Source organism: Candidatus Neptunochlamydia vexilliferae, assembly GCF_015356785.1.
GTDB classification, from domain to species: Bacteria; Chlamydiota; Chlamydiia; order Chlamydiales; family Simkaniaceae; genus Neptunichlamydia; species Neptunichlamydia vexilliferae.
This window is the reverse complement of record NZ_JAAEJV010000007.1, coordinates 1-57,671: the sequence shown is the minus strand read 5'-3', so window position 1 is coordinate 57,671 and position 57,671 is coordinate 1. Positions and strand designations below refer to the sequence as shown.

46 protein-coding genes and 2 rRNA genes (1 of these 48 running past the window's edge) are annotated in these 57,671 nt (G+C 45.8%); 27 read left to right on the top strand and 21 right to left on the bottom strand.

Annotated features, from left to right (window positions below):
* Together NEPTK9_RS02670 and rrf are read left to right on the top strand one after the other, a co-directional pair.
* Window positions 1-3,063, top strand: a 23S ribosomal RNA gene (locus tag NEPTK9_RS02670); it begins 544 nt to the left of the window's first position.
* Between the two features lie 96 nt (window positions 3,064-3,159).
* Window positions 3,160-3,274 (top strand): 5S ribosomal RNA (gene rrf / locus NEPTK9_RS02665).
* Between the two features lie 120 nt (window positions 3,275-3,394).
* Here rrf and NEPTK9_RS02660 read toward each other — a convergent pair.
* Window positions 3,395-3,592 carry a hypothetical protein gene (locus NEPTK9_RS02660; protein ID WP_194847286.1) on the bottom strand — a complete coding sequence of 66 codons (198 nt, stop codon included), beginning with the start codon at window positions 3,590-3,592 and terminating at the stop codon, window positions 3,395-3,397.
* 49 nt (window positions 3,593-3,641) lie between these two features.
* Between NEPTK9_RS02660 and NEPTK9_RS02655 the strand changes: the two genes are divergently transcribed.
* Complete coding sequence (locus NEPTK9_RS02655; protein WP_194847285.1) at window positions 3,642-4,475, top strand: aminotransferase class IV; 834 nt, start codon at window positions 3,642-3,644, stop codon at window positions 4,473-4,475.
* Here the strand turns inward: NEPTK9_RS02655 and NEPTK9_RS02650 are convergent.
* Entirely contained in the window at window positions 4,464-5,828 is a 1,365-nt protein-coding gene (locus NEPTK9_RS02650) for an RNA-binding domain-containing protein (protein ID WP_194847284.1), read from the bottom strand. The two genes, NEPTK9_RS02655 and NEPTK9_RS02650, sit on opposite strands and share 12 nt — an antisense overlap.
* Window positions 5,829-6,127: 299 nt before the next feature.
* On the opposite strand from NEPTK9_RS02650, the gene NEPTK9_RS02645 reads away from it, so the two are divergent.
* The 3 genes from NEPTK9_RS02645 to yajC are packed head-to-tail and all read left to right on the top strand — an operon-like array spanning window position 6,128 to window position 8,250.
* Window positions 6,128-6,436 carry a histone gene (locus NEPTK9_RS02645; RefSeq protein ID WP_194847283.1) on the top strand — a complete coding sequence of 103 codons (309 nt, stop codon included), beginning with the start codon at window positions 6,128-6,130 and terminating at the stop codon, window positions 6,434-6,436.
* Window positions 6,437-6,487: 51 nt separating this feature from the next.
* Window positions 6,488-7,846: a 23S rRNA (uracil(1939)-C(5))-methyltransferase RlmD gene (rlmD, locus tag NEPTK9_RS02640; protein WP_194847282.1), complete on the top strand. Its 1,359-nt coding sequence runs from the start codon at window positions 6,488-6,490 to the stop codon at window positions 7,844-7,846.
* A gap of 29 nt (window positions 7,847-7,875) precedes the next feature.
* Complete coding sequence (gene yajC, locus NEPTK9_RS02635; RefSeq protein ID WP_194847281.1) at window positions 7,876-8,250, top strand: preprotein translocase subunit YajC; 375 nt, start codon at window positions 7,876-7,878, stop codon at window positions 8,248-8,250.
* On the opposite strand, the gene NEPTK9_RS02630 is transcribed toward yajC, so the two are convergent.
* The 5 genes from NEPTK9_RS02630 to htpG all read right to left on the bottom strand — a co-directional run bounded on the left by NEPTK9_RS02630 (window position 8,247) and on the right by htpG (window position 14,373).
* A complete protein-coding gene (locus NEPTK9_RS02630; protein WP_194847280.1) occupies window positions 8,247-10,787 on the bottom strand; it encodes a coiled-coil domain-containing protein in 2,541 nt (846 codons plus the stop codon). The two genes, yajC and NEPTK9_RS02630, sit on opposite strands and share 4 nt — an antisense overlap.
* 142 nt (window positions 10,788-10,929) lie before the next feature.
* A complete protein-coding gene (locus NEPTK9_RS02625) occupies window positions 10,930-11,691 on the bottom strand; it encodes a hypothetical protein (RefSeq protein ID WP_194847279.1) in 762 nt (253 codons plus the stop codon).
* 100 nt (window positions 11,692-11,791) lie between these two features.
* Entirely contained in the window at window positions 11,792-11,968 is a 177-nt protein-coding gene (locus tag NEPTK9_RS02620) for a hypothetical protein (protein ID WP_194847278.1), read from the bottom strand.
* Window positions 11,965-12,411: an ATPase gene (locus NEPTK9_RS02615; protein WP_194847277.1), complete on the bottom strand. Its 447-nt coding sequence runs from the start codon at window positions 12,409-12,411 to the stop codon at window positions 11,965-11,967. Before NEPTK9_RS02615 ends, NEPTK9_RS02620 begins: the two co-directional genes overlap by 4 nt.
* A 144-nt stretch (window positions 12,412-12,555) precedes the next feature.
* Window positions 12,556-14,373, bottom strand: coding sequence for a molecular chaperone HtpG (gene htpG, locus NEPTK9_RS02610; RefSeq protein WP_194847276.1), 1,818 nt, complete (start codon window positions 14,371-14,373; stop codon window positions 12,556-12,558).
* A 108-nt stretch (window positions 14,374-14,481) separates the two neighbouring features.
* Between htpG and NEPTK9_RS02605 the strand changes: the two genes are divergently transcribed.
* The gene (locus tag NEPTK9_RS02605; RefSeq protein WP_194847275.1) at window positions 14,482-15,486 is read left to right on the top strand and encodes a hypothetical protein; all 1,005 of its coding nucleotides are present in this window, start codon (window positions 14,482-14,484) and stop codon (window positions 15,484-15,486) included.
* On the opposite strand, the gene NEPTK9_RS09820 is transcribed toward NEPTK9_RS02605, so the two are convergent.
* The 4 genes from NEPTK9_RS09820 to NEPTK9_RS02590 form a co-directional block, all read right to left on the bottom strand.
* Window positions 15,483-15,614 carry a hypothetical protein gene (locus NEPTK9_RS09820; protein WP_267239221.1) on the bottom strand — a complete coding sequence of 44 codons (132 nt, stop codon included), beginning with the start codon at window positions 15,612-15,614 and terminating at the stop codon, window positions 15,483-15,485. The genes NEPTK9_RS02605 and NEPTK9_RS09820 overlap by 4 nt on opposite strands.
* A gap of 501 nt (window positions 15,615-16,115) precedes the next feature.
* On the bottom strand, window positions 16,116-16,340 hold the full coding sequence (locus NEPTK9_RS02600; protein ID WP_194847274.1) for a hypothetical protein: 225 nt from the start codon (window positions 16,338-16,340) through the stop codon (window positions 16,116-16,118).
* A gap of 150 nt (window positions 16,341-16,490) precedes the next feature.
* On the bottom strand, window positions 16,491-16,961 hold the full coding sequence (locus NEPTK9_RS02595) for an AAA family ATPase (protein ID WP_194847273.1): 471 nt from the start codon (window positions 16,959-16,961) through the stop codon (window positions 16,491-16,493).
* A gap of 281 nt (window positions 16,962-17,242) precedes the next feature.
* The gene (locus NEPTK9_RS02590) at window positions 17,243-18,616 is read right to left on the bottom strand and encodes a sodium-dependent transporter (RefSeq protein WP_194847272.1); all 1,374 of its coding nucleotides are present in this window, start codon (window positions 18,614-18,616) and stop codon (window positions 17,243-17,245) included.
* Between the two features lie 78 nt (window positions 18,617-18,694).
* On the opposite strand from NEPTK9_RS02590, the gene nqrF reads away from it, so the two are divergent.
* The 3 genes from nqrF (at window position 18,695) to NEPTK9_RS02575 (ending at window position 22,041) form a co-directional block, all read left to right on the top strand.
* Window positions 18,695-19,975, top strand: coding sequence for an NADH:ubiquinone reductase (Na(+)-transporting) subunit F (gene nqrF / locus NEPTK9_RS02585; protein WP_194847271.1), 1,281 nt, complete (start codon window positions 18,695-18,697; stop codon window positions 19,973-19,975).
* 2 nt (window positions 19,976-19,977) lie between these two features.
* Window positions 19,978-21,618 (top strand): NAD+ synthase, encoded by a 1,641-nt coding sequence (locus NEPTK9_RS02580; RefSeq protein ID WP_194847270.1) that lies wholly within the window; start codon window positions 19,978-19,980, stop codon window positions 21,616-21,618.
* A gap of 234 nt (window positions 21,619-21,852) precedes the next feature.
* A complete protein-coding gene (locus tag NEPTK9_RS02575; RefSeq protein WP_194847269.1) occupies window positions 21,853-22,041 on the top strand; it encodes a LapA family protein in 189 nt (62 codons plus the stop codon).
* A 200-nt stretch (window positions 22,042-22,241) separates the two neighbouring features.
* On the opposite strand, the gene epmA is transcribed toward NEPTK9_RS02575, so the two are convergent.
* From epmA to NEPTK9_RS02555, 4 genes are all read right to left on the bottom strand, one after another.
* The gene (gene epmA / locus NEPTK9_RS02570; RefSeq protein ID WP_194847268.1) at window positions 22,242-23,114 is read right to left on the bottom strand and encodes an EF-P lysine aminoacylase EpmA; all 873 of its coding nucleotides are present in this window, start codon (window positions 23,112-23,114) and stop codon (window positions 22,242-22,244) included.
* 139 nt (window positions 23,115-23,253) lie between these two features.
* Window positions 23,254-23,826: an elongation factor P gene (gene efp / locus NEPTK9_RS02565; protein WP_194847267.1), complete on the bottom strand. Its 573-nt coding sequence runs from the start codon at window positions 23,824-23,826 to the stop codon at window positions 23,254-23,256.
* A 77-nt stretch (window positions 23,827-23,903) separates the two neighbouring features.
* Complete coding sequence (locus NEPTK9_RS02560) at window positions 23,904-24,251, bottom strand: hypothetical protein (RefSeq protein ID WP_194847266.1); 348 nt, start codon at window positions 24,249-24,251, stop codon at window positions 23,904-23,906.
* 15 nt (window positions 24,252-24,266) lie between these two features.
* Complete coding sequence (locus tag NEPTK9_RS02555) at window positions 24,267-24,956, bottom strand: hypothetical protein (protein WP_194847265.1); 690 nt, start codon at window positions 24,954-24,956, stop codon at window positions 24,267-24,269.
* Between the two features lie 187 nt (window positions 24,957-25,143).
* Here NEPTK9_RS02555 and NEPTK9_RS02550 point away from each other — a divergent pair, with 187 nt between their 5' ends.
* From NEPTK9_RS02550 to NEPTK9_RS02535, 4 genes are read left to right on the top strand one after another with little or no spacing between them, the layout of a single operon-like run.
* The gene (locus NEPTK9_RS02550) at window positions 25,144-26,523 is read left to right on the top strand and encodes a sodium-dependent transporter (protein ID WP_194847264.1); all 1,380 of its coding nucleotides are present in this window, start codon (window positions 25,144-25,146) and stop codon (window positions 26,521-26,523) included.
* Entirely contained in the window at window positions 26,524-27,885 is a 1,362-nt protein-coding gene (locus tag NEPTK9_RS02545; RefSeq protein ID WP_194847263.1) for a sodium-dependent transporter, read from the top strand. It abuts the gene before it with no gap.
* Between the two features lie 13 nt (window positions 27,886-27,898).
* Complete coding sequence (locus tag NEPTK9_RS02540) at window positions 27,899-28,465, top strand: thioredoxin family protein (protein WP_194847262.1); 567 nt, start codon at window positions 27,899-27,901, stop codon at window positions 28,463-28,465.
* A 49-nt stretch (window positions 28,466-28,514) separates the two neighbouring features.
* On the top strand, window positions 28,515-29,285 hold the full coding sequence (locus NEPTK9_RS02535) for a hypothetical protein (protein ID WP_194847261.1): 771 nt from the start codon (window positions 28,515-28,517) through the stop codon (window positions 29,283-29,285).
* Here NEPTK9_RS02535 and mfd read toward each other — a convergent pair.
* The gene (gene mfd / locus NEPTK9_RS02530) at window positions 29,245-32,403 is read right to left on the bottom strand and encodes a transcription-repair coupling factor (RefSeq protein ID WP_194847260.1); all 3,159 of its coding nucleotides are present in this window, start codon (window positions 32,401-32,403) and stop codon (window positions 29,245-29,247) included. The two genes, NEPTK9_RS02535 and mfd, sit on opposite strands and share 41 nt — an antisense overlap.
* A 461-nt stretch (window positions 32,404-32,864) precedes the next feature.
* The gene (alaS, locus tag NEPTK9_RS02525; protein WP_194847259.1) at window positions 32,865-35,492 is read right to left on the bottom strand and encodes an alanine--tRNA ligase; all 2,628 of its coding nucleotides are present in this window, start codon (window positions 35,490-35,492) and stop codon (window positions 32,865-32,867) included.
* 81 nt (window positions 35,493-35,573) lie between these two features.
* Between alaS and tkt the strand changes: the two genes are divergently transcribed.
* The 5 genes from tkt (at window position 35,574) to NEPTK9_RS02500 (ending at window position 47,091) form a co-directional block, all read left to right on the top strand.
* On the top strand, window positions 35,574-37,565 hold the full coding sequence (gene tkt / locus NEPTK9_RS02520) for a transketolase (protein WP_228546987.1): 1,992 nt from the start codon (window positions 35,574-35,576) through the stop codon (window positions 37,563-37,565).
* Window positions 37,534-38,550 carry a uroporphyrinogen decarboxylase gene (hemE, locus tag NEPTK9_RS02515; RefSeq protein ID WP_228546989.1) on the top strand — a complete coding sequence of 339 codons (1,017 nt, stop codon included), beginning with the start codon at window positions 37,534-37,536 and terminating at the stop codon, window positions 38,548-38,550. The genes tkt and hemE overlap by 32 nt, the downstream gene beginning before the upstream one ends.
* Before the next feature lie 145 nt (window positions 38,551-38,695).
* Window positions 38,696-41,614 carry an alpha/beta hydrolase family protein gene (locus NEPTK9_RS02510; RefSeq protein ID WP_194847256.1) on the top strand — a complete coding sequence of 973 codons (2,919 nt, stop codon included), beginning with the start codon at window positions 38,696-38,698 and terminating at the stop codon, window positions 41,612-41,614.
* Window positions 41,615-42,019: 405 nt separating this feature from the next.
* Window positions 42,020-43,390 carry a hypothetical protein gene (locus tag NEPTK9_RS02505; protein WP_228546986.1) on the top strand — a complete coding sequence of 457 codons (1,371 nt, stop codon included), beginning with the start codon at window positions 42,020-42,022 and terminating at the stop codon, window positions 43,388-43,390.
* Complete coding sequence (locus NEPTK9_RS02500; protein ID WP_194847254.1) at window positions 43,387-47,091, top strand: NACHT domain-containing protein; 3,705 nt, start codon at window positions 43,387-43,389, stop codon at window positions 47,089-47,091. Before NEPTK9_RS02505 ends, NEPTK9_RS02500 begins: the two co-directional genes overlap by 4 nt.
* On the opposite strand, the gene hemF is transcribed toward NEPTK9_RS02500, so the two are convergent.
* Window positions 47,081-47,875: an oxygen-dependent coproporphyrinogen oxidase gene (gene hemF, locus NEPTK9_RS02495; RefSeq protein WP_194847253.1), complete on the bottom strand. Its 795-nt coding sequence runs from the start codon at window positions 47,873-47,875 to the stop codon at window positions 47,081-47,083. The genes NEPTK9_RS02500 and hemF overlap by 11 nt on opposite strands.
* 142 nt (window positions 47,876-48,017) lie before the next feature.
* Here hemF and NEPTK9_RS02490 point away from each other — a divergent pair, with 142 nt between their 5' ends.
* From NEPTK9_RS02490 to hemG, 3 genes are read left to right on the top strand one after another with little or no spacing between them, the layout of a single operon-like run.
* Window positions 48,018-48,731 carry a type IV toxin-antitoxin system AbiEi family antitoxin gene (locus NEPTK9_RS02490; RefSeq protein ID WP_194847252.1) on the top strand — a complete coding sequence of 238 codons (714 nt, stop codon included), beginning with the start codon at window positions 48,018-48,020 and terminating at the stop codon, window positions 48,729-48,731.
* A 44-nt stretch (window positions 48,732-48,775) separates the two neighbouring features.
* On the top strand, window positions 48,776-49,048 hold the full coding sequence (locus NEPTK9_RS02485; RefSeq protein ID WP_194847251.1) for a hypothetical protein: 273 nt from the start codon (window positions 48,776-48,778) through the stop codon (window positions 49,046-49,048).
* Window positions 49,045-50,250, top strand: a complete 1,206-nt coding sequence (gene hemG, locus NEPTK9_RS02480) for a protoporphyrinogen oxidase (RefSeq protein ID WP_194847250.1) — start codon at window positions 49,045-49,047, stop codon at window positions 50,248-50,250. Before NEPTK9_RS02485 ends, hemG begins: the two co-directional genes overlap by 4 nt.
* Here hemG and NEPTK9_RS02475 read toward each other — a convergent pair.
* Both NEPTK9_RS02475 and NEPTK9_RS02470 read right to left on the bottom strand, forming a co-directional pair.
* Window positions 50,214-50,702, bottom strand: coding sequence for a TspO/MBR family protein (locus NEPTK9_RS02475; RefSeq protein ID WP_194847249.1), 489 nt, complete (start codon window positions 50,700-50,702; stop codon window positions 50,214-50,216). The two genes, hemG and NEPTK9_RS02475, sit on opposite strands and share 37 nt — an antisense overlap.
* On the bottom strand, window positions 50,703-51,326 hold the full coding sequence (locus NEPTK9_RS02470; protein WP_194847248.1) for a PLP-dependent aminotransferase family protein: 624 nt from the start codon (window positions 51,324-51,326) through the stop codon (window positions 50,703-50,705).
* Between the two features lie 124 nt (window positions 51,327-51,450).
* On the opposite strand from NEPTK9_RS02470, the gene NEPTK9_RS02465 reads away from it, so the two are divergent.
* The 3 genes from NEPTK9_RS02465 to NEPTK9_RS02455 all read left to right on the top strand — a co-directional run bounded on the left by NEPTK9_RS02465 (window position 51,451) and on the right by NEPTK9_RS02455 (window position 54,732).
* On the top strand, window positions 51,451-52,461 hold the full coding sequence (locus tag NEPTK9_RS02465) for an NAD(P)-binding domain-containing protein (protein ID WP_194847287.1): 1,011 nt from the start codon (window positions 51,451-51,453) through the stop codon (window positions 52,459-52,461).
* Between the two features lie 166 nt (window positions 52,462-52,627).
* Complete coding sequence (locus NEPTK9_RS02460) at window positions 52,628-54,301, top strand: alpha/beta hydrolase (RefSeq protein ID WP_194847247.1); 1,674 nt, start codon at window positions 52,628-52,630, stop codon at window positions 54,299-54,301.
* A complete protein-coding gene (locus NEPTK9_RS02455) occupies window positions 54,298-54,732 on the top strand; it encodes a hypothetical protein (protein WP_194847246.1) in 435 nt (144 codons plus the stop codon). Before NEPTK9_RS02460 ends, NEPTK9_RS02455 begins: the two co-directional genes overlap by 4 nt.
* Here NEPTK9_RS02455 and NEPTK9_RS02450 read toward each other — a convergent pair.
* Window positions 54,722-55,243, bottom strand: a complete 522-nt coding sequence (locus tag NEPTK9_RS02450) for a hypothetical protein (RefSeq protein ID WP_194847245.1) — start codon at window positions 55,241-55,243, stop codon at window positions 54,722-54,724. The genes NEPTK9_RS02455 and NEPTK9_RS02450 overlap by 11 nt on opposite strands.
* A 61-nt stretch (window positions 55,244-55,304) precedes the next feature.
* Here NEPTK9_RS02450 and rnc point away from each other — a divergent pair, with 61 nt between their 5' ends.
* The gene (rnc, locus tag NEPTK9_RS02445; protein WP_194847244.1) at window positions 55,305-55,997 is read left to right on the top strand and encodes a ribonuclease III; all 693 of its coding nucleotides are present in this window, start codon (window positions 55,305-55,307) and stop codon (window positions 55,995-55,997) included.
* Window position 55,998: 1 nt separating this feature from the next.
* The gene (gene radA / locus NEPTK9_RS02440; protein WP_194847243.1) at window positions 55,999-57,369 is read left to right on the top strand and encodes a DNA repair protein RadA; all 1,371 of its coding nucleotides are present in this window, start codon (window positions 55,999-56,001) and stop codon (window positions 57,367-57,369) included.
* The last annotated feature ends 302 nt before the right edge of the window (window positions 57,370-57,671 follow it).

Sequence of the window (57,671 nt, the reverse complement as noted above, 5' to 3'; positions counted from 1 at the left end):
AATCTGAAACCAGCAGCTTACAAGCGGTCAGAGGCCTATATTCCTCTTTGAGGAAAAGGGCTAATGGCGTGCCTTTTGCATGATGAGCCAGCGAGTTATGTTATACGGCTAGGTTAAGGGACATCCGTTCCGGAGCCGAAGTGAAAGCAAGCGTGAATAGCGCGTTTTGAGTCGTATGATGTAGACACGAAACCAAGTGATCTATCCATGGCCAGGATGAAGCTCGAGTAACATCGAGTGAAGGTCCGAACCAGTATCTGTTGAAAAAGATTTGGATGAGCTGTGGATAGGGGTGAAAGGCCAATCAAACTTGGAGATATCTTGTTCTCTCCGAAATAACTTTAGGGTTAGCCTCAACTTTTAAGACTCATGGGGGTAGAGCACTGGATTCCCAAGGGGGCCTACCGGCCTACCGACGGAAACCAAACTCCGAATACTATGAGTTAAGTTGGGAGATAGACAGTGGGGGATAAGCTTCATTGTCGAAAGGGGAACAGCCCAGATCGCCGATTAAGGCCCCTAATTCTATGCTAAGTGAGTAAGGATGTGAAGTTTCATAGACAGTTGGAATGTTGGCTTAGAAGCAGCCACCATTTAAAGAGTGCGTAACAGCTCACCAATCGAGAGACTTTGCGCCGATAATGATCGGGACTAAGCATAGAGCCGAAATCGCGGGTGTGCCACATTAGTGGTACGCGGTAGGAGAGCGTAGTATGTGCGATGAAGCTATACCGTAAGGAGTAGTGGAGCGCATACTAGTGAGGATGCATGGCATAAGTATACGATAAAGGGAGTGAGAATCTCCCTCGCCGAAAACCTAAGGTTTCCAGGGTAAAGCTCGTCTTCCCTGGGTTAGCCGGTCCCTAAGCTGAGGCTGAAAAGCGTAAGCGATGGAAAGCAGGTTAAATATTCCTGCGCCGCCTAAAACTATGACAATGGGGTGACGGAGTAAGTTAAGCACGCGGGCTATTGGATGTCCGTTTTTCTATGAGGTTGGTCAGTAGGTAAATCCGCTGACGTGATGCCAGGTAGGAGACAAGGGGAATCTTCGGAGGAACCGATGGTGTAGCGCAATGCTTCCAAGAAATAACCTCTAGTCGTTGATGGCGACCGTACCAAAACCGACACAGGTAGGTGGGAAGAATATTCTCAGGCGCGCGAGAGAACTCTCGTTAAGGAACTCGGCAAATTGTCCTCGTAACTTCGGGAGAAGAGGAGCCCTCGGGCGTGATACCTTCGCGGTTAAGCGCTTGGGGGTCGCAGTGAATCGGCCCAGGCGACTGTTTAGCAAAAACACAGCACTATGCAAACTCGTCTAAGAGGAAGTATATGGTGTGATGCCTGCCCAATGCCAAAAGGTCAAAAGGAGATGTCAACCCTTCGGGGCGAAGCATTGAATTTAAGCCCTGGTGAATGGCGGCCGTAACTATAACGGTCCTAAGGTTAATAGCTAGCCTTAGTAAAACCAAACTATATGCGGGAAACCCTTCAAAAGCCCATAGATACTCGTCACACAAAGGTGGCAGTAACAATTTTATGGGACAGGGAGGCGATCCGCAGGAAAGATTAATTGATGAAAAGTAGTGAGAACACTTGGAAATGTAACCAAGCAGGCTCATTTCAGGAGATTAAAATCCTCAGAGACCAAACGTTTGGAGTTTGAATATGGATTTACAAGCACAATGGATTGTTGGATTTGTTGATGGATCAGGAACCTTTCATGTTTCTATAAACAGAAATAGGGAAGTTCTTGTTGAATTCACCGTTGTCCAACATAAACGAGATGTTCAAGTTCTTCATGCACTGAAAAGCTACTTTGGTTGTGGTGTGGTTCGTAAGAATCATGGCGACCGGATGGCTTACCGTGTAAGAGGAATTGAGCACTTAACAAAAACCATTATTCCGTTCTTTGAAAAGCATCTGCTTAAAACAAAGAAAGGGGTAGAATTTAGAAAGTTCAGAAAAATTCTGCTTAAAATTGGAAGAGGAGACCATTTGACCTCAGAGGGGATCGAAGAAATTCGAGAGCTAAAGAGTCAGATGAATCGCCTCGCTCAAGCTAAGATAGAGTCCGACCCTACTGGAAAACAGTAAGGGACCAATCGAGCGAAATTCCTTGTCGGGTAAGTTCCGACCTGCACGAATGGCGTAACGATCTGGGCACTGTCTCAACGAGAGACTCGGTGAAATTGTAGTAGCGGTGAAGATGCCGTTTACCCGCAGCTAGACGGAAAGACCCCGTGAACCTTTACTGTACTCTGATATTGGCTTTTGACTTGTCATGTGTAGGATAGCCGGGAGACGGTGAAACGGATTCGTCAGGATTCGTGGAGTCATCCTTGAAATACCGGCCTTGACATGTTGAAAATCTAACGAAGCCCCATGAATCTGGGGTTCGGACATTGTCAGACGGGCAGTTTGACTGGGGCGGTTTCCTCCTAAAAAGTAACGGAGGAGTCCAAAGCTTGTCTCATCGTGGTTGGCAATCACGAATAGAGCGTAAAAGTATAAGACAAGTTGACTGCGAGACCAACAAGTCGAGCAGGTACGAAAGTAGGGTTTAGTGATCCGGCGGTGGAAAGTGGAATCGCCGTCGCTTAACGGATAAAAGGTACTCCGGGGATAACAGGCTTATCGCCACCAAGAGTTCATATCGACGTGGCGGTTTGGCACCTCGATGTCGGCTCATCGCATCCTGGGGCTGAAGAAGGTCCCAAGGGTTTGGCTGTTCGCCAATTAAAGCGGTACGCGAGCTGGGTTCAGAACGTCGTGAGACAGTTCGGTCCCTATCTGCTGTGGGCGCAGGATACTTGAGAAGAGCTGCTTCTAGTACGAGAGGACCGAAGTGGACGAACCAATGGTGTTCCGGTTGTTCTGCCAAGAGCATAGCCGGGTAGCTAAGTTCGGAAAGGATAAGCGTTGAAAGCATCTAAACGCCAAGCCTCCTTCAAGATAAAGTATCCCTATGAGATGACCTGAAGACGACAGGGTTGATAGGCTGGGTGTGTAAGCACAGTAATGTGTTGAGCTAACCAGTACTAATACATCCATCGGCTTGATCTTTTTTTTCCTTCGGGAAGATAAAGTGTAATCTCAAGCGTTGTTTAAAGTAAGTTTGCCAATCTGGGCATTAAGCCCAGGCTCTTTGATTAGTCTTATCCTGGTGACCATAGAGAAGAGGACACACCTGATCCCATCCCGAACTCAGCAGTTAAGCTCTTCATCGCCGATGGTACTGTGCACTAGAGTACGGAAGAGTAGGGCGTTGCCAGGTTTTCATCATGACCCTCAGGAGAAATCCTGAGGGTCTTTTTTTTGTCTAAAAATCCTTGAACAAATAAGCCTTTATCGCCGAAAAGATATTTACCTGACCATGATCACAGTTAAAGGACTACTAGATAACAGCTATGCCGATGAACTCGTTGATAACGAGATCATCCTCGATGATTTGATACCCAAGTAAGTTCAAGAATTGGTTTTTGCCTGCGCCAGCATCCCCATCTTTAACTCCCTCTGCATCGCCCCTATCTCTTCGATAGGAGACTGCTTCGAGGGAGCTAAATCTGGAGCGCTGGCTTTGGCAAACTCCCAATTCTTGAACTTACTTGGGTATATTCATTAACTTTGTTATACCTATAGTTATGCTTATTTATCTAAACGATCAGTTTGTCACAAAAGAAGAGGCCCACATCTCGGCCCTTGACCTGAGTGTTCTTCGGGGCTATGGGGTGATGGATTACCTCCGCACCTATGGGGGGCATCCCTTCCATCTCCGTGCCCATATAGAACGCTTTATTGCCTCGGCAAGAGAGGTGGGGCTTACCGTTCCCAAAACGGTTCAAGAAATGGAAGCCATTGTTGAAGAGCTTATCGCAAAGACCCACTTCGAAGAAACAAGTATCAAGCTTGTTCTTACAGGAGGAATCTCAGAGGATCAGTTCCTCCCAAAAGGGCCTCCCACCTTTTTTGCAGTAGCCTATTCCTTTACCCCTTTTCCAGAGCGCTACTTTGATGAGGGGATTAAGGTCATCACCGAGTGTTACCAGCGTCCGTTCCCTACAGCAAAAAGCATCCAATACCTTCCTGCCATTATGGGGATGCAAAAAGCGCAGGCCCAAGGAGCGGTTGACGTCCTCTTCTATAATGAGAAGGAGCTTCTTTTAGAAACGGGAATTGCCAACTTTTTTGCCCTTAAAGGGGGAAAGCTCATCACCCCCAAAGAGGGGATCTTAAAAGGGATTACCCGAGAGGTGATTCTTGACCTTTTTCCCGTAGAGGAAAGAGACATTCACAAAGAGGAAACTCCCACCTTCGAAGGAGCCTTTTTAACCTCGAGCAATAAAGAGGTCATGCCGGTGATTCAAATCGACGATCTTTTGATCAATAAAGGAACGGTTCCTTCCACGATCCGCAACGTTATGAAAACTTTTTCAAAAGAAGCAAAAAAAACGTTGCTTAATTGGTCAGAGGTTTGACTTTTTTTGCTTGCGGTAGCGAGTTGCCTTATTTTTCCCAACTTTTTCCAGAAGTCCTTTTTCGGTAAGCTCTGCAAGCCTTCTTCCTGCTGTTGGCCGAGAAAGATTAAGCAGCTTCATCACATCTGAGATTGTTAGTTCATCGCTCATTTCAAATAGAGCGAGGATTTTTTGTGACTCACTACTTCCTTGATGGGGCTTGGATGAGAAGGAAGGTCTAGGTAAGATACACTTAATAAAATTCTCGCCTTCGATAACCTCTGGCGGATGAAGCTTTTTCTCCTCATAGCTTTCAAATAGAGCAATGAAGCCCGACCCTAACTTTTCAATATAACCCGCTTCTCGAAAAATTTTGCAGATGACTTTATTGCGGATATAAGTAATCCCCATTTTAAGGTTATTGGCATCTAAAGGACCCGGGAAAACCCCAGGACTAAAGACCTCAATCCGATTGTCATAAATAGCCACTTTCGTAGGTGCGTTAATATGATAGTTACGGTGAACAATAGCGTTGATCAAGACTTCTCTAAGAGCTGTTTCGGGGATTTCTAGTTCTTCCTTTCTTTTTGGACCATCAATTGAGAAAGAGCGTCCGAGCCTTCCGATAATAAAGTTATAAGCCATATCAAACTGCTCAAAAAGGGTTCCGGTGCAGTCCACGCTGCTTATTGCTTTTCGCCCACTTACCCCATCAAAGTGGGTGCATAGAATCATTGCTTCGGAGAAAAATTTTTGCGTGTTTTTTCCAAATAGCAAAACGCCTCCTATAGTTGGGTAGTTTGAAGAGTGCTCTTCTACAACAAGGTTATAAGAGGATAAAATTGTTCTTGAGATTGTTTTAACCTTCGAAGCTTTTCTTGAGGAAAGAAATTCGAGTATTTTTGCTCTGTCTAAGTCTTCATTTTTTCCATGGTAGACGGGCATCATATCAAAAGAACGTCCTCTAGATTTCCATTTTAGTTCTTCAATCATGTCTGCAGTTGCTTTAACAGTTGAACGGCTTAACCTGACGTAAGTCCCTTTTTCAAGTCCCTTTGATTTTCTATAGTAGGGTTTATTCATTCCTGAAGAAACTTCAATAATAAGAATGGACTTATCCCCAACTCTTTGTGAGTAAACAGCTGGAATGATAGGGGGAGATGAGGCTTCAAAAATACTTTTATTGACATACTCCATCATTTCCTGAACTTTCTCTTCGGGAATTCCTACGACTGTCCCATCACGATCGACTCCGATGACAAGTTTTCCACCACTTTGGTTGCAAAAACCAATGATGGTTTTAATAATTTGATCATTTTCTGGGACTGTTTTTTTGAACTCTAAGGTTGAAGATTCATTTCCAAGGTATTTCATGATAAGTCCTTTAATTTATCTATGACTCATTTTACAAAAATGAGTCATATGAGTCAAATATTCGATTGTTTATGGCTCATATGACTCACTCTGGATTGCGTGAGTTATAAGAAAAAACGACTAAGTTTTGCCATTTGAAAAAGATACACTACTCTCCTGAACGAAAACAAAATTTCAAAAGAAACAAAAAAAACGTTGCTTAATATCTAAACTTTTTTTTATGGAAAAAGTCAGAACGTACGCGTTTAGGGGATGCATCCCTTAAACTCAAACACAAACTTTTTGGAGGTTTTGACTACATGGCATTAAAAGACACAATTCGGAAAATGGAAGGGATGCTGATGGATCTAGCAATGGATCTTAGAAAGGCATCAGAAAAGGGAAATAAAGCAGCATCTCAGCGGGTCCGCACCGGAACCATTCAGTTTGCAAGACTGGCCAAACAGTACCGCAAAGAGTCGGTCTCCGCTGAAAAAAAAGGGGGCACTAAAAAGCGGAAAAAAGCGAAGAAAACGACCCGCAAAAAAGCGACCAAAAAAAGAGCCGCTCCTAAAAGAAAAACGACACGTAAGAAAAAAGTAGCCACAAAAAGACGCAAACGGCGTTGACACTTCTCCCTATTATCTCTATGATTCCTCACCTATACAAGGTGAGGAATTATGGAGTCTCAAACAAAAATTATCAAATACTCTAAACGGGGCCACGGCCTCGGAACCCTTGAAGGGCGCTCGGCCCAAGTCGAAGTGGTCGGCTCCGTCATCGGAGACACCCTCTTGGTTGAGCTTGGCAAAAAGAAAAAGAGGACCTTTACCTCTACCCTCCTCAAGATCCTAAACCCTTCTGCTGATCGGGTTCCTCCCCTCTGTCAACACGTCGGCAGCTGCGGAGGCTGTACCTGGCAACAGAAAAGCTACCCCGCCCAGCTCGCCACCAAGCAAACCCACGTCGCTGCCCTCTTCAAGCAAGAGCCCCTTCCCATCACCCCTTGCGACGAGCCCTGGCACTACCGCAACAAAATGGAGTTCACCTTCTCTCAAAATAAAGAAGGAGAGCGCTACCTCGGCCTCATCATCGCCCGCTCGAAAGGACGTGTCCTTAACCTTGAAGAGTGTCACCTCACAAACCCTTGGTTTATCGACGTTCTCAAAGCAGTCCGCACCTGGTGGGAAGGGACAAATCTCAAAGCCTACCACGCCTATACCGACACCGGTACCCTCCGCACTCTCACCCTCCGTGAAGGGAAGAGCACCGGGGAGAAAATGGTCATCCTCACCATCTCCGGCAACCATGACTACTGCATCCATAAAACCGCCCTCGACTCCTTTAAAGAGGCCGTCCAAAAAACCCTTCCCCATGAAAACCCCAGCCTCTTCCTTCGGATCCACCGGATCGCCAAAGGAAAACCCTCCGAGTTTTACGAGATGCACCTTGGGGGCCCCGACCTCATCCACGAAACCCTCCATGTCAAAGAAAAAGCCCTCAACTTTTCCATCAGTCCCGACTCCTTCTTCCAGCCCAACCCCGTCCAAGCCGAAAAGCTCTTCACCCGCGCTTTAGAAATCGCCGCTCCTAAACCTACCGACATCGTCCTCGACCTCTACTGCGGCACCGCCACCCTGGGGATTGTCTTTGCCCCTTACGTCAAAAAAGTGGTCGGCATCGAGCTTAGCCCCTACGCCGTCTGCGATGCCGAGCTCAACATTGCTGCCAACAACCTCACCAATATCACTGTTCACAAAGGAGACGTCGGAGCCTATCTCTCCGAAGTGCTCGCACCTCCCAACCTTGCCATCATAGACCCTCCCCGCTCCGGCCTTACTCCCACCGCGCTCACCCATCTCCTCCGCCTTGCTCCCCAAAAAATTCTCTACATCTCCTGCAATCCCACCACCCAAAGTGAAAATATTTCTACCCTTCTTGCCCAAGGATACACCCTTAAAACGCTCCAGCCAGTCGATCAGTTCCCCCACACCCCTCACATAGAAAACATTGCATTTCTAGAGCGTCATCCGTTATAATAGGGAAAAACATTTAACCAGGACGCCTTATGAAAAAAGCCCTTTATCTTTTAGCCCCCTTAGCTCTTTCCGCAACACTATTTGCAGAAGAAGGAGCCCCAGCCCGTCAACAAAGCATGATGCAAACCTTCATGATGATCGGGATAGCCCTTCTCTTTTTCTACATGATCCTGTGGAGACCCGAGCAAAAAAGACGGAAGAAGATGCAGCAACAGCGAGACAGCATGAGCAAAGGAGACCGGATCACCGCCATGGGGATCGTTGGGACCCTTGTCCGTGTTGAAAAAGAGACTGTGATCCTAAAAATGGTTGATGGCTCCAAGATCGAAGTGCTCAAGCAAGCGATCTCTAACGTGCAGCCAGGAAATGAAACGACTGAAGAGACTCAGACGAACGGCGCTTAAGGCCTCGTTTTCAAGCTATTTACAGTTTCTTTTTCCAGTCCTCTAATATAGGTGCCTATGTTGGTAATCCAAGTTTCAACTCGATCAAAACCTTTTAGGGTACGGTCTTTAGGTAGAGGAACTGTCTCTCCAACTATTCTTGCTAGAAGGTGGAATTGCTCTATAGCTTTTGTAGCTTTTTCCTTATATTTTTTGCCTTCTTGGGCATTTTTTTGGTAGATATCACGCTCTTTTTCAGCTTCTTTAAGATCCTTTTTAAGTTCTTGGAGTTGGTTTTCTAGTTGTGTTGCTCTGCTAAGATATCTATCGCCACGCGTTTCTTCTTGGTTAATAATGGGGTCCTTTAGTTGTGAGTGCTCTTTTTCTTCTTTAAAAGCTTTAGTCAGTGTTTTAACTTTTTTTGTTAGTTCGTTTCGAACCTCAAATCCCTTTGAATCACTGTAGGTAAGATTGTTAACATCGCTTGTGAGCTGATCAATTCGCTTTTTTTGGTTAATGCATTGAGTTGTTAAGGAGTTTTGTTGTTGTTTAAGTGTCAGGTTTTCATCAATTCGCCGACTACGCTGTTTTATAAGATCATCTCTATGACTCGTGAGTGAGTTAATTTGATTTTCAAGCTGTTTAATTTCTTCTGATTTTTCAAGGTCTTTCTCTTGTAATTGATTTTTTAGGGACTCAAGCTCTTGATTTGCTTGCTTAGAACTTTGTTTATATTTATCCTGCTCTTGTTGAAGTGCATTTTTAAACTTATCTAGGGCCTCATATTTTTTTAAAAGCGCTCCAAGTTCTTCTTCAAGATTGGCTATTTTACGTTCATATTCGTCTTCTAGTACTGCCCATGAATCTTTTGCGACTGAATTACTAAGTATCGCCCCCCTTTCAAGATCCTCTCTAGTTGGCTGACCTGGACTAATAATTGTTTCAAAAAGACCTTGAGACGAAGCATTTTCTTTTTTTATCTCGGCAAGCTTTGCTTGAAGCCTTTCTATTTGAGATTGAAGATCGGAGACTTCTGAAGAGTGAGCTTCTTTAGCATTGTTAAGCTGGGATTCAAGATCAGAGATGACAGAGTCTTTAGAAGCCTCGACGATTTCTTTTTTGAGCTGTTCTATTTTCTCAGATGCAGCAGTCGTTACTTGTTGTAATTGCTGATTAAGCGCTTCGATGTTGTCAGTTTTAGAAGCTGCTGCGATTTTTTGCTCAAGATCTTTAATCTGAAGAGTCGCCTCTTTTTGTTGTTTTTCGAGCTGTAGCTTAAGTTGAGCTATTTTAGCAGAAGATGCAGATTTAGCATCCTCGAGCTGGGATTCAAGAGCGGAGATTTCATCGCCTTTAGAAGCTGCTGCGATTTCTTCCTTAAGAGCTTTAATCTGAAGATCCGCATTTTTTTGTTGTTTTTCGAGCTGTAGATTAAGCTGAGCTATTTTATCAGAAGAAGCAGAATTAGCCTTCTCAAGCTGGGATTCAAGATCGGAGATGTCAGAGTTTTGAGAAGCAGCGTTGATCTTTTTTTTGAGCTGTTCTATTTTCTCAGATGCAGCAGTCGTTACTTGTTGTAATTTCTTTTGGAGCGCTTCGATGTTGTCAGTTTTAGAAGCTGCTGCGATTTTTTGCTCAAGATCTTTAATCTGAAGAGTCGCCTCTTTTTGTTGTTTTTCGAGCTGTAGATTAAGCTGAGCTATTTTAGCAGAAGATGCAGATTTAGCATCCTCGAGCTGGGATTCAAGATTGGAGATGTCAGGGTTTTGAGAAGCAGCGGTGATTTCTTTTTTGAGCTGTTCTATTTTCTCAGATGCAGCAGTCGTTACTTGTTGTAATTTCTTTTGGAGCGCTTCGATGTTGTCAGTTTTAGAAGCTGCTGCGATTTTTTGCTCAAGATCTTTAATCTGAAGAGTCGCCTCTTTTTTTTGGTTTTCGAGCTGTAGATTAAGCTGAGCTATTTTAGCAGAAGATGCAGATTTAGCATCCTTGAGCTGGGATTCAAGATTGGAGATGTCAGGGTTTTGAGAAGCAGCGGTGATTTGTTGGTTAAGCTCCTTTATTCGTTTAAAAGCAGCCCGGTTTTTATCTTGGAGATTCTGTTCTAGTTCTTTTATTTCCTGTGTATATGTGGCGAGTTCTTTATCCAGATGAGTAGTCGTTCGCTTTGATATTGAAGGGAAGGATGGGTTGTTGACGGGCAGCAGTCTTGAAATTGTGTTGTAAGCGCGCTGGGTTTTATCAGCAATTGCTTGGACATCCTGGCGTAAGCCATGTCCATAATGGACTTTTTTCCATGTCCCTTTCTTGCCAGATTCACTGACACGGACTTCATTATTTGCAGTGACTTCGATCTGGATAAGCGTATAGGATTTACCTAGGGTGGTTTCAGCAGAGCGTCTGAAGGTAGGATCAGCGAGAAGTGCAGCAACATGGTCCCCAATATAAAAATTACGTTGGTCCTCTACCTTAGCATAACCCCTGTGGATATCACTATACTTCGAAAGCCCCACGGACTTGTTCCCAAGATAAATATCTGCCTCTTGAATTACACCCATTTTAACTCAGCTATTTTAATGTTTTTATTACCCTTATTCCTATATTATAGCATATTTGTAATTAAATATCTATGAATTACAGAGCGAGTAAGTTGTAAGTTATTTGTGTTTAATGAGATGGGGTGTTAATTGATTATTTTAATCACCAATACTCTGGAAACCAGTCGATTAGGTGGGCTGGAGCAATAGAAGCTTTGCTTGGAGAGAAGCTTGTGAAGGATGGCTTGGAAGGGGAGATCTCTAAACTACAGATCTTTCTTTCCTCTAGCTTAGTGACTTGGGTTTTAAGGAGCTCGACCTGGCGTGCAAGGGGAGCCGCTTTTTCAAGATCTTCTTCGGCAATCTGAAGATCTCTTAATGTATTGATTTTTAATGATTTAACTTTTTTAAGAATCCTGTCTGTGGGAGTTTCTTTTCGAAGCTCTAGATTTTCTCGGAGAAGAGGTAGGATAAGCTCTTCTGCAAGGGTGCCAGCAGGGATCAACCCCTTTTTCCTGAGGGCTTTGGTAATCACTGGAAATAGCTCGGTTTTGCAGAGAGAAATTGGACGTTTTTCTGTAGAAAGGGGCGTTCTTTCTGGGTTAGTAGGTCTAAAAGGGATGATTTTAATAGCGATGGCAGGAAGGTTTAGTTCCCGTCTAAGGGTCTCGATTCGGGCTTTTAGCTTTTGAGCCTCAAGCGGGAGCTCTCGAAGGGTTTCTTGAACCTTAAGGAGCCTATGCTTTGCTTTCCCATATTGGATAGTTAGAGTGTTTAAAGCCGCTTCGTTAGACTTATGGGTCGATTTAAGTGATTCATTTTCAATATTAAGCGATCTTATAAGCTCACCTTCAGAGCCTCCTGGCCCAAGAGCAGTAATAACGGCATCTGGGACGCCATAAGCGGCTAAAGTTGTTGCTGACATGAATTTCCCTCTTCTTTTACAACTATTATAAATGATACAACTATTATAACTAAAAATTGATTTTAGTTAAATAAAAAGAGGGATTAAAATAATTTATATATTATTTTTCTTTGGGCTCTTCGGGAACAAGCTCGTAGCGATAAGGGGGGTAGACTTTGACCACTTCCCCATCTTTGAAGAAGACAAGAGCTGTTTTGGTGCGCACTGCTGTTTCGAAGGCTCTTTGGAAGCTTTTTTCATGGGCCCTTAAGATCCAATCGTGCATTTCATTACTCATTGAGCAGCCTCCTCAATTTTTTTCCAAGTTACTGGATCAAGAATTTCTATAGAAGTATTGGTTTCTTTTTTTGCGATTATTTTTTTGGGAAGTTCCTCTGAAGAGTTATCCATAATAAGGGCAGAATCAACGAGGGGAAGATAGTGTTTTAGAAGGTTTTTGAGCCCAGCGAAGTAGCGTCGAACAATGGTTTCTTTTTCGATATGGTGTCCTCCTTGCTTCACTCTTTGTGTAACACGGTCAATGGCCTGTTTAGGGCTTGCAAGCCATAAGAAGGCGAGGTGGACTTCGTATCCTTGAGATTTTGCTTGCTCTAGGTGTTTAATGTAGTTTGTTCCGGCCCCTGTTGTTTCAAAAGCAAAGCTTTTTCCAATGTTTAGGAGCTCTTTTAAACGGGTAATCATGAGCTTACTGGCCGCTAAGGCAACACTTTCTGGATGCAAAGGGGCAAGCCCCTTTGCAATTGCGTCAACGTCAATAAATGCGTCAACAAGGGGGGCATCGGCAATAAGCCCCAGCGTTAAAGTGCTTTTCCCTTAGCCATTAGGTCCCGCAAGCATGAGGACTTTTTTGCTCATAGGAAACTCCTATGTGGCAAGAGCGGTGGCGAGCTCTTCAAGGAGCTCGCTGGAGCGCTTGAGGAAGGGGGAGAAGTCTTCGGCGGGGAGTTCTCGTTGGGAGAGAAGGGAGAGTTCGTAGAGCTGTTTGACGAGGGAGGTGGCAAGGTCGGGGTTTTTGGTCTCGAGTTTGGGGAGGGATTGGATGAGGGGACTGTTGGTGTTGATGACGAAGGTTTGTTTGTTGCCGATGTTGGGAAGCGCTTGCCCGGATAGGGCAAAGTAGTCCCGCATGCGGCGCTCTTTTTCGGAAAGCATGATGAAGGCGGGGACGGTACTGCTGGAAAGGCTTTTGGCTTCGACTTCGAGGCCTTCTTGGGGCAGCTTAGTGCGGAAGTAGTCAGCGATTTTGACCGCTTCGGTTTTTCCGTCGGAGTCGAGGACTGTTTTTTCTTTGTCTTTATCGAGGATGAGCTCATCGATGGCTCCGTCGAGTCTTTGGAAGGTGGCACCGGTGTGTTTTCCTTCGAGGAAGGTCATGAGAGGGGTATCAAGGTGGGACGGGGCAAAGAGAATTTCGATCCCTTTTTCTTTGTACATGTCGAAGAAGTGGGTCACCTGTTTCTCATCGTGGTGGTAGTAGATTTTTTTTTCGGGGTGGCGCTCCATGTATTCGTCGAGGGTGGTCCAGGTCTCTTCTGAGGTTTTCCAGATGAGGCAGTTTTTGACGCGGTCGTAGAACTTGTCATCTTGGAGGATGCCAAGCTTCAGGACCATTTCGATGTCGGGCCACTTTTCGATAAAGCTCTCCCGGTTGGACTGGAGCTCTGCGGTGAGCTTGTCGGATACTTTTTTGGAGATGTGGCTGGCGAGCTGCCGGACGGTCCGGTCCATTTGGAGGTTAGAGCGGGAAACGTTGAGGGGAATGTCGGGACTGTCGATGACGCCGCGGAGGACGGTGAGGAAGTCGGGGATGAGGTCTTTGCAGTTGTCAGAGACAAAGACCCGGTTGCAGTAGAGCTGGAGAGTGGGTTGGTTGGGGTCGATCCGCTTCCCAATTTTGGGGAAATAGAGGATCCCTTGAAGGTGGAAGGGATAGTCGACGTTGAGGTGGATCCAGAAAATGGGATCGGGCTCAAGGGGATAGAGGGTGTGGTAGAAGTCGATGTACTCTTTGTCGGTGCACTCGGAGGCGGGCTTGGTCCAAAGGGGCTCTTTGTCGTTGATGTGGGTTCCATTAAGATGGATCGGATAGGGGAGGAAGCGGCAATGTTTGAGAAGCATCTCCCGGATCCGCGCTTCTTCGAGGAACTCTTCCGACTCTTTGTTGATATGAAGGGTGATGGTGGTCCCCCGTTCTTCGCGGGTTCCGGCATCGAGAGTGTAGTTGGGAGAACCATCGCATGACCAGAGGGCAGCTTTGGTGTTTTTCTGGTAGGAGTGGGTGTCGATTTCGACGGTGTCGCTTACCATGAAGGAGGAGTAAAACCCGAGTCCAAAATGGCCAATGATCTCATCGGCGCCTTTGTCTTGGTATTTTTTGACAAATTCTTCGGCCCCTGAAAAGGCGAGCTGGGCGATATACTTTTCAACCTCTTTGCCTGTCATCCCCAGGCCGGTATCAGAAATCTGCAGGGTCTTTTTTTCTGTGTCGAGGGTGATGTCGATCCGAAGCTCTTCATCTTTAAAGTCTGCTTTCCCTTGGTCACGTAAAATTTTGAGTTTACTCATCGCGTCGCATGCATTGGAAATCAGCTCGCGGAGGAAAATGTCCCGATCGGTGTATAACCATTTCTTGATAATGGGAAGAATATTTTCACTGTGGATCTTTAGGGTGCCTTGACTCATACGTTCTCCTTTGTTTAGAGATCCATTTTATAAAGAAAATCACTCAAATGCAAGACTTTTATTCTCGCCTCTAGTAAGATGTAAGGCAAATATTAGGAGAAATTTCTTATGGCAACATCTTCTTCGTCTAATGCGCAGCCTCTTCTTAACCGTTGTATGTGTTTTCAGCCTGATACTTTACAGACCTCTATAGGGGTGAAAGGGTGGGCAGCTCTTATGCAAGAAGCCTTAGAGAAAAAGGATGACACTGCATGTAAAACTTTAGTAAGGGCTTTTGTAGATATAAGACCACCCCTTGATTTATCAGAAGAAAAACGGGTCATTTTTGGAGGTTTTAATCAGTTCAAAAATGGAGGCTCTAATGCTTGCACTTTTTGCGCCCAAATTTTTCTTTTAACGGTTTTTAAGAAAGGACTCGGGGGTATGTCTTCTGAGGTGGTTAACCAAATTGTTGATCGAGGGCTTGCAATTTATGAAGTTGGTCAAGAGGTTCGAAAAGCAAATAAAGATGTTAAAATGCTGTGGGAAAGCCCTGATAGTGAAGCAATTTTAGGATTGACCCAGCTGGACTCCAAGATATGGCCTGAAATGGAAAAGTATAAGATGCTCCCAGGTCAAAAAGGAAGTGCTTTAGAACACTTTAAAAACTTCCTTGCGAGTTTAGAACAAGTGGCCACTCAGGTAGGTTCCTTTGGTGTTGTGATCACTAATGAAGGTAAAACATCATCACTTGTGGTGTTTAGGCATGAAAACTCTTTTAGGTATGGGCTTTTCGATTCTCATGGAAATAGCGAAATAAATCCAAAGTCCAAAAATGCATTTGTTTTATGCTCTTCTAAGCGCAATGAAATAGCAGAGGGGCTTTTGAAGCTTTTTCCTCCTAAGGATAATCCCAAGCAAATTAATACTTTTCTTGTTCGCGTTGAAGAAGAGATACAGCTTCCAAATTTAGAAACCTCTCATAAAACATATTATCTTGGCGTTGGTTTTTTAGCATTGACTATAGTTGCTGTTGCGCAAAAAAAAGGCTACCTGAACTTTATCACCGATTACACTGACCAAAAGGGACAGACAATAACCCCGCTTGCTCCGCGTCAAATTCCGATCATTTAGTTTTCTTCGAGAAGCTTGCTGAAGCTCACGGCGTGGGCAAAAAAGGGGCTTTCTTCTAGGGACTCGGCGAGGCCGTTGACGTGGATGGGCTTAATCGAGTACCCCTTAGGGAGGCGAAACCGGTTCATTTTTTCTTCGAGCTCTTGGATGATCGTGTGGGGAAGGGGATTTTTGGAAAACTTAATTTCGCAGAGATAAAGCGTTTGGTCGTGGGTTTGGATCAGAAGGTCGATTTGACACCCTTGCTGATCTTGGGTTTTTCGTTGGAAGAAACGCCCTTTTTTTTTGGATGTCTTCTAAGGGGATGTGAAGCGATTTACAGAGGGGAATGAAGTTGTTTAGGACAAGGTTTTCAAACTGAAATCCCATCAATGAGCTCCATCCAGGTAGGGTTGTAATGCTCCGGTTTTGGAAGGTTCCATCCAAAATGTTTTCCTTATGGGGATAGATCATCTTGAGATAGAAATGGAGATAGTTATCGCTGAGCCGGTAGTAGCTGAGGTTAGAGCTAATATTTCAGGTATAATTTCTTGAGACAAACCCTGCAGCAATAAGATCATTCATGTAGTCAGCGCAGATGCCGCTGGGTTGAACGTTTAATGTTTTGTAAAGATCATTCAGTGTTGCTCTTACTTCTGCCAGACGGAAGATGATCTTGCTCCGTTTGGAAAAAAGATCATTGAAAATTCGCTCAAACTCGTTGAATTAAAGCATAGTTGATGGAGGTTTTCTTCTGCGGACTGGGAGGGAATGACCTCTTCTAGGTAGCGGGGAACCCCTCCGGTTACGGCAAGGGTCTTGAAAACTTCATAGGGGGCAACTCGATTTTTTCTCCATCCCAAAATTTTTTGCATTCAGTAAGAGGGAGCTCTTTAATCACCATATCTTGGGTAATCCGCCCGACGAAGCCGGAGCTGCTTAAGAACCTCAGTTTCGAGTTTATTTCACTCAGCCTCAGGGGATTTTAGCTTTCTTTTCTCCTTTTTGATCTCGGAAAGGGCCATTTAGACCCTTACCTTCGAGCAAAAAGAAGAAAATTTAAGCAAAACTCCCTCTGGAGCTAAGCAAACTAAACCCGAAACTGAGGTTAAGATGTTTTTTTCGATCCAGCTTGAAACAGAACCACAGATGACAAGAATCAGTTTGGGGTTTTTTGTAAAGTGGAGGCCCCAGGCATTTTTAAGCTTTCCAAGGAAGTCGGAGTCTTTTGAGCCGATCCATGAAATCTCATCAAGGACAAGAAGGATTCGCCCTTTGTCGGTGTGGCTGGAAAGAGACAAAAATAGGTCTCCCCAATCATCGCTTTTAGGTGAGGGAATATTAAGCTCTCGGACCATTTGGCGGGCAAACTCATCTCTTTGACTCTGGGCAGTAGTCCCTGGAGTCGGGGGAAGGCCAACAAAGAAATGGGTCGTCATCCCCGATCCAAACTCTTCGATTAGGCGACTTTTACCAATGCGTCGCCTTCCTCGCATGACTACTAGTGCTCTGTCAACCCTAAGAATTAGGATATCTTGATTTATCTTTTCCCGGCTGGCTTCGTGTTCGATCTCACAAACTTATAAAAGTTTAGATTCGATCTCCACACTTTACCAGCCAAAAAAAATCTCAACCAATTTATCCTTAATTTTAGGATTGAAAGAGCACTAGACTTGCACTCTGAGCCTTTAAAAGCTCTTTTAGAAAGTGGAGCTCTCCCCCTCTGCCAATAAATTTTTTTCATATCACGAAATCCTGTTTTCTGATTTTTGTGATATTAAGGAGTTAAGAGTTTTCCAAGGTGAACCACGCCCCCTTGCTCGAGGATAATCAGGATCACAACGATCGGGGCAATGTACCGAATAATAAAAAGCCAGGGACCAAAAAGGGTGCGGAGGGCCCCTCCTTGAAGAAACTCTTCGCGGGTCTCCTTTTTTTTCATCACAAAACCGATGAAAAAGGTCGTTAGGAGGGCGGCAACGGGGGTCATCCAACTTGCTGAAATATAGTTCATCGTATCGAAGAAGTTTTTCCCATAGACGGTTTCCCAGTTGGGAAAAAGGGCGCTTGACCCTGCAAGGGCAGAGGGGATCCCAAAGAGAAAGACGGCAGAAGAAGAGATGATGACGGCGCGGTGCCTTTTCCAGGAGAAGAGCTCCATGAGGTTGGCAACGAGCACTTCAAGGAGGGAGATCGAAGAGGTGAGGGCGGTGAAGACAAAGAGGAGAAAGAAGACGGTCGAGATGACGAGACTTCCGGGAAGCTTGGAGAAGAGGACGGGCATCGTTTGGAAGATGAGGCCGGGCCCTCCTTCGGGAGGGAAGTTAAAGGTGAAGACGATCGGGAAAATCATGAGGGCTGCTATCAGGGAAACAAGGAGGGTCATGAGGGCGACGATCGAGGCGGTTTTGGGGAGGTTTTCGGTGGGTGTCAGGTAACTTCCATAAGTGACGATAATCCCCATCCCGACGCTCAGGGTAAAGAAGGCCATCCCCAGCGAGTTGAGAATGACGGAGGGGGTGAGTTTGGAAAAGTCGGGGTAGAAGATAAACTTCACCGCATCGCCAAATCCTGGAAGGGTGGTCCCATAGATGAAAAGGGCGATCAAGATCACAAGCAGGGCGGGGGTGAGGATTTTGCTCCAGTGCTCGATCCCTTTCCGGATGCCGGTATAGACCACTCCCACATTGAGAAGGATAAAGATTAAGAGCCAGAAGAGGTTGAGCCCTGGCGAGGCATAGACGGCATCGAAAACGGCGCGGATTTCTTCGGGGGTTTTCCCCACCGTAAACTGGTTAAGCGACATCAGGGCGTAGTTAAGACACCACCCTGCCACCACACAATAGAAGGAGAGAATCACAAAACTGGTTAAGAGGTTGAGATATCCTAAAAGGCGCCAGTTACTGCCCTTTTTTGAGAGCGCTTCATAGGCGAAGATGGGGCTGTGCTGCCCTTTCCGTCCGATAGCGAGCTCTCCGATAAAGATCGGGACTCCCAAGCAGAAGGTAAAGATCACATAGAGAAGGACAAAGGCCCCTCCTCCATTGTCTCCTGCCACGTATGGAAAACGCCACAAACTTCCAAGTCCAATCGCTGAACCGGCAGCGGCCATGATAAAACCAAAATGGGATGCCCAATGTTCTCTTTGCATACGGGTTATGGTATGCTTTTTTTTTATTTGCGACAAGAAGGAGAACCATGGTAGAGAGAAAATGAGGGGGAATCTTAAGTGAATTTTATCGTCAGTAGTGTTGCGGTTGTTGCCTTTTCCTCTGTAGGAGCTCTTCTTGCAGCGATGATTCTCTACACCAAGAAGCGGCTCGTGAGTACCGCCCCCTGCAAAATTGAAATTAATGAAGATGAGAGCCTTACCAAAGAGGTCGAAGGGGGAAAAACCCTCCTGGCAGCCTTGACCGAACAGGGAATTGCGGTTCCCTCTCCTTGTGGAGGGAAAGCGACATGCAAGCAGTGTCGGGTGCGGGTGGTCGAGGGGGGCGGAGAGGTCTTAGAGACGGATAAGGCGACCTTTACAGCTAAAGAGCTGGGGGAAGGGTGGCGCCTGTCATGTCAGTGCAAAGTGAAGCAGGACCTGAAGATTAAACTCCCTGAAAACCTTTTAACGCTCAAAGAGTTTGAGGGGAAGGTTCTTTCCAACCGGAACGTGGCCACCTTCATCAAGGAACTTGTGATCGAGATTCCTCCTTCGGAGGGGTTTGAGTATCGGCCAGGAGACTATCTGCAGTTTCATGTTCCTAGCTATCAAACCAATACAACCTCATGGAGGGAGACAATGGATGAGGAGTACTATGAAGACTGGGAGCATTTTGATCTGTTTGACCATGAGATTGAGTTTGAGGAAGGGGGCGATGAGGTGATCCGTGCCTATTCGATGGCCTCTTATCCCGAAGAGGGGAACATTTTGAAGTTTAACATCCGGATTGCGACCCCTCCTTTTATTAGGGGGAAGATTGCCCCCGATATTCCGTGGGGGATTTGCTCTGCCTACACCTTTGGGTTGAGCGAAGGAGATGGGGTCAGGCTTTCAGGCCCTTATGGAGAGTCCCATATGATCAAAGGGGACGAAGAGATTGTCTTCTTAATCGGTGGGGCTGGATCCTCTTTTGGGCGGAGTCACATCATGGATCTTTTTAAAACCCAAAAGACCCAGCGGATTGTGACTCTATGGTATGGAGCTCGCTCTTTAAAAGAAAACATCTACCAAGAAGATTATGAAGAGCTCAACAAAAACCACCCTAACTTTACCTACCGTTTAGTCCTTTCTGAGCCGACCGAAGAAGATTTTCAGGGCGGGTGGCCCAAGGCCGATCCTCTCAAAACAAACTATCTCTTTAAAGCGTTTGAAGAGGGGCAGTTAAAAAAGATGGAAGAGCCAGAAAGTGCCTACTATTTTGTCTGCGGCCCTCCTCTTCATAACAGTATTGTGATGAAATTACTTGATGACTATGGCGTTCCAAGAGAGAATATAGTATTAGATGACTTTGGGAGTTAAATGTGAAAATCTTAGTTGTGCAACTGAATCCAATTGTAGGGGATCTTGATGGAAATACCGCCAAGATCTTAGCGAGCCTTGAAGAAGGGAGAAAAAGAGGGGTAGACCTTGTCATGTTTGGAGAGCTGACCCTCTGCGGTTATCCTCCCGAAGACCTTGTCTATCATAATACCTTCCTTGACTCGATGGAGCTCCACCTTGAGCGGATCATCAAAGGGTCCAAAGGGATCGCCGCCATTGTTGGGCTTGTCCGGAGGAACCTCGGCGAAGGAGAAAAACATCTTCTCAATAGTGCAGCGGTCATTAACGATGGCCACCTTTTAGGGTTTCAAGATAAATGGCTCCTTCCCACCTATGATGTTTTTGAAGAACGGCGCTACTTTGAGCCAGGAAAGAAAACCCAGATCTGGGAGATTGGAGGGAAGCGGGTTGGCCTCATCATTTGTGAAGACATTTGGCAACATGCTGGCTATGTGGGCTACACCCAATATGGAAGAGATCCCGTTGAAGCCCTTGTCGAACATAAGCCTGAAGTACTCCTAAACATCTCCGCCTCTCCCTATCAGTTTCAAAAGCCAGACATCCGCGTCAACGTCTGCGGCAAAGCGGCCAAAACCTTACAGTGTCCCGTGGTGATGTGTTGCCAAGTGGGAGCCAATGGGCAGATTATCTTTGATGGGTATAGCGTCTACGTCAACGAAAAAGGAGAGCTATGCCAACTTGCAAAAGGGTTTGAAGAAGATGCCATGGTTGTCGATCTCGAGGCAGAGCTTTGCCCCGTCCCTTTTGAATATGAGACGATGACAACCCTCTTAAGAGCGTTAGAGCTGGGGGTCAAAGACTACTTTGCAAAGTGTGGTTTTTCAAAAGCTCTTCTTGGCCTTTCAGGAGGGATCGACTCGGCCCTTGTCGCCTATATCGCTGCCCGTGCCCTCGGCCCCGAAAATGTTCTTGGGGTGAGCATGCCCTCAAAATACACCTCAATCGGGAGCCAAAGCGACGCAGTGACCCTTGCCAAAAATTTAGGGATCGACTTTTTAGAAATTCCGATTAAAGAGCCCTTCGATGCATTCACCCACCTTTTAGAGCCCCATTTTCAGGGAAAAAAGCCCGATATTGCCGAAGAGAATCTACAGGCAAGGATTCGGGGGATCATCCTCATGGCCCTTTCAAATAAACATGGCTATATCGTTCTAAGTACCGGAAATAAAAGTGAGGTTGCCTTAGGGTACTCCACCCTTTATGGCGACATGTGTGGAGGGCTGGGAGTGATCGGCGACGTCACCAAAACCAAAGTTTACGATCTATGCCGCCACATCAATGCCCTCGAAAAAAAAGAGGTGATCTTGAACTCGATCCTCGACAGGCCTCCCTCTGCAGAACTCCGCCCCGACCAAATGGACCTCGATTCCCTTCCCGAATATGGCGTTGTCGATAACGTTCTCGAAGGTTACGTCGAAGACTATCTCTCGATCGATGAGATCTCCGAGAAGCATCAGATCCCCCGGGAAGAGGTTCTGGAGCTCATCCAAAAAATCCACCTTGCCGAGTATAAAAGACGGCAAGGGCCTCCGATCCTCCGCGTCTCGAAAAAGTCGTTTGGCGTCGGCCGCCGTTACCCCATCGTTCAAAAATGGCTTTAGAGGATGTCGTCAAGAACTGATCAATCCTTAAGCCCTTCCTATGGAAAATTTCGGCGTTGTCCTCCTTCGAAAGCCCGATTTGGGCTTCCTGCATCGGACGCCTTGAACTTTCCTCATAGCAAGAGCTTCTTTATTGAGCATTTCTTGACGACACCCTCTAGTTACTTGCAAGAGATTGCTTTTCTTAACTCTGTGGGATACAATACGGGTGAGAAATGAAGGAAAACTCTACAAATGTCTTCAATAAACTGGCCAGAAATTTTAGCAATCTTTCTTGGGTTTGGAGCCTTTTTCATCTTTCTTATGAATCGTCTAGATGGACTGAGAAAAGAACTCAAAGGGGAAATCAAAGCACTAGATAAGAAGATCGATGTCCTTGAAAAAGAGGTTAACCGCGTATATTCTAAAGTTAGATTCTGTTGAGAAATTTATTGCTAGGTCTTCAGGGATCTTTTCAGAAACTTGCGATTTTTTTGCCTCAAAAATAGCGCCCGACTATTTACATTCGGCAAAAAAATCGCAAGTTTCAAGAAAACCTCCTCTGAATCCCTTAGCCCTAAATTTCTCAACAGAACCTAGTAATATTGGATCTATGATGGGTCGCTAAGGGGATCTTCTTTTCCCTAACTCCCTATAAATGTTTTCCCTTCTTGAAGCATTAGGAGCCTGTCAAACCCCAAAGCGATTCCATAGCAGTCGGGGAGTCCGTGCTCTAGCGCTTCGATAAACTTCGGGTCGATAGGGAGAGGCTTTTTCCCAAGGGCTTTCCTCTCTTCGTTGGCCATGACAAGACGCTTTTTTTGCTCCACTGGGTCGCCTAGTTCGTGGTAGCCGTTCCCCAGCTCGATCCCCTTAAAGTAAAACTCGAACCGCTCGGCAACTTCTTCTCCATCGATGTGGGTTGTTTGCGCTAAGGCTACTTGCTCCTTTGGATAAGGGGTGATGATCGATACTTTCCCTTGCCCGAGGTGGGGCTCGATCAGACATCCCCAAATTTCATTCAGCCCTTCAAGTTCGATCCCCTTTTCTTTTGCGATCACGCGTAACTTCTCCGCAGGAGCATCGTAAGGAACCCCCAAGTGCTTTTCAAAGGCCTCCCGGTAGGAGAGAATTTCATAAGGAACATCTCCGAGAAAAAGGGCAAGGAGAGCAAGGTTTTCCTCTAGGAAAGAAGTGAGGGTTGTTCCCACCCGGTACCATTCGATCATGGTAAACTCGGGGCGGTGGAGGGGGCCCACTTCTTCTTTCCGGTAGACATGGCTAAGCTGGTAGATATCGCCACTTCCCTTGGAGAGAAGTTTTTTCATCTCATACTCGGGGGAGGAGTGGAGGTAGCCCCCGCCTGCCACCTCGAAAAGGTCGATGTGAGCATCGACCGATCCATAAGGGGAGAGGAGGTTCGTGTCCACTTCGAGGACAGCGTGGTCAGCAAAAAAAGAGCGGACCTTTTGAAGAGCCTTTGCCCGAAGTTTATGGTGAGTAAGGGTTTTGCTCATATTTGTGCTCCTATTTTAGCGATATTTGTTCTCCTGAAATTGAGAACATTGTCCATTAAGACAAGGCGAAATTTTTGGAGGACAAAGAGCGGTTAAAAGAGGAGTCAAAGATGAATAAAAACCTTGCTTACCATGAAGTCTAATCTTTAACGCGGGAGACATACTCGCCAGTGCGGGTATCTACTTTGACCAGCTCTCCCTCTTCGATGAAGATGGGAACCTGGATTGAGGCGCCAGTGTCGGTCTTTGCCGGCTTGAGGACCCGCCCTGAAGCGGTGTTGCCCCGGTCGCCTGGGTCAGTTTCGACGATTGTCATGTTGAGGAAGGTAGGAGGGGTGACATCGACCACATTGCCCTTGTAGAAGACCAGGTCGTAGACCGTGTCATCCATCATATAAGGCTCTTTATCATCGACGACCGTTAGGGGAACGTTGATCTGCTCATAAGTGGTGTCGTGCATGAAGACGATGCTGTCGCCCTCTTTGTAGAGCATCCGCATCTGGGTCTCTTCCACATCGGCAAGCTCAAACTTTTCACCCGACTTAAACGTTTTTTCGATGACACGTCCCGTCATGAGATGCTTGAGCTTCGTCCGGGTAAAGGCTTGCCCTTTTCCCGGCTTGACGAACTCGACGCCGACGATTGTGTAGGGCTCTCGGTCAAGCTCGACCTTCATCCCCGTTTTAAATTCATTTGTTCCAACTTGAGCCATGCAAATTCCTTAAGTTATTACCCAGGAGGCCAAGCTCGAGGGTATTGGAAACATTATGCCTATAAGAGCTCTAATTGTCAATCAGTCGAAGAAGAGGCATTATTAGATGACTCGTCTTGCTTCTTAGACTCTATCAGCCCATTGATTGCCATGTTATAGACATTGAAAACAATCGTTCCAATGGCCACATTGGTGATGAATTTGAGTTCTGTTCGAAGTGAGCGGCAGAAGGATTTGCCATAGATGTAGTTACAGAACTTGAACACAGGGACAGCAACTAAGGTGACCCCAATTATCGGGCCGAGTGGTTTAAACTGGTCATTGTCATAGGTCGTTTGGTTAATGACAAGCTCTACGCTGTTGCGCAGAAATTTTTCATAAGCCCAGTTTCCGATTACACCGGTAAAGTTGAATAAAGCTGCCATGATTTTTTCCTTTATTTATAAAATTGATGAAGAAGGTATGCTAATTGGTTGAACCGCCATCTTTTGATAAAGACTAGTTAGAGCAGGCTTTTTTAATGTGGAAATGAGCTCTACAATACTGTCTACATCAAGGTTGCCTTTTTCGTGGCTTATTACAAGAGATGAAGCGCTTGACATTCTTTTGATCCCTCTACTTGTTTCATTAACAACATTTTTGGTCGCAGCTTCGATTTGCTTTAGAATTTCTTGCTGTGCACTCGTTTGTATTTCGAGCGTTTTTAATTGCGCATCGGCTTTTTTAATTTGTTCTGCTCTATCTTTAAGCTGCTCACCACCAGAGGTCTTGATTTCCTCTAATGTTTTAACAGTGCTCTTTAGTATTTCAAGCTCTTTTGCCTTCTGTTCGTTAAGTTGTAGTGCGGTTTTGGTGGCTTCAGTGAGCGTTTGGAGTGTGGCATCGATTGATTGGTGGACAAGGGCTGTTCGGAGAATGCCAAAGCACAAAGCTGCTACAAAGGAAAGGGATGCTTGAAAGTAGTTAGGGCTCTTTTTTGTAGATCGGACAACCAGCCAAATAGAGTTGGCGAGAAAGGTAACAGTTAGAAAGTGGGCTAAACCTTTTTTTAGCTTTTCTGGATCGGTGATCGTTGCAACGAAACTGGTAGATGTTTTGAGGGTAGAGGTTATCTCTTTTGCGCCAACCATAATTTTTACTCCTATGCCGATTAAGTTTCTAATAAAAATGTACTAAATATTTAAACATCTTGTAAAGAAAAATTTTCTGGTCTCTTTCGCGTAAGGTTTGACACCTTTTGTTTTTTGGGGTACCCTTACTCGAAAAACAATCGTACGTGCTCATGGATTAAACCCCATGAACGCGTACAAGTAGTCAATGAATCAACTTAGAGAACACTGGACAGGACGGATTGGATTTCTGATGGCAGCCATCGGCTCTGCCATCGGTCTCGGTATCCTATGGAAATTTCCCTACACGGTTGGGGAAAATGGGGGCGGCCTTTTCCTCCTTTCTTACCTCATTTGCCTGGTCGTTGTGGGGGTTCCGATCTTCATCGCAGAACTGATTTTGGGCCGGAGTAGCCAGCGGGCGGCTGTGGGCGCCTACGAGCACCACGACCGGAAGGGGGGCGTTTGGAAGGTGACGGGGTGGTTCGGTGTATTGGCCTCGTTTTTGATCATGTCCTTTTATAGCGTGATTGCTGGCTGGGGGATGAGCTACATCTTGATGTCGCTCAATGGTTTTTATCAAAGCTTAAGTGGAGAGGAGGTGGCTGCTGCTTATGGGGCCCTTGTTTCTTCGGGCGATATCTCTCTTTTCTGGCACTTTTTGTTTACCTTGATCACGACAGCCATCGTTCTTTCTGGGGTGCGCAAAGGAATCGAGAAGTGGGCAAAGATCATGACGAAAATTTTGCTCGTCCTTTTGGTCCTCCTCTTTTGCTATACGATGACTTTGGATGGTTTTGGTCGGGCTGTTGAGTTTATTTTTCACCCGAATGCGACTAACTTTAAGCTGTCGAGCTTGATCGAAGCCCTAGGTCTTGCGTTTTGGACGCTTAGCATTGGCCAGGGGATCATGATCAGTTATGGAAGCTACATGAAACGGACCGAAAGCATCCTCCAGATGAGTGGCATTGTCGCTTTTTCGGTCATTGTGGTGGCGGTTTTGGCTGCTCTTGTGATTTTCCCAGTGGTCTTTACGTTTAACCTTCCTCCTAAGGCAGGACCGGGATTGATTTTTCAAACCCTTCCCTACCTTTTTGCAAAACTCCCTGGCTCTTTAGTCCTGAGCACGATGTTCTTTACCCTCTTTGTGTTTACGGCGCTTACCTCTGCGATCCCTCTGATTGAGGTGGTGGCCACAAACATCATGGAGCTAAAAAATGTCTCGCGGAAAAAAGCGGCGCTCATGGTGGGAGCAGCGACCTTTACTTTTGGCATCCCAAGCGCTTTTGCGGGGAGCGGAATGGTCTTTCCTGACTGGCCAGCCATTTATGGAATGAACTTTTTAAAGACGATCGATAGCCTCGTCTCGATTTGGGTGATCCCTGTCGGGGGCCTTTTAAGTGCTCTTTTTGTGGGCTGGGTGATGGATAAAAAGGTGCTACGGGAGGAGTTTGTTTTTGGGACAAAAATTCCAGCTCTTTACTACCCGTGGCGTTTCTTTATCAAGTGGATCGTCCCTTTAACGATCGTTGTGATCATTATTCAGAAAAGTGGTCTGTATGATTTTAACCGATTGATGGGGGCTTAGATGACGCAGGTTAGGGAACATTGGGGCTCGCGTCTCGGCTTTGTTTTAGCAGCGGTTGGTTCGGCTGTTGGCTTGGGCGTTCTCTGGAAGTTCCCTTACACCGTTGGGGAAAATGGGGGTGGCCTTTTCCTCTTTACCTACTTCCTTTGTGTATTGGTGATTGGAATCCCCGTTTTGATTGGAGAGCTCCTTTTGGGACGGCGGAGTCAGCGGGCTGCGGTTGGCGCTTTTGGAACCTTGGCTCCTAAAAGGCCGCAGTGGAAGGCGGCGGGGTGGTTCGGCGTCCTTTCGTCGTTTTTAATCATGTCGTTTTATAGTGTCATTGCTGGCTGGGGAATGAGCTATATTTTAATGTCGCTAAGCGGCTTTTATCAAAATATCCCGGTCGAAAAGATTTCGGGGACCTTTGAGACGCTTTCTAGATCGGGAAGCATCACACTCTTTTGGCACCTTCTCTTTACGCTGATCACGATGAGCATTGTCCTGACAGGTGTCCGCAAGGGAATCGAGTACTGGTCAAAGATCATGACCCGCGCTCTTTTTGCGATCCTCTTGGTTCTCTTTTTTTACAGCATGACCCTCGATGGTTTTGGAGAAGCCGCCCACTTTATTTTTTACCCCGACTTCTCAGAGTTTAGCTTTTCGAGTGCGCTAGAGGCTCTTGGCCTCGCATTTTTTACGCTCAGTTTGGGGCAGGGGATCATGATCAGCTACGGCAGCTACATGCGGAAAGAGGAAAATATCCCGCAGATGGCCTTTGTGGTTGGGGGATCGGTGATCTTAGTGGCCACGCTCGCTGCGATGACCATCTTCCCAGTGATCTTTACCTTTGGGTTTGCGCCGCAGCAAGGGGCGGGACTGATCTTTAAAACCCTTCCCTATCTCTTTGCGCAGCTCCCCGGAGCGCTCGTCATCTCAACGGTCTTTTTCACCCTCTTTGTTTTTACGGCTCTAACCTCCGCGATCCCCTTTATTGAGGTGGTAGCAACGAACATTATGGAGCTGGCAAACTGGCCAAGAAGACGGGCAACCCTTTGTGTGGCTGCGGGAACATTTCTCTTTGGGATTCCGAGTGCCTTATCATTTTCTGGAGAGTTTTTCCCCCGATGGGAAACGGTCTATGGGGAAAATTTTCTCATGACGATCGATGGAATTGTTTCGACTTGGATCATTCCCATTGGTGGCCTTTTGACCTCTCTTTTTATCGGGTGGGGTTTGAAACGAGAAATTGCTTCTGAGGAGTTCCCTTTAGGAAAAAGGTGGCAGCGGTTTTATCAGGGATGGCATTTTTTCATGAAATGGATCATTCCCTTGACAATTTTTTTAATTATCCTGCAAAAAAGTGGGGTAATAAACTTTTGACCTGGAGGTCACCATGGTCCTCACTCCTTCTAAAATGGTTCCATTAGGACGTTCTGCTCCTTACTTTCATTTACTCGATCCGCGCAGCGGAAAAAAGGTCTCTTTAGAAGAGATCCGGTCGGACATTGCCACCGTCGTGATGTTTATTTGCAATCATTGCCCTTATGTTAAACATCTCCAAGAGATGCTCATCGCCCTTGCAAGAGACTATATCCCGAAAGGGATCTCCTTTGTGGCGATTAACTCCAATGATGTAACCGCCTACTCCGAAGATGGGCCGGAGGAGATGGAGAAACTTGCTGAAAAGCTCGACTTTCCTTTTCCTTACCTCTTCGATGAGACCCAGGAGGTGGCCCGCGCCTACCAAGCCACCTGTACCCCCGATTTCTTCGTCTTCGATGGGAAACTCAAATGCGCCTACCGAGGACAATTTGACGATTCTCGACCGGGAAATCGCAACCCAGTAACAGGAAAAGATTTAGCAGAAGCACTCGATTGTCTTCTCATGGGAAACCCGGTCACGCCCGACCAGCAGCCGAGTATGGGGTGCAATATCAAATGGATTCTTGCAGTCAATTAATGATTTCTGTTAAAATCGATGGCATCAAATAAGAAGTGGAACGAAAATTATGTCCAACAACTGTATTAGTTCTTATCCTAGACAGCTTCAAGGAGCTGTAACAGCAATTCAAAAGCATTGCAGCGACCTTCTAGCAGATATTCAGAAGGGAGGGGACTTTAAAATAATCCTTAGTGACAGGAAAAATTTTGAAGATGATGCTCTGTGGCACTTTGGAAAGCGGGAGCTCAGGATTAATGCTAACAGTTATAGTGACTATAGAGCTGATGAACGCAAGTGGGCTCGGATCGGAGACATGGTTTTTGAGCTATTCAATGCATTAAAAAGTAAAGATTTTAGTAAACTCTATGATTCGAAGCTCCCTCTTGAAGCGTATGTCGAAATGTTCGAAGGATTAGAAACAGATACGATGATGAAGACACGCAAACTTCTCGAAAAGTTTCCTGGCTTTCCCCAATACTTAAACTTTGCAAAAGATCACTATGGAAACCGTGAGCTTGACTATCTCCGCCAGCAAGCAACGGGACATGCCGGTGATATTGTACGCAGGCAAGGGAAGTCGATCGATGCTTACAAGGGAACTTGGCTCCATCCTGTCAGAGAGCGAGATGCGTGGCTATCTGATATTTTGGACCTTCATATTGAGGTGATTCAGGGCGAGGCTGAGCAAGAAGAGCTGGATGTAAAATTACGAAAGTTCAAACAGCTTGCCACTCTAGGCATTCCCAAGGCCAAGCAGCTTCTTAAAAATCTTAGCTTTTTCAATGAGAAGCTTAAGGCTAAAGGATATCAAAGTCTCTCTTCAGCAGTCCAATTATAATGAACTCAAACTCTTCGGGATCTTTTTGAGTCGGTAAGAAGATCTTTTTCTCCACCAGCTTTTTCCCCATTTGCCGTTTGGCATGGAGAAGGACCTTTTCAAACTTGAGAAGGGTGAACCTTTCTTGGCTGGCAAAGATTCGGATCCGGTTGAGGTGGTAAAGCCACTTCGCCTGCGGAGGCAAAGGGCCGAATCGGTCGACCAATTCTTCAAAAAGGGCATCGACCTCGCCGTTATTGGTTGTTTCTCCCAAGCGGTGGTAAAGCTCCATCCGGAGGTGGGTCTCTTCGATGTAAGAAGAGGGGAGGTTTGCATCGTAGGAAAACTCCAGACGTGTTTCAAAGAAGGTGGGGGAAAGTTCTTTCTTAAAGGTGTCGATCGTTCGTTTTAAGAGTTTGCAGTAGAAGTGGAATCCAATCGCTGCCACATTCCCCGACTGTTTGACACCAAGGATATCTCCAGCGCCTCGGATTTCAAGGTCGCGCATCGCAAGCTTCATCCCTCCGCCGAAGCCTGAGGTTTCCACAAGGGCTTGGAGCCGCTTGGTCGAGACCTCTTGAAGGGTCCGGTTTTTGGGGACGAGGAAGTAGGCATAAGCAGGGCGGTTCCACCGTCCGACCCGCCCACGGAGCTGGTAAAGGGCAGCCATCCCAAAGGCATCAGCGCGGTCGATCAAGATGGTGTTCGCATTGGGGATGTCGATCCCATTTTCCACAATGGTGGTTGCGACGAGGATATCGGCCTCACCTTCTTTAAACTGGTGGAAGATCATATCGATCTCATCAGGGGTCATCTGCCCATGTCCAACGATCACCCGCGCATTAGGAACAAGGGTTCGAATATGGTCGGCCACTTTATGGATCGTTTCGACCCGGTTGTGGATGAAGTAGACCTGCCCATCGCGGGCCATCTCCCGAAGAAGAGCATTTTTGATCAGCTCATCATCCCGCTCGGCAAGGATCGTTTTAATCGGAAGGCGATCTTGGGGAGGGGTATTGATTACCGACATGTCGCGCGCGCCGATCAAAGAGCCATACAACGTGCGGGGAATCGGGGTTGCCGATAGGGTTAAACAATCGACCCCGACCTTTGCCTTTTTTAAGTGTTCTTTAGCGCGCACTCCAAACCGCTGCTCTTCATCAATAATAATGAGCCCCAGGTCACGGAACTTCACATCTTGGCTGATGATCCGGTGGGTCCCAATCAAAATATCGACCGTTCCTCGTGCCACTCCCTCAAGCGTTTGTTTCACTTCTTTGGGCTTGACAAAGCGGGAGGCGACCCCAATCGTCACAGGGAAGTCGGCCATCCGCGCCTTAAAGGTTTCGTAGTGTTGCATGGCCAGGACTGTTGTCGGAACGAGGACGGCGACCTGCTTTTTTCCATCGTAGGCGGCCTTAAATGCGGCGCGCATCGCCACCTCGGTCTTCCCATAGCCAACATCCCCACACACGAGGCGGTCCATCGCCTTGTTCGACTCCATATCTTCCTTGATCGCTTGGATCGCATCGAGTTGGTCTTGGGTCTCCACGAAAGGAAACTCTTCTTCGAATAAAAAGAGATCATCCGAGCCCTTCGGGAAGGTAAAACCGCCTCGCGCCTCCCTTTCCGCCTGCATTTGGAGGAGATCTTTGGCATAGCCGATGATCGCATTTTGCGCCTTTACCTTGGCCTGCTGCCACTTCTTTGTTCCGAGCGTGTTTAGAGTGGGGATGTCCTCCTTCGAGCCGATGTAACGGCTCACCAGGTGGGACTGCGAGAGGGGAACATAGAGGCGGCCACTATTGGCATATTCGATCAGGAGAAACTCCTCCTCATTGCCCCGGTGGTTTTTCTGTTTTTCCACCCCACAAAACTTTCCAATTCCGTTATGGAAGTGGACGACAAGGTCTCCCTTTTCAAGGGCGTGGAACTCGGAGGCGGGGGTGTGGTAGGTATTCCGCCACTTTTGGCGAGATACTTTATGTCGCTTTGTCACCTCGGTATAGGGCAAAAGGGTAAAGGGGCCATCGAGCAATGTAAAGCCGCTTGACAAGTACCCCCGTTCAAAGGAAGCCTCATCGGGAAGGAGTTTTCTAAAGGCATTTTCCTCTGCTTCCGATGCAGCCACAAAGGTGACCTCTCCTGCTGTATCGATCCCTTCGACCCGTGCAAAAGCATGGGGAACCCGGACCGCTTCGATCGCCTGGTCGAAAATCTCAAACTTCACCTTCCCCTTATGGGAAGCAGTCTCTTCGCTCAGCTCTTCTAAAGGACGCTCGGTACAAAAGATCCGCTTGAGTTTTTCGGTCTCCTTAAAAAGGTCGGCAAAAGAAAGAAAATAGGTAGAGCGGGCCCCCGGAAGGTCTTTTAAAGAGACATACCGATCTTCAATGGCTAAAAGATCATCAAAAATTACCACCGGCTCATCTAAATAGTCAAGGAGGGTGGTGGTTCCCTTCTTTAAAAGGGCAAATTCATCCGCTGGAGGAATGAGGATATTCTCCACCTTCCCTGTCGATTTTTGGGAGATCGGGTCATAGGTCCGGATCGTGTCGATTTCATCGCCAAAAAAGTCGATCCGGTAGGGATCAAAGCTCGATAGAGGAAAGACATCAACAATTCCCCCACGGATGGCGAACTGCCCCTTGTCGGCAGCGACCGTCTCTCGTCGATACCCCAAATCGACCAAAAACTCTGGAAGGAGGTCGAAGGGCATCTCATCCCCTTTTTTTACCTCGAGCATCTTTTCCTCAAGGAGCGCCTTGTCCGAGACCTTCTGCAAAATTCCTTGGAGTGGGGTCAAGACAATCTGCGGCTTTTTATCTTTGAGAAGGGTGTGCAAAATCTCAAGCCGTTTCCCCACGATATCGGGGCTTGGAGCAATCTCTTCGCCTGGAAGGAGTTCCCATGCCGGGAAGGAGAGGGCTCCTTTTGCAAAAAATTCTAGGTCATCGAAGAGGCGGGTTTCCCGTTCTCCTCCTGTAATGACCAAAATATTTTTACCTGTCTTTTGGTAAAGGAGGAGGGCAAGAATAGCCTTGGGACTATCCCATAGCCCTTCAAACAGAAGGGAATGGCCATTTGCAGCTTCACTGATGGCTTGAATAGAGGGAAACTTTGCAAAACTTTCCAGCATAGAGAAGAGGATAACAGATTTGAAAAAACTATGCAAAAAAAGAGCAGTTTTGTATGATTATCTATTCGTGCAGTTCAAGTTTCTTTTTTCCTTGCCCGTTCAAGGGTTAAGGTTTTCCCTCCAGCTTGAACTGCACTTTTTTTTGCCTATAGAGCCAATTGCAAAATTACTGGTGATCGCTTTTCGGTTCTTTTCATAAATTTTGCCGTTTGACGCAAACACCCTACCCTAAAGGGCATGTGAGTTTTCATCAAACGGCAAAATTTGCAAAAATCGGCATGGTTCAAAATACAGCATGTTGAGGTAACATTTTACCAAAATATAAGGGTCTTGTTCATCCTAAAAAGAGTCTTGCTATTTGGCAAAAAATGAACGAGGTCTTCTTGAAAAAAACTTTCCAGCGAACTGACATGGCTTCGGAGCCGAAGGCGAATAAAAGCCATGCGGTGAGCTGTCCGCTATTAACCGTTAAGGAGCTCTTCGAGCTTTTCGAAGGCAGCAACCACTCCTTGAGGCTTTTTGCCGCCTGCTTGGGCGGCATCTTTTTTGCCTCCGCCCGATCCTTCAATGCAAGGGGCAACTTCCTTAATCAACGTGTTGGCATGGATCCCTTTTTCGACGAGATCGGGGGAGACCTTGAGAAGGAGCTGACACCGCTCTTCCTCAGTCGCTGAGAGGAGGACCACTCCCGAACCCATCTGAGTAAGGAGGGCATTTCCTAGATCGGGAAGCTCTTTTTTATCGACCTCGACCGCTGCGGCCAGAAGGGGAATTTCCCCCACCTTTGTTACCTTGGTCATTAAGGTTTGGGCTAGAGAGGAGAGCTCCTTTTTGCGGGCCGCTACAGCCTTTTCCTTAAGGGTAGCGTTTTCTTCGATAAGAGAGCGGACCGCTTCTCCCACTTTAGGGAAGTTCGCTTTGAGGGAGTCGGCGATCGTTCCCATTTGGTCTTCTAAGGCGTAGCGTAGCTTTTCCGCTTCAGCGCCGAGAACCGCCTCGATCCGTCTCACCCCTTTGGCGATGCTTCCTTCCTTAGCGATCCGGAAGTAGCCCACTTCTCCCACATTCTCGACGTGGGTGCCGCCGCAAAGCTCTTTCGAATAGTCGATATCGACAACGCGGACCTTTTTCCCATACTTTTCGCCGAAAAACTGTTTGATTTCGGGATGCTTTTGAACCTCTTCAAGGGTGAGCTCGTAGGTTTTTAGGGGGGTGTTTTTCCAGATTTTTTCGTTCACCCTTTTCTCTACCTCACGGAGCTCTTCTGTGGTGAGCCCCTTGTGGTGGTTGAAGTCAAAGCGGAGGCGTTGAGGTTCAACGAGGGAGCCTGCTTGCCGGATGTGGGAGCCAAGAACCTCTTGGAGGGCCCAGTGGAGAAGGTGAGTAGCGGTGTGGTGTTTTCTGATGGCTGAGCGCCGCCCTTGGTCAACCTTGGCAACGACGGGCTCGCCGACGATCAGGGTTCCCTTTTTTAACATTCCGTGGTGGGCAATGATCCCTCCGTAGGGGGTTTGACAGTTTTGGACGGTAAACTGCGCCTCTTTATGGGAAAGGAGACCGGTATCTCCGATCTGTCCCCCTTTTTCGGCATAGAAAGGGGTGGCGTCGAGGATGACGAGTCCCTCTTCTCCTTCCTTCATCGTCTCAACCGACTGGCCAGCCACGATGAGCCCTTTAATCGTCCCTTCGGCCTCTTCCTCGTCGTAGCCGACAAATTCGGAGGTGCCGTGATGTTCCAGAAAGGTTTCGAAGAGGGAGGTTTCAGCGACCTGTTTGTGGGAGGTATGGGCCTGCTTAGAGCGCTCGCGGGCCTCTTTTTCTAGCAGCTCGTAGGTATCGAGGTTGACGGTGAGCTCCCCATCTTTTGCGATGAGAAGGATTTCTTCTAGGGGAAAGCCATAGGTGTCTTTCAGCTTAAAAGCGTCTGCACCACTGATTTCTTTGCGGGAACTTGCCGAGGCCTTTTCGATAATCGTATTTAAGATATTGCCACCGCGGCGGAGGGTGCGGAGGAAACCCTCTTCTTCGATGGTGAGGATTTCTTGCGTTTGGGTAGAGGCAGACTTGAGCTCGTGGTAATCGTCACCCATCACCTCAACAAGGCGGGGGAAAACGTCGGCTAAAAAGGGCTGGTTAAACCCAAGAAGGCGGCCATAGCGGACGGCGCGGCGGAGGATTTTTCGGAGGACGTAACCTCGATCGACATTGCTCGGCTGCGCCCCATCAGCAATCGCAAAGGAGAGGGCGCGGATATGGTCGGCGATGACATGGAAGGCAGGGGCAAGGTGGGTGTCGCTTGGGTCATACTTTTTCCCCGAAAGCTCTTCTGTCCGCTCGATAAGGGCGGCTAAGATGTCTGATTGAAAAACGTTGTCGGCTCCCATTTTGAAGGAGACGACCCGCTCAAGACCGGCGCCGGTGTCAACACATTGTTTCGGGAGGGGGAGCATTCCCCCCCGTTCGTCCCTGTTAAATTCCATGAAGACGAGGTTCCAATATTCGGGGTAGCGCTCTCCTGTTTTGTCTTCGAGAGGACTCTTTGCGGAGCCAAATTTTTCTCCACGGTCGTAGAGGAGCTCGGTGCAAGGGCCGCAAGGACCGGTATCACCCATCGACCAAAAGTTTTCATCTTCGCCGAGGCGGATGATCCGCTTTTTATTGATGTAGGGCTTCCAAAGCTCGTAAGCTTCATCGTCGGTTTCAAAGACAGAGACCCAAATCCTGTCGGGATCATACTCGAAGATTTCAGTCGAAACGTGCCAGGCAAACTCGATCGCCTCTTTTTTAAAGTAGTCGCCGAAAGAAAAGTTACCGAGCATTTCGAAGAAAGTCATGTGGCGGGAGGTGTGGCCGACGTTGTCGAGGTCGTTATGTTTTCCTCCAACGCGGATACATTTTTGTGAGGAGGTAGCCTTGTTATAGTCCCGTTCGGCCTTCCCTAAAAAGGCGTCTTTAAACTGGTTCATTCCCGCATTGATGAAGAGGAGGGTGGGATCGTCATGGGGGACGGTTGGGGAGGAGGGGACGAGGGCGTGTCCTTTTTCTTTAAAGTAGTTTAAGAACTTTTTTCGGATCTCTTGTGATAGCATGGCAACAATTTTTCCTTGATAACTATATAGTTTATACATAAAAATAAGGTATTGAATCGAGAAATGCAAGGAATTCTTCCTATGGAAAGCGAACTGAAAGAGATATTAGAGAAAACAGCCAATACGATCCGTCAACTTTCGTTTGAAGCGGTCCAAAAGGCGAACTCAGGTCACCCCGGCCTGCCAATGGGATGTGCCGAATTAGGGGCCTACCTCTACGGCCATCTTCTCCGCTATAACCCCAACAACCCCGATTGGATCAACCGAGACCGGATGGTTCTTTCTGCCGGCCATGGGTCGATGTGGCTCTACTCTTGCTTACACTTAGCAGGGTTTGATCTTTCCCTAGAAGACATTAAAAATTTTCGGCAACTTCATTCGAAAACCCCCGGTCATCCCGAGTATCATGAAACCCCTGGAGTCGAGGCAACAACCGGTCCACTCGGACAAGGGGTGGGGAATGCGATTGGACAAGCGCTTGGCCTCAAAATCCTCGAGCAAAAATTTAATGAAGAAGAGCATCAGATTTTAGATGCCAAGGTGGTTTGCCTAGCAGGCGATGGATGCTTGATGGAAGGGGTGTCGAATGAGGTAAGCTCTTTAGCCGGTCACCTCTGCCTCGATAACTTTGTTCTGATCCATGACGCCAATAAAATTACCCTTGATGGAACCCTTGACCAATCCTCTTCAGAGGATGTGGCAGCCCGCTACCGCGCCTATGGTTTTGAAACCTTGAAGATGGATGGAAACGATCTCGATTCGATTGATCAAGTGATGTCCCATATCCGCGAAAACCAAACCCGCCCGGTCTATATTGCCTGTCATACCGTGATTGGAAAGGGATCGCCGAATAAGGCTGGGACTTCGAAAGCGCACGGTTCCCCTCTCGGTCCCGATGAGGTGAAAGTGACCAAAGAAGCTTTAGGCCTTCCCGAAGAAGAGTTTTATATTCCTGAGTCGGTGAAAGCCTTTTTCAAAGAGAGACAAGAAAAGCAGGTAACGTTAGAAGAGGAGTGGAAAAAACACTTCAAAACTTGGCAAGGGGGCCACCCCGACCTTGCTAAAGAGTTCGAGTTGATGCAAGAGCGAACCATTCCGACTAACTTAGAAGAAACCCTGAACAAAATTGAGTTTCCGAACCCCATTTCGGGACGAAAGGCGTCGCAAGAGGTGCTCCAAGTTTTAGGAAGTGAGCTTCCCTTCCTCTATGGAGGATCGGCCGACCTTTCAGGGTCTGACTGCACCATGATGAAAAGCTATCCCCTCATTGCCCAAAACGACTTTAAAGGGCGGAACATCAAGTATGGAATTCGAGAGTTTGGGATGGCAACGGTTGCTTCGGGCCTGTTTCAGACCCATATGATCCTCCCTTATGTAGGAACGTTCTTTACCTTTTCCGATTATTTGCGCAATGCCCTCCGACTGGCGTGCCTTTCGGGGTACCACGTGATTTACCAATTTACCCATGACTCGGTGTTTCTTGGAGAGGATGGGCCGACCCACCAACCTGTTGAACACCTTGCCGCTCTTCGCGCGATGCCCAACCTCCATGTCATTCGCCCGTGCGATGCCAATGAGGTGAAGGGGGCGTGGCTGGCAGCACTGAATTATCCCTATCCGACTGCCCTTGTCCTCACCCGGCAAAACCTCCCCACCTTAAATGAGACCGCTCGCCCCTTTAACGAAGGAGTGGGGCGTGGAGGATACATCCTCAAAAAAGAGAGTGGAAAGTGTGATTATTGTCTCTTTGCCACCGGTTCAGAGGTTTCTCTTGCAATGGATGTGGCAGCAGCCCTTGAAAAGCAGGGGAAGCGGGTGCGGGTTGTTTCCCTTCCCTGTTGGGAGCTCTTTAGCCTCCAAGAAGAGAGTTACAAAGAGAGCGTTGTGGGAGGGGATCTTGGTCAGCGCGTTTCGATCGAAGCGGGTGTAAGCTTTGGGTGGAGCCGCTTTATCGGTGAAAAAGGAATAGCCATTGCGATCGACGAGTTTGGACTCTCGGCGCCAATGAGCGACATTGCAAATGAACTAGGATTTACCGTTGATGCCATCCTCAACCGTCTCCTCTCAGCATAGCTTTTTAAGCGCCCTTGCCTGTAAAAACAGAGGGCGCCCCCCTGTCTGGATCATGCGACAAGCGGGGCGCTACCTTCCCGAATACCAAGCCATCCGAAAAAAACACACCCTCGAAGAGATGTTCCGCATCCCTGAACTCATCTTTGAAATTACTAAGCAGCCCCTTGATATCATCGGTGTCGATGCTGCGATCCTTTTTGCCGACATCTTACACATTCCCTTAACGCTTGGGGTCGACGTCTCCTTTCCTGGAAAAGGGGGACCCGTCTGCACGCCCCTGATCGAAACCGCGGATGACCTCCTTCAGGTCCATCCCCGTCCTGTTGAAGAAACCCTCTCCTTCGTCAAAGAAGGCATCCACCTTCTTAAGCAAGACATTTCCCAGCCCCTCATCGGTTTTTGTGGTGGCCCCTTCACCGTGATGACCTACCTCACCGGCAAGAAGGTGAAAAAGTGGCTCTATTCCGATCCCGAAAGCGCTGCTGAGCTTCTGCAGATGATTACCGATCAAAGCATCGCCTACCTCCAAATGCAGGTCGATGCTGGGGTCGATGCCCTCCAGATCTTTGACTCATGGGCCAACCTCCTTTCACGCGCCGAATTTTGCCGTTTTGCCCAGCTCTACCTCAAGCAAATCGTCGATGCCTTTCCCAATACTCCCCTCATCCTTTTTTCCCGCGCAACTTCCCACTTTATCCCCGAGTTTGTTTCCTTAAAACCCTCTGCGATTAGTTTTGACTGGACCTATCCCCTCCATGAAATCCGTCAGCGCGTTCCCTCGACCATTGCGGTCCAGGGAAACCTCGATCCCGAGCTCCTCTATGCGCCCCCTGCAGTTATTGAGCGAGAAACAAAAAAGCTCCTCACCTCCATGGCAGGCGATCCTGGCTTTATCGCTAACCTAGGGCACGGTGTGCTCCCTGACATTCCTGTCGACCATGTTCGTACCTTTGTCGATACGATTAAGGCTTTCAAGCTTTCTTGATAAAAACGTCTATACTTGGTTGCTTCTGTATGCAAAATTATCAAGGAGCTTCTATGCCACAAGCATAATTTTTTTTATTTACAAAAAATCAAAAAAAATTCACAATGACAGTTCTTTTGAATCTATTAACCAGTAGGTGGTCAAAATGGCAATTTTCTTTTCAAACGTTTCGCGTCAGCTAGAACAACTTTTCTTGTCTCAAGGGATTAAGCAAATAGGGAGCCTAGATTTAGGTATCTCTCAGTCTAAGTACCAAAAAACTGATAGAAAATACTCTGATTTTTGGAGCTTTTCTAAAAGGTGCTATTCCTCTGCCCCATCATTCCCATTTGGAGCGCAGGGGTTTCAAGAGACAAGCCGAGTCCTTGACCTTTCTTCAAAGAGGATTAAGATCGATAAAAATAGCTTAAGCGCGCTTTTAGACTGGATGAAGCTTTCTAACGAGGGAAAAGGGCTGCTTAGAATACAATGGGGAACTGCCATTCAAAAACAGTTTCCTGATTTGTATTTAGCGTTAGGCAGGCAGCTAGAAAAGAATAAAAAAGCCTATAGAGATAGACCCTCTTATGGGGAATGCGCTATTTTTTCTAATTTGGCATACGAAAGCCCTGAAGAAATAGAGAAAAATAAAATGCTGCCCGCTGGCTGGGAAATTTTAAAAGAAAAAAATCAGCCTATTTATTGGGATGATCGCCATGACGATAGTTATTATGGGACCGCCTTTATTAACAAGGAGCAACGGTTTGGGATTATTGGGCATCGTGGAACGGAATTTGCTTTTAACTCTTTTAAAGCTGTTCAAGAACTATATAGGGATCTTGGTAAAGCGGATCTCTTTGAAATATTTGGGAATCGAGTGGGAGATCAGCAAAATAGTGCTCTTGAGTTCTCAAAAGCAGCTCTAAAAGCTCTAAAGAACCAAGGATGCCAATCTATAGGGTTCGTAGGCCATTCTTTAGGGGGATGGCTTGCTCAAGTGTCTTCTTATCATCTTATTGCTGAAGAGGGGGAAAAAAACTTATTTGCAGCTACCTTAGATAATCCAGGTAGTTCTCGTATGATTCAACAGGTTGCCTATCGCGACCGCAGTAATCGGATCTCTTTAACAAATTTAGACTTTTCAAGTTTTGTTTCCTACCCCAATTTAGTAAACACGTGTCACGAGCATGAAGGAGAGGTTTTCCACATCAGACCAGATGTTACCTTCTCGTTTGCGGCAAAGTATATATCTTATTTAAAGTTCACACTTGATGCGCACGACAGGAAACTCCAAGCCAGAGTTTTTGATACCCCTAAGGGGCACCCCTTAAAAGAGCGTACCCGCCGTGCAGATAGCTGGCCATGCTTATCATATGCGAAGATTCAAAATGAACTAAAGCAGTTTTTTAATTTTGCTAAGCCCAAAAATGATTTTCAGCCTGAAACTATGGATTTCAATGATCGGAATGTTTTTTGGTTACGGAATCGGGCACATTTCCGCATTAAAGAGTATGACCCTTCAGTCATGAGAATTTCCCATTTTACCCCTGAAGCGCAAGCTTTTCTGTTAGAACTTAATGAAATCCAAAAATATGAACCCAATATTTTGAGTAAATGTGAAAAAGAGTTAGGTATAGAAAAAGGCACTTTTAAGCCTCTTTCTGAGCTCCAGATCATTCAAGAGAATCAGAAAATAGAGGTGAGGATCGATGATTCTTCTTCTGAAATTAAGGATGCTTATGAACTCAGAAGACAAGTAAGCCTTCTTCTAGAAGCGTACCCCGAGCTTATAACATATGTTCAATTTCCCACCCTTTTCCAAGAAATGCGTCAGCGTACTATCGAAGTACCATTTCTTCAGGAATTTAGGTCGCAACTTAGCAACCAACAAGATGCTTTAAAGACCCTTATGGATATCACTGCAATGGGACCTGTTCAACGCCTTTATCTTTATTTTAGAGCTGATGAATCGGGTATCAATCAGCACGAGAAAGATAGCATACGAGTTGAGCAGTTCTTGCAAGAAAATAGACAACTAAAGAGGCGGATATCAGAGTTTTCTAAAGATTCTAAGCCCTCCTTAGGAGCTCAGAAAGATGTGAAGCGTTTCTTAACCCAATTAGAAAATCAAAAATATCAGCTAGAAGTAGCTCTTTTGATGAATAAAGCTTTGAAGAACCATAAAATGATCAGGTATGATGAAGCTGCTAAGTTTGCAGGAGAAGCATTTGATAAACTTTCAGAGTTTAAAGACTGGGCATCTCAGTACACTACGTTTTCTTTCCTTAATTTCCCTATTCTTTTTTCTCGAATCTGTAGCTTAAGAGCTAAGATATCACGTGCTCAGTGGGATAAAGGTGAAACCCATCTTGCAGAATCAATGAAGCGCTATGAGGAGGCTCTTAAGTACTATCAAGGGGACTCTACTCCTTACAGTAATTTAGGTGCACTGCTCAATGATTGGGGAGAGTGGTTAGCTAGTGACATCGAAAATCCTGATTTAAAGGTGAGCGCAGAAAAGCAAGCTGAGGCTTTAAGATTTCATGAACAGGCATATGAGATTAACCCGGTTAGCTTTGCCGTTATAAGAGATTATGGAAGGGCCATTTTTCTAAATGCTCAATCTAAATTTCGACTAAAAAAAATATCTAAAGATGAATACCAAAAAGAGCTAGAAAAAGCTACTGCGTGCATTCAAAATGGTCGGAAGTCCAGCCAGGAAGACCATGTTCGCTATAACCCTACAGCGCTGCATTTCTTAGGGCTAATAGAGCTTGAGCAAGGCGATCTTTATATAGATATTAACAAAGAAAAAGCAGCAATCTACTTTATAAAAGCCCTAGAGCACTTTAGCAAAGGTTTAAAGACTCATAGCGCGCATCCTATCTTGCTTTACCTGAGAGCACTTGCACGGTTCAAAGTAAGCAAAATGAGCCCTGACTGGGATAAAGATGCCCTAAAAAAGGGAGAAAAAGATTTAAGGTCTGCGATTAGCTTCTTTGAAGGCAGGAGAAGAATCACACCAGAAGATGCTTATAGAATTGAGCGAGCAAAAAAACTACTGAAAGAAATTACTAATGGTTAGGGGGATTACCAGCTAGCTTGGCTCTCTTGGTTTGGCACGACTGGAACTCTTACATGAAGAGATTAAGTGGCCATCCTGCAGAGAGAGAGAGCTTCCACAGCCCCTGCGATAGACCGCAGAGTCTATGAGCTCCGGCCATATGCTCTGCAGCTTGCTGCAAGGACGTGTTAATAGTCATTAGCAGGAAAAAAGTTAAAGTATGGATTTCTCAATACAGGGCATTTTTTTTGATTACGAAGGGTAACAAAGCGAAATCAGATTTTATTAAGAGCGCACCCCATAAAAAAGTGCTATGGGTAAGAAAGAAAAGAAATCTAGTGCAGTTAAAGCTGTTCACTGGCTCCAAAGAGCATCCTTCACTGATGTAATAGGTTTAATTAAAAATTGGAGAAAGCTGTGTCATTGTTGAATAAAGTGTGTATAGATGCCTTTTGTGGAAAATCATGGGCAAATTTTCTAAATAAGAAAATAGGGGCTCCTCTCCTGGGGTTTTCTGTAGGAAACAATTCTTTAGAAGAACAAAGAGTTGGTAACATCTTCTTAAAAAAAAGAAAAACATTCATTTTGAGTGCACAAAGTAGGCACTTTAGCTCATCTAGCTTTAGAAATTCCAAAAACCGAAAAGCTGGAGGTTTCTGGGAGCACCAGTTTTCCACTCAGGCTGGACCAAGTAAGAAAATAAATTACGAGCAAAAAATTAATATTGAAAAATATCTAATTGAGACTGAAACAATTGGAGATTTAGCCCTAAAAAAACATGTAAAAAACTCCCTTAATTGGGCGAAGAAAGAACTTTGTGAGATTAATAGTCTTTTAGAACTTCCTGCGGAGGACACAGCACTCAGAAAAGTAAAGGATATTAGAAATCGGTTTGCAATACAACCCCTTCCAGAGGAGCATACAAAAGGAGCAAGCATTGAAAGTTGGCGTAGTGCTGATAATGTTTTCAGGAAGTTTGCAACTAGAGAAATTCAACCTCTTTATGATGTAATTCATGAGTCTTTAGAAAGAGAAGAGGAAAGAAAAAATAAGGTAGAGTTTTTGGAAGAGGGTTTCTTGTTGGAAGAACAAAAAGAATTAAAAGAAAAGCAGTTCGACTCTGTTTTGAGAGAATTTTATAAAAAATTAAGCCATGATCCAAAAAGGAGAGAGCAGGTTTATTTAGCATATTCACACCCCCATTTAAACTTCCAACAAGAGAAATGGATGCTAGACTTTTTAAAAGAGCTTCGAAGTCATCTTAACGCAGTAGGATGTCATGCCCAATTGGATACAATGGATGTCTCTTCTACTGGAAGCCCGACTCGTCATATGAAGGATATGAAGTATAGTGATACTATTTTGTTATTTGGGTCGAGATCTCTTTTGCATAAACACGAAGAGGAAGAGGGTACACGTGGAATTTCTATAGAGCTGATGTATGTTCAAAGGTTTTTAAGGAAGTGGAAACAGCAAAAGGATCGAGGGATGATTCCAACAGTTCCTAATGTCATCCCAGTGATTTTAGGAGGTAATTTAGAGTCTGCATTCCCAGTAAACTATGAGTCTTACCGTAATGTGCTGGAATGGCCTTCTAAAGGGTATTTCAGAGGAATCCAAGATTTGATTGCTGGGATTTATGGTGGTAGCATACCTGGGTATCGGGATGTGTTTAATAAGCACTGGGAAACTAGTTTTAAAGGCTCAGCGCTTGAAAAAATTGCTACTAATTATGAAGCCAAAAGGAAGGAAGCGATCGCTTTAGTTAAAGAAGATCTGAAAAAAAAAAGCCTTTGATCTATGATGTTAAGGTCTATCCCCCTTCCTCTTCCTATTATGAGTTAGTAGCCTTTTTAGGGGCTTTGGTTCTTGGCGGCACCAGCATTCTGGGCTTTCAGTTTTTGAAGAAATACCTAGAAAGCCCAATAAAAAAATTAGCTAAAAGTGCACGAAAAAAATATTTATCTAAAAATGAGATTAAAATTTTTAACCTTAATGCTATTCATGAGGGGGGCGTTGAACATAAACTTCCTTTAGAAAAGGTTTATACGCGTCTTGCTGTTATAGGCCAAAAAGAAAGGGACGAACAGGCAAAAAAACTCGAGTCACAGGGATGTGAAGGTTCTCGGTTACTTACACATGAAACGATTTTTGAAGCAAAAAAGCCAATAGAGCTCGAAGAGATATGGGAGACTTCAAGACTTAAAAATAAATCCAAGAAAAGAATATTAGTCCTTGGGGCAGCAGGTGTTGGCAAATCCACCTTTTGTCAAAATGCTTCCTACCAGTGGGCAAAAAAAGGGCTTTGGAAAGATACTTTTGACTTAGTTCTTTGGCTTCCCTTAAGAGAGTTGGAAGGTTATTCAGGTGAAAATATTTACCAAATTTTAGAAAAGGAATGTGGGTTATCTCATAATATGTCGCAACTTTTAAAAGATGAGAAAGTAAAAAGTAAAACGCTCCTCATTTTGGATGGGTATGACGAGCTATCGGATAAAACTAAGATGCTTTTTTGCGAGCTATCAAACGCCTTCGATAATATTCTTTTGTCTTCACGGCCATGGCATAGATTTCTTGATTTTGATCCAGATGAAACTGTTGAAATTATGGGATTTGACAAGCAAGGAATTTCTTATTACATCGATAAATACTTTGAGACCTACCCTGAGCAACTAGATGAAGAAGTGAAAATAGATAGAAAAAAGGGTCTTGAAGAAGCGCTTGATAAAGAGCCTATCCTTAGAAGTATCGGATCAATTCCTATTAATCTAACGCTTCTTTGTGCTTACTTTTGCGAAGAAGGAAGTTTTAGTAGAGTAAGCCACCCAATTACGACAACAACTCTTTACGTAGAGGTTACAGACTGGCTTTGCCGCCGATTTTTAATGAAATCTGCAGACCTTAGTAGAAAAGAAGAGACTCCCATTATTGAAGAGCCGTTTGAAGAAAAAAAGGTCAAGCCATTGGCGCTTATTTTAGAAAAGTTAGCTTGGGAAGCGCTCAAAGAAGGAAAACTCTACCTTGATCGACCTAAGATTAATCATTATTTAAAAGCGGAGGAGGTTAGTGATGAAGCTTTAACCCAAATTGGTCTTTTTCCTATTAAAGGAGGGAGGAAAGGAAGGGGGCACTTTCTTCACTTAACCTTTCAAGAATTTTTTGCAGCAAGATATCTAAGAAGGCTATATGAAGATGGTAAGAGAAAAGAAGCTCGAGAGTTTTTAAAGTCGAACAAATTCTCTCCCCGCTACCAATTTATGCTTCGGCTTGCAGCAGGTCTTCTCTCTCTCAAAAAGTCTACAGCAGTGCAGTTCTTTGAAGATCTCTATGCCCAGCCTAGAGACTTGGGACTTACCTATGAGCTAAAGCTATTTGCTAGATGCTTTGAGGAGTCTCAAGGAGCAGAAAAAAAACATTTGAAAGGTTACCACGATCTTTTTGTCGGTTCTGTTTTGCAATATTTGTATAAGGTTCCATTTATAAACCTCCACGCACACCTTCTAAGCGAAAGTGCTCAACTCTTATCCCATGAAAAAATTGTTGGTTTGATTAGAGAAAAATTAAGAGATAAAAGTAAGCAGATAGATACTTTAGGGATGATTACTGATTTGAGGGGACAACCTTTTCCTAAAAAACTTATAAGCCAGGTTATAGGGCTCGTGAAAAATGGAAGTTTTAGATGGCGTGCAGCAAGAGCGCTAATAGAGCTCGTGAAAGGAGGAGAAGAGATAGGAGAAGAGGGAATAGGGGCTCTAACAGAGATCGTAAAAAATAAAGATGGAGGGGATTCTAGAGGGTATGCAGCAAGAGTGCTAGGAGAAGCAGTGAGAAGAGGAGAAGAGATAGGAGAGGGGGGAATGGAGGTGTTAATAGAGCTCGTGAAGGATGAAAGTGGAGGAGAGTCTAGAGGGGATGCAGTAATAGCATTAGGAAAGGTGTTGAAAGGGGGAGAAAAGATAGGAGAAAAAGGAATAAGAGTGATGATAGAGTTCGTGAAAGATAAAGATAGGGGGGATGTAGCAAAAACACTAGTAGAGATAGTAAGAAGGGAAAAAGGAATAGAGGCGCTAATAGAGTTCGTGAAAGATAAAGGAGGAGGGGATTCTAGAGGGTATGCAGCAGAAGCGTTAGGAGAGATAGCGAAAGGAGGAGAAAAGGTCGGAGAAAAAGGAATAGCGGTGTTAATAGAGCTCGTGAAAGATAAAGGAGGAGAGTCTAGCTGGTATGCAGCAGAAGCACTAGGAGAGATAGTGAGAGGAGGAGAAAAAATCGGAGAAAAAAGAATAGAGGCGCTAATAGAACTCGTAAAAGATAAAGATGGGGGAGATTCCAGGTGGCACGCAGCAGCTGCATTAGGAAAGATATCTGCAGGAGGACAAAAGATAGGAGAGAAAAGAATAGAAGCGGTAATAGAGCTCGTGAAGGATGAAAGTGGAGGAGAGTCTAGCTGTTATACAGCAGAAGCACTAGGAGAGATAGTGAGAGGAGGAGAAAAGGTCGGAGAAAAAGGAATAGCGGCGCTAATAGAGATCGTGAAAGATAAAGGAGGAGAGTCTAGCTGGTATGCAGCAGAAGCACTAGGAGAGATAGTGAGAGGAGGAGAAAAAATCGGAGAAAAAAGAATAGAGGCGCTAATAGAACTCGTAAAAGATAAAGATGGGGGAGATTCCAGGTGGTACGCAGCAGCTGCATTAGGAAAAATATCTGCAGGAGGACAAAAGATAGGAGAGGGGGGGATAATGGCGCTAATAGAGCTCGTGAAAGATGGAGGAGATTTTAGAGGGTATGCGATAAGCACATTAGAAGAGATAGTAAGAGGAGGAGAAAAATTCGGGGAAAAAGGGGTAGCGGCGGTAATAGAACTCGTGAAAGATGGAGGACGTCTTGGGTGGGAGGTACTAGAAGTTCTAGGATGGATAGTAAGGGTAGGGGAAAAGGTCGGAGAAAAAGGGGTAGCGGCGGTAATAGAACTCGTGGAGGGTGGAGGATGTCATGGATGGGAGGAGGCACTAGAAGCATTAGGAGAGATAGTGAAAGGAGAAAAAAAAATAGAAGAAAAAGAAAAAGCAGCGCTAATAGAGTTCGTAATAGATATAAATAGAGAAGACTTTAGACGAGATGTAGCAGGAGTACTAGGAGAGATATCTGCCGGAGGAGAAAAGGTAGGAGAAAAAGGAATAGCGTTGTTAATAGAGATTGTGAAAGACAGGGGTGGAGAAGACTCTAGAAGGGTTGCAGCAAGAGCACTAGAAGAGATAATAAACCAAGGTGAAGATATTAAACAAGAAGGTTTAGAGACATTAATAGCCTATGCTGAATCAGAAAAGAGTATCCATCAGCTCCAAGGCCTTGATCTTAGAAAGCTCAATAGGGACCTTTTAGCTTCTAGTTCAGTAGAGACCTTAAGCAAGCTCCATCTAATACTAGGTAGCGCTTATCCCTCTACAGAAGAGACGAAAAACTACAATGTGCTAGATAGTTTTGCTGCTACCAAGTAGCAGTTGGAGGCATCGAGCAAAGAATCGCCTCGGGATTCCCTCCCGAGACAAAGCCAAACTTAGTCCCTCGGTCATAGAGAAGGTTGAACTCCACGTAGTGGGCCCGCAGTTGGTTTTGCTTCGCCTTATCCTCTACCGTATAGGGAGTGTGTTGACGCTTCTTGTAAATCGGAAGGATGGACTCTAAAAACGAAGAGCCCACCCCTTTCCACATTTGAAGATCTTGCTCGAAATCTCCCGTGTTGTAGTGGTCGAAGAAAATGCCGCCCACGCCCCGCTCCTTTTTCCAATGTTTAATGTAAAAGTATTCAGCAGCATTTTGGGAAAACTCCTTGTAAAGCGTATCACCAAGAGAGTCTTTTGCAACTTGATGAAAATGAGCGGTATCCTCTTCATTATCGAAGCCCATAGGGGTGAGGTCATAGCCCCCTCCAAACCACCAGCGCGAAGCGGTTTCGATGTAGCGGACATTCATATGAACGGTAGGCATAAAAGGGTTTGCCATATGAGTGATGAGACTGACTCCCGTTGCAAAAAAGGGTTCATCCTCTTCTTTTAGAGGAAGGCTTTTCCCTCGCACGCCCGACCAGTTAACAGCGGCCTTTTCAAAAACGTCGCCCCGGATCACCGATATCTCGCCGCCACCTCCACCGTGATGGTCCCAACACTTCCGTTCAAAGCGCTGCGCTGGCTCTAACGACTCAAACCCCTGAACAATCTCATCCCGCAGCTCCTTTAAATAGGTCACGATCTCTTCTTGTCTGACACTTTCTACTTGCAACATGGGCACTCTCCTCATTCCAAAACCTTAAAGCATTATTTGGTTTTCTGTCGATATTCTATTTTTTATCTATGTATTTTACTTAATATAAGTAATTTACATATACTGTTCAATATTTATTGAACAGTATAAAGGAGTGAACAGTATGAGGGGCCAGTTTCTAATAGGTTCGAATGAGATGCCAGGAAAAGGAAATGTCTATGCTGATAAATCGGCGATTGTCCTTGAATGGCTTCTTAGAGAGGGGATTAACAGAGAAAATTTTTCGCTACGGGAAATTGTTAAGGATTGTCCTGTCAGGATTGGCCTTGTGCAGCGTGTGCTAAAGGTGCTGGTATTGCATGGGATTGTTGTGGCTGAAGGAATAAGAACGTCTAAAAAATTTGCATTTATTAAGTCTAATCTTCTTTTAGAGAACTGGGTAAGGGAGTATAGTATTTTAAAAAAGTGTAAGCTATGGACCTATCGATTTCCATTCCAAAGCAAGGAAGAAATGATAAGTATGCTTAAGAAAAAGAAGCTTGATCGGAAAGTTGCGTGGGCGCTCCATTCAGCAGCAGAGGGGCATCGGTGTAAAAATACCAATCTTCAAACAACAGAGCTTTACCTATTAGAACCATCGGTCCGAGAGAAAGTAGAAAAAGCGCTTCAGCTAAAGCCACAGGAAACAGGGTATGAGGTGCTGCTGATAGAGCCTTACTATAAAAGCTTACTTCAGCTTGGGAAAGAGACCTATAAAGAAATAAAAATGTCTTCCGTTCTCCTGACATTTCTTGATCTCTATCACTTTCCTCTGCGTGGTCAAGAGCAAGCAGAGTTTTTAGCAGAACGGAAAGGAATGGGTTATGATAGAACTTGAAAAAGAAGATTGAGGAATTTCAGATTTTAAAATAGGAGAAAACAATGGCAACTATAACCCGACTCGAGGGACTTGAAATTCAAAATTTTGAGAATGCTACACCAGAGTATACCTACTTGATAAAAATCATCGTATTTTTTCTAAGTTCTGGTGGCGTTGATAACTTAAAGCAGGCTCTTGCAATTATCAAAAACTATAACATCACTAAGCTTAGTAAGACAGAAAAAAAAGAAGTTAATGCTTTAGCTGGAAAGATTAGCACAATGAAAGATGATATTATTCGCCGTATTCAAGAGACCTGGTATAGAATGCCATGAAAAAAATAGTTATTGCAGGTGGGGGAATTTCAGGGCTTGCGGCCCGTTACTTTTTATCAAAAGCACACCCCGGTGCAGAGATTGTCCTTTATGAAAAGGGTAGTCGCTTAGGAGGGTGTATCGAGTCGGTCGATGCCCCCTATTTTTTTGAACGGGGACCCCGTACCTTTAAGGCATCGCGCTGCCCCGAGCTCCTTGACCTGATCAAGGAGCTAGGTCTAGAAGGCGAGCTTCTCCCTTCAACCAAAGAAGCCGGGAAGCGCTACCTCTGGAAAGACCAAAAACTTCAGAAGGTGGGAGCACTCCTCCTCCCCGCTTGGAAGTCACTGCTTGGTGAGTGGTGCCGTCCCCCCTTTGCAGGAGATGAGACGATTGGAGCCTTTGCGCGGCGGCGGTTTGGAGACTATGTTGCCGAGACCTTTTTCGATCCCATCACCTTAGGAGTTTTTGCAGGGGACAGCGAGCAATTATCGGTCGAGGCGTGTTTTCCCGAGCTAAAGGCTATGGAAAGGACCCATGGATCGATCACTCGAGCCCTATTAAAACGGGAAAAAAAGAAAAAGCCGCAGGGCCTTTTTACATTGCAAGGAGGGATCGAAACCCTGATCGATCGTTTGGTGGAAAAGGGACGGGGACCCATCCACCTCAACCATCTGCTAGAAGGTTTTGAAGGGGACCACACCATTTTGGCCCTTCCTGCAGAAGGGGCCAAACGGTTTTTCGAAGGGGATTTCGAAGCACTGCGCTTTTTTGAAGGGGTGGGGAGCGTTAACTTAGTCGTGGTCAATGTAGTCTTTAGTAAAAAGGTCTTTCCAAAGGAAGGGTTTGGTTACCTGGTCCCTACAAAAGAAAAGGAAAAAATCCTTGGTGTGGTTTTTGATTCGTCGATCTTTCCCGCACAAAACCGGGGGGAGGAGAGCCGCTTTACAGTGATGCTCCGAGAAGGGGGAGAGATAGAGGCCCTTGAAGCGCTCCAGACACATCTAGGAGTTTCAGCTTTGCCAAGTAGCGTTCATGTCAAAGAGTATAAAGGGGCCGTTCCCCAATATGGGGTGGGCCATTTGGAGCGGGTCAAGGCCTTTGAGGCGCACCTGGCAAAATATTATCCACAGGTCGATTGCATTGGAAATTATTTGCGAGGACCATCGGTCAATGCGTGTGTGGCTCAAGGAGCTAGGTTAAGAATAAAGAAGACCCAGTGAAAGAGCATGTTGTAGACCACCATGAGGAGGTAAGGGATGGCGAGAAGAGCTGCGAGGGGGCGGATCAGGAAGCTGTAAAACATGGTGGCGACAAGGGAGATAAAGATCAGTGAGATCGACATGGGCGTCAAGATGTGAACGGGGACATAGAAGAGGCAAAAGGGCCAGACTAGGGTAAAGGTGAGTTGGGAGATCCATGCCCACTTAGCAAAAGTGCGTGTTTGGGAGGAGGGAGCGGTCCAGATCACCGCTCCGGTAATAGCCATCAGGGTATAGAGAAGGGTCCAGACCGGAATGAGCCAGTGAATAGGGAGGACCCAAGGAGGCGTTTGATATTGGTCGTAGATATCCAAAACTCCTTGCAGACTGACAAAGAAGTTGACCAGTTGCACTGTAAAGACAATGGCAAAGAAGATGATGTAGGTTTCGAGTTTTTTCTTCTTCGTCTGCATTTAAACCTGGGAAAAGGAGGAGGAGGTGTTCATAGAAAAACAAGATTCACCCAGAGGTTCTAGTTGCTCCCTTTCTAGATCCATATCGGGAATAAGCTCGAGGGCGCCACTCAAAGCTCCTAAAACGGGAGCAGAAAGGGTTGCTGCTTTGGCAAGGAGGGGGTTTTGATCACACAAGAGCTTTTTTAGGGAGCGACGAAGCCCTAGATAGACCCCAAAGGGAGTCTTTGCAAAGATGATGCTTACCTCTTTCCGGTGGGCAGAAAGTCCCATCCCCAACTTTCCTGCAATCCCGAAGCTAGAGGAGTCGTCAACAATGAGGTGCGCCCCTTCGCCAACTTTTTTAAACTCAGTAGTGACGATCCACTGAGTCTTCGCGGTTGACGAAGATCCGCGGATCCAGTCGATGGTGCACCGTTTATCGACAAAAACGGTTCCTTCTAGGGTCAGAGGGTAAGGGTAAGGCAAAAGAAGGGCCGCCTCTTTCCCTAATAAATCGGCGAGTTGGTCTTCCACTTCCTCTTGGAAGCTTGGCGGCGCAGTCACTCCCCATTCTAGAAGAGCTTTCATTCCCATCTTTTTGACATGGGGGTGGGTGGCAAGTCCTAAACAATCGTTTTTCATAACGGAATAACTGTAGCGCGATCAAAAAAAAAGTGCAAGCAAGACCCCTGGTTTTTAATACCGTTTTTGTCTATCTAGGAATCAGAGTGTATTGAGAGGAAAAATGGAACGATTTCAGTGGGGAATCATCGGAGCTGGTCCAGCGGGGATTGCAGCGATTGGAAAATTGATCGATCAAGGAGTCGATGCGGGCTCCATAGCTTGGGTTGACCCCGATTTTCAGGTAGGAGATCTAGGACAAAAGTGGCGCGCTGTTTCAAGCAACACCTCGGTAAAACTGTTTCTCGACTACTTAAACATTTGTCCAGCCTTTAACTTTGCAAAAGCCCCTCACTTTCGTTTAAAGGACCTTGATCCCGAAAAAACATGTTTGCTCCAAGAGATTGCAGATCCCCTGATTTGGGTGACCGGACAGCTCCGGGAAAAAGTCCGCTCGTTTGAAGGAGAAGTGAGCCTCCTTGAAATGGAAAATAGGGAGTGGATCTTAAAAACAGATAAAGAGGTTCTTGCTGCAAAAAATGTCATTTTAGCAACCGGAGCAGAGCAAAGGAAGCTCGAGTATCCTAACCTTAAGGAAATCTCCCTTGAAAAGGCGCTTGTAGCAGAAAAACTTCCCGACGTGTCTGAGGAAACAGTGGCTGTTTTTGGATCTTCCCACTCGGCGATGATTGTTATAAAAAATCTCCTTGAGTACCCAGCAAAAAAAGTGATTAACTTCCATAGATCTCCCTTGAAATTTGCTGTTTTTTTTGAAGATTGGGTCCTTTTTGATAATACAGGGCTTAAAGGAGAGACCGCCGAGTGGGTACGAAAACATATCCATGGAAAGTATCCCGAGCATTTAAACCGGGTTCTAGCCTCAGATCCAGAGTTTTCTACACTCCTTTCCCAGTGCCAGAGCGTTGTCTATGCCGTAGGTTTTGAAAGGAGAGTTCCCCCAAAGGCCTATCAAATCGGACACCTCACCTACAATGAGTCTAATGGGATTGTCGCGCCTGGCCTCTTTGGGTTGGGAATTGGGTTTCCTCAAAAAGTTGAGGACCGCTTCGGAAACGTAGAATATAGTGTGGGGCTATGGAAGTTCATGGTCTATCTCGACGCCGTTTTGCCCCTATGGATGCGGTACGCTATCTAGAGCGTTTAACCTTCGGGTTGCGGTTAGCAGCTTGATTAAAAAAGGCCTTGCACGAAGGTGAACAAGGCCAAAAAATGTTACCCTGTTTTGAACCATGCCAAAATTTATGATTGATTTTTTTTCATATGCATGGGTATGGTGAATTAGTTTTTTAAAGGAGAATGTGGTGTCGGTTAGTGTAAGTCCAGAACGAATCATTCATGTATCGAGCCGTGGGGGATACGTCGATCCCGATACGATTTCAGAAGACTTCGCCTGTATTTGTTCGATTAATCCCAGGGAAGGGGTAAGGGCGCTTCAAGGCCAGAGAACGGCTCTTTTTGCTCTAGATTCTTACGGAAATTGTGCAACAGAAATGGCAAAAGCTTTAATCTCTGAAGGAGCTTATAATGCTTATGTCCATTATTTTTATCCTAGATTTAACTCGAATAAAACTTTATTAGAAAATCGTTTTCAACAGCTTTTTAGACAGCTAGTGCCCACTCAAAAAGGAAAGGGAGAAGGGATTGACCTTTTTACAACAATTTTTTCCATCGATTTCATTTTAGGCGCATTGAAAGGAAAAGACAGGCAGGTTTTTGACCATTTATTTATCTTGCCGAGTCACCAAAATAAGATTACCGTTGAGTGCTCAAAAATCGAAAAAATTGTGAAAGCTTCAAATGAACAGTTAAAAAAACGATTCTCTTCATTCAGCTATCTTCAGTTCAATGGGAACCTGAGCTTTAAGACTACTCCTGATATTAGAAGTGAAAACCAAAGGGGAGGCTATTTTTCAAACTTTCGCTCGCGCGATTTATATAAGGTCGTTGCACAAAAGAGCAAGGCGTTTGATCCCGTTACCCATAAGAGACTTTTCAAAGAAACGCTTATTATCACTGACTGTAAGAATTTTCTAAACCAGAGTAGTCTATCTACTGCACAAAATTGGAAAAAAGAGATTCCTAAAAAGAGTTGCTTCGATCGCCTTAATGGTTGTAGGGTTGCTATAGTTGTTCATGGGATGAACAATACAGCCCCTGAAGCTTATGATTCTTACGGGAAACTTTCTTCTCAAATTCATATGAATTATGACTACTTGATCTATTACATATGGCCTGGGGCTGGGATACTTGCCCATCAATCATATAATAATGCCCAGGACAGAAGGCTGACTAGCCAGTATGCTGAGCTATTAAAAAACCTTAAAAATGGCTCTGCAAAAATAGATGTAATTGCCCATAGTATGGGTAATCGATTCACTCTTCAAACTCTTAAATTACTTAAGTCCGATTTTAAAAATGTTTTGAGTAATTTTTTTATGGTTGCTCCTGCTGTTCCCCACGATTGTTTTGAGGAGGAAAAAAAACTGTACTATCAATCTTCCCACCTTGCTGACAATATTTTTGTTCTGTGGACGTCTCATGATAATGCTATGAAGGTATACCCCACCTATCCTATGGGAGCTCCTTCAATCAGTGGACTTGGACATGGAGCTCGCAATCCCCAAAAACTTCCTCCCCATGTGATGACGATAGAGCTTTCAAGTATTGTTCCAGGGCATGGGCTTGCTAAGTTTGATAAATCCTTCCCTCTGATTCAACGGCTAGGTGCTTATAAAAAGGAACGCTCAGCTGTTAAAATGGATGAATTGCAACGCGAAGTGCATGCTTTCTTCCAGGAAAGGAACTTACCACTCCGAAATACGCAGTCGGTTTACTTAGGGCATGGGGTAGGGGAAGAGGGAACAGTTTTTGAACGCCCCGTTTGCGACTTTAAAGGCAATATGACACCGACAAAGTGTCTATATGATCCAGACGGAATTTTTGATAATAGGGTTCCCTTAAGGAGTGGTCTATGAAGTGGTTTTACTCCACTCTCTTTATATTCAGTTGTATAATTTTCTCCGGTTTTGCTGAGGGAAAGATTCCTACTGCTCAGGAAAATAGGGAAAGAGCAGAGGAACTTCTTTGCCAGCTTGATGTCGATCTCTCTAGGCTTTTAGCTCGAGAGCAAAAATATATTAAGGAGCATGAAAAATTTCTAAAAGAAGAGGGGGTATGGAAGCAGATGGTAAGGTGCCAAAAAGAATTAAAAAGAAGGGTTATAAAGCAGCGGGAAAAATTTGTCACTTTTAGGGGTAATATCGGGGAAATGGTTTCTCTAAACTATGGGAAAACATCCCTTGGAGAATATGAGGTATCTCTAGCTGAGCTAGAAGTTACCGAATGGTATGTGAATTACATAAGAAAGGTATTATGTTCTTCAAGTCTTCTGTCCTCTAACCCCTAAAAACAATGGGGTGGGTGTCTGACCGTATCCGGTCGCCAAAGCCATACCCCAGTTTTTTCAGCGCATGGTTGTAGGGATCTTTTTCTTCGTGGATGTACTGAGCTTTTTCCTCAACATAAACAATCAGAAGGGCAGGGTGTGTGAGGGGAAAGGAAAACTCAGGAGAAAAAAACGTTCCACTCCCATTTTGATCCAAGATCAGTCCACATGCCACCTTTTGGATTGAGCTCTTTTCATTTAAGGGAAGAAATCGTTCCTCCTCGCCGGAGTTTAAAATTGTTTGGTCAAAGCCGATCCGCAAGGGAGAGACTTTACACAGGTTTGATGCCACCTCTGCCAAGGTTGAGCGGAGGACGATTTTCTTGATCTCCGGGTTTGTGCGCCAGCGATCTCGCTTCTCTGTATCGCTGTAAAGCCGCTTTACATCTTCCTCGCTAAGGAGCCCTTCAAACTCAATATGGTGGTGGCGGTGGAAGAAGTCGTGATGTTCCTTTGTCAGGCCGAAACGCATGTTTACCTTTTATCTATTTTTTGATAGGCTCAGTATAGTTTACTCAAGAGCAAAAGTCCAGATGAATACGTTTGAATATCCTCTAGTGGAAGCCCAAATCGGCTACACCTTTAAAGAAAAATCTCTTATTGGTCAGGCCTTTGTCCACCGCTCCTTTGTCAATGAGAACCGGAACCTCGAGGTGGGCCATAATGAGCGACTAGAGTTTTTGGGTGATGCGGTTTTGGGGCTCATTATGAGCGACTTTCTCTATCTCCACCTTCCCGACCATCCCGAGGGGGAGCTCTCCTACCTCCGTTCCCGCCTTGTCGATGCAACAGCCTGTATCCGCTACCTGAAAAAAATCGATTTAGAGCGGTTCCTCATGGTGGGAAAAGGGGAGGCGATGAACGAAGGGAAGGGGCGGGGGACTCTCCTTGCCGATCTTTTTGAGGCGGTGATCGGAGCGGTCTATCTGGATGGAGGAATAGAGGCAGCCCGCACCTTTTTCTTTGACCATTTTAAAGAAGATGTTTTAGAGATCATTGATAAGCCCCATCGGAACTGGAAGGCTGAGCTCCAGGACTATTGTCAAAAAGAGCACCAAACCCCTCCCACCTACGAGGTGGTGAATGAGGAGGGGCCTGACCACCTCAAAACCTTCCACATCCGGGTCTTCCTGAATGATAAAGAGCTCGGGCAGGGGCGAGGTTCTTCCAAAAAAGAGGGGGAGCAAAGTGCCGCCGAAAATGCAATTAACCGATTAGGAAAATAAAATGGTCAAGCAAAAGTCAGTGTGGGTTTGCAACGAGTGTGGGAACAAGCAATTTAAGTGGACTGGGAGTTGCAACATTTGCAAAAACTGGGATACCCTTACTGAAGAGCTTGAAGTTCCCGAAAAGCAGGGGCGTTTTGAGTCGAAAACCCCACGCACCGTCAAGCCGGTCTTGATCGAAGAGGTCGACACCAAAAGTTTTAAGCGGGTCAATACCGGCTACCGAGAATTTGACCGATTGATGGGTGGGGGGATTGTTGAAGGATCGCTCAACCTCATTGGAGGGGAGCCCGGCATTGGAAAGTCGACGATGCTCCTCCAGCTTGCCAAGCGATTTGCTGACCAAGGGCTGACCGTCCTCTACGTTTGCGGTGAAGAGTCGGCTGAGCAAACCTCCCTCCGCGCCAGGCGGCTCGACATTAAAAGTGACCGGATCTACCTCTTTAGCGAGACCAGTTTTTCAGCGATCCGCGCCCAGGTCGAAAAGCTTCACCCCGATGTTCTCATCGTCGACTCGGTCCAAATCGTCTATAAAACCGAGCTTTCCTCAGCGCCTGGATCGGTCACCCAAGTGCGCGAAATCGCGATGGAGTGCATGCACCTTGCCAAAGGGAACGGCATCACTACCTTCCTCATCGGCCATGTCACCAAAAGTGGCGATCTTGCAGGCCCCCGCGTCCTCGAGCATATCGTTGATACCGTCCTTGAGTTTGAAGGAGACCGGCAACATGGTTACCGCCTGATGCGCTCCATCAAGAACCGCTTTGGCCCCACCGACGATGTCGCCCTTTTCCAAATGGAAGAAAAAGGGCTTTCTGAAATCCTCAACCCGTCGCTCACCTTCCTCGAAGAGCGGATGACCGGCTCTCCCGGCTCTGTGATCATCCCCACGATTGAGGGAACCCGCGCCCTTCTCATCGAGGTCCAAGCGCTCGTTGCGCCCACCTCCTTTGCCACTTCGACCCGCCGCTCGACCGGCCTTGACCAGAAAAGGCTCACCCTTCTCCTCGCCGTCCTCGAAAAGCGGATGGGTTACCAGCTCCATGCCCTTGATGTCTTTGTCTCCATCGCCGGTGGGATGAAGATCACCGAACCAGCGATCGACCTGGGGATCATCCTGGCCATCGCCTCCTGCTACTGCAACAAACCGATCCCCTCCGATACCGTTGTGATGGGTGAGGTGGGTCTCGGCGGCGAAGTCCGCAGTATTCCCCGCATCGAAAGCCGGATCAAAGAAGCGATCAACATGGGCTTTAAGCGGTGCATCCTCTCAACAAAAAACTTTAAGGGCTTAAACAAAAAGCTCACCGAGAAGATCCACCTCCAGGGGGTCACCCGCGTCGAAGAAGCGATCAAGCTTCTTCTGGGTTAGACTCAAAAATTTTCTAGCCTCTAATGAAGTGTGTCTCTAACAAAACTTTTGTTGAACCTGGAAAACAGCCTAGAAATACCTAGTGCTCTGTCAACCCTAAAATTGAGGATAGATTGGTTGAGATTTTTTGGCATGGTTCAAAATACAGCATGCTGAGGTAACACTTCACGACGTAGCTTTTCTTCGCCTTCAGCTCCGAAGCTGTGTCGGTTCAGTGGATTTTTTTTGTTAAGCTGAAAGTCGAGCAAAGCGAATATGGTAAGTGGCTAAAAACCTGGAAAAAAAGAGGCTTGTTCCTTGGT

Excerpts from the sequence above, each read along its gene's own strand:
- NEPTK9_RS02655 (WP_194847285.1), top strand. The coding sequence starts at position 3,642 with ATGCTTATTTATCTAAACGATCAGTTTGTCACAAAAGAAGAGGCCCAC.
- NEPTK9_RS02650 (WP_194847284.1), bottom strand. The coding sequence starts at position 5,828 with ATGAAATACCTTGGAAATGAATCTTCAACCTTAGAGTTCAAAAAAACA.
- NEPTK9_RS02645 (WP_194847283.1), top strand. The coding sequence starts at position 6,128 with ATGGCATTAAAAGACACAATTCGGAAAATGGAAGGGATGCTGATGGAT.
- rlmD (WP_194847282.1), top strand. The coding sequence starts at position 6,488 with ATGGAGTCTCAAACAAAAATTATCAAATACTCTAAACGGGGCCACGGC.
- yajC (WP_194847281.1), top strand. The coding sequence starts at position 7,876 with ATGAAAAAAGCCCTTTATCTTTTAGCCCCCTTAGCTCTTTCCGCAACA.
- NEPTK9_RS02630 (WP_194847280.1), bottom strand. The coding sequence starts at position 10,787 with ATGGGTGTAATTCAAGAGGCAGATATTTATCTTGGGAACAAGTCCGTG.
- NEPTK9_RS02625 (WP_194847279.1), bottom strand. The coding sequence starts at position 11,691 with ATGTCAGCAACAACTTTAGCCGCTTATGGCGTCCCAGATGCCGTTATT.
- NEPTK9_RS02620 (WP_194847278.1), bottom strand. The coding sequence starts at position 11,968 with ATGAGTAATGAAATGCACGATTGGATCTTAAGGGCCCATGAAAAAAGC.
- htpG (WP_194847276.1), bottom strand. The coding sequence starts at position 14,373 with ATGAGTCAAGGCACCCTAAAGATCCACAGTGAAAATATTCTTCCCATT.
- NEPTK9_RS02605 (WP_194847275.1), top strand. The coding sequence starts at position 14,482 with ATGGCAACATCTTCTTCGTCTAATGCGCAGCCTCTTCTTAACCGTTGT.
- NEPTK9_RS09820 (WP_267239221.1), bottom strand. The coding sequence starts at position 15,614 with ATGAACCGGTTTCGCCTCCCTAAGGGGTACTCGATTAAGCCCATCCAC.
- NEPTK9_RS02600 (WP_194847274.1), bottom strand. The coding sequence starts at position 16,340 with ATGCAAAAAATTTTGGGATGGAGAAAAAATCGAGTTGCCCCCTATGAA.
- NEPTK9_RS02595 (WP_194847273.1), bottom strand. The coding sequence starts at position 16,961 with ATGCGAGGAAGGCGACGCATTGGTAAAAGTCGCCTAATCGAAGAGTTT.
- NEPTK9_RS02590 (WP_194847272.1), bottom strand. The coding sequence starts at position 18,616 with ATGCAAAGAGAACATTGGGCATCCCATTTTGGTTTTATCATGGCCGCT.
- NEPTK9_RS02575 (WP_194847269.1), top strand. The coding sequence starts at position 21,853 with ATGTCTTCAATAAACTGGCCAGAAATTTTAGCAATCTTTCTTGGGTTT.
- epmA (WP_194847268.1), bottom strand. The coding sequence starts at position 23,114 with ATGAGCAAAACCCTTACTCACCATAAACTTCGGGCAAAGGCTCTTCAA.
- efp (WP_194847267.1), bottom strand. The coding sequence starts at position 23,826 with ATGGCTCAAGTTGGAACAAATGAATTTAAAACGGGGATGAAGGTCGAG.
- NEPTK9_RS02560 (WP_194847266.1), bottom strand. The coding sequence starts at position 24,251 with ATGGCAGCTTTATTCAACTTTACCGGTGTAATCGGAAACTGGGCTTAT.
- NEPTK9_RS02555 (WP_194847265.1), bottom strand. The coding sequence starts at position 24,956 with ATGGTTGGCGCAAAAGAGATAACCTCTACCCTCAAAACATCTACCAGT.
- NEPTK9_RS02550 (WP_194847264.1), top strand. The coding sequence starts at position 25,144 with ATGAATCAACTTAGAGAACACTGGACAGGACGGATTGGATTTCTGATG.
- NEPTK9_RS02545 (WP_194847263.1), top strand. The coding sequence starts at position 26,524 with ATGACGCAGGTTAGGGAACATTGGGGCTCGCGTCTCGGCTTTGTTTTA.
- NEPTK9_RS02540 (WP_194847262.1), top strand. The coding sequence starts at position 27,899 with ATGGTCCTCACTCCTTCTAAAATGGTTCCATTAGGACGTTCTGCTCCT.
- NEPTK9_RS02535 (WP_194847261.1), top strand. The coding sequence starts at position 28,515 with ATGTCCAACAACTGTATTAGTTCTTATCCTAGACAGCTTCAAGGAGCT.
- mfd (WP_194847260.1), bottom strand. The coding sequence starts at position 32,403 with ATGCTGGAAAGTTTTGCAAAGTTTCCCTCTATTCAAGCCATCAGTGAA.
- alaS (WP_194847259.1), bottom strand. The coding sequence starts at position 35,492 with ATGCTATCACAAGAGATCCGAAAAAAGTTCTTAAACTACTTTAAAGAA.
- tkt (WP_228546987.1), top strand. The coding sequence starts at position 35,574 with ATGGAAAGCGAACTGAAAGAGATATTAGAGAAAACAGCCAATACGATC.
- hemE (WP_228546989.1), top strand. The coding sequence starts at position 37,534 with ATGCCATCCTCAACCGTCTCCTCTCAGCATAGCTTTTTAAGCGCCCTT.
- NEPTK9_RS02510 (WP_194847256.1), top strand. The coding sequence starts at position 38,696 with ATGGCAATTTTCTTTTCAAACGTTTCGCGTCAGCTAGAACAACTTTTC.
- hemF (WP_194847253.1), bottom strand. The coding sequence starts at position 47,875 with ATGTTGCAAGTAGAAAGTGTCAGACAAGAAGAGATCGTGACCTATTTA.
- NEPTK9_RS02490 (WP_194847252.1), top strand. The coding sequence starts at position 48,018 with ATGAGGGGCCAGTTTCTAATAGGTTCGAATGAGATGCCAGGAAAAGGA.
- NEPTK9_RS02485 (WP_194847251.1), top strand. The coding sequence starts at position 48,776 with ATGGCAACTATAACCCGACTCGAGGGACTTGAAATTCAAAATTTTGAG.
- hemG (WP_194847250.1), top strand. The coding sequence starts at position 49,045 with ATGAAAAAAATAGTTATTGCAGGTGGGGGAATTTCAGGGCTTGCGGCC.
- NEPTK9_RS02475 (WP_194847249.1), bottom strand. The coding sequence starts at position 50,702 with ATGCAGACGAAGAAGAAAAAACTCGAAACCTACATCATCTTCTTTGCC.
- NEPTK9_RS02470 (WP_194847248.1), bottom strand. The coding sequence starts at position 51,326 with ATGAAAAACGATTGTTTAGGACTTGCCACCCACCCCCATGTCAAAAAG.
- NEPTK9_RS02455 (WP_194847246.1), top strand. The coding sequence starts at position 54,298 with ATGAAGTGGTTTTACTCCACTCTCTTTATATTCAGTTGTATAATTTTC.
- NEPTK9_RS02450 (WP_194847245.1), bottom strand. The coding sequence starts at position 55,243 with ATGCGTTTCGGCCTGACAAAGGAACATCACGACTTCTTCCACCGCCAC.
- rnc (WP_194847244.1), top strand. The coding sequence starts at position 55,305 with ATGAATACGTTTGAATATCCTCTAGTGGAAGCCCAAATCGGCTACACC.
- radA (WP_194847243.1), top strand. The coding sequence starts at position 55,999 with ATGGTCAAGCAAAAGTCAGTGTGGGTTTGCAACGAGTGTGGGAACAAG.